This window comes from Micromonospora sp. DT233, from assembly GCF_049841815.1.
GTDB lineage: Bacteria > Actinomycetota > Actinomycetes > Mycobacteriales > Micromonosporaceae > Micromonospora.
Genome location: NZ_JBNCLB010000015.1, coordinates 115,344 through 163,354 on the forward strand (window position 1 = coordinate 115,344; position 48,011 = coordinate 163,354).

The 48,011-nt window shown below is 71.3% G+C and carries 30 protein-coding genes and 2 tRNA genes (1 of these 32 only partly in view); 22 read left to right on the forward strand and 10 right to left on the reverse strand.

Annotation, left to right across the window (positions count from 1 at the left end; translation table 11 throughout):
• A protein-coding gene (locus ACLQ2V_RS24410) for a glycosyltransferase family 4 protein (protein WP_425720902.1) crosses the window boundary here: on the forward strand, positions 1-485 show its end. It extends 661 nt beyond the left edge of the window; only the last 485 of its 1,146 coding nucleotides appear in the window; the start codon falls outside the window, past its left edge; it ends in the stop codon at positions 483-485.
• A gap of 52 nt (positions 486-537) precedes the next feature.
• Positions 538-1,629: a mannose-1-phosphate guanylyltransferase gene (locus ACLQ2V_RS24415; protein WP_425720903.1), complete on the forward strand. Its 1,092-nt coding sequence runs from the start codon at positions 538-540 to the stop codon at positions 1,627-1,629.
• Positions 1,630-1,686: 57 nt separating this feature from the next.
• Here the strand turns inward: ACLQ2V_RS24415 and ACLQ2V_RS24420 are convergent, their stop codons facing one another.
• The 3 genes from ACLQ2V_RS24420 to cofD form a co-directional block, all read right to left on the reverse strand.
• Positions 1,687-2,265, reverse strand: coding sequence for an NUDIX hydrolase (locus ACLQ2V_RS24420; RefSeq protein ID WP_425720932.1), 579 nt, complete (start codon positions 2,263-2,265; stop codon positions 1,687-1,689).
• Positions 2,266-2,391: 126 nt separating this feature from the next.
• Positions 2,392-3,477, reverse strand: a complete 1,086-nt coding sequence (locus ACLQ2V_RS24425; protein WP_425720904.1) for a coenzyme F420-0:L-glutamate ligase — start codon at positions 3,475-3,477, stop codon at positions 2,392-2,394.
• Positions 3,474-4,424 (reverse strand): 2-phospho-L-lactate transferase, encoded by a 951-nt coding sequence (gene cofD, locus ACLQ2V_RS24430; protein WP_425720905.1) that lies wholly within the window; start codon positions 4,422-4,424, stop codon positions 3,474-3,476. Before cofD ends, ACLQ2V_RS24425 begins: the two co-directional genes overlap by 4 nt.
• Before the next feature lie 100 nt (positions 4,425-4,524).
• On the opposite strand from cofD, the gene ACLQ2V_RS24435 reads away from it, so the two are divergent.
• The 3 genes from ACLQ2V_RS24435 (at position 4,525) to ACLQ2V_RS24445 (ending at position 9,291) form a co-directional block, all read left to right on the forward strand.
• The gene (locus tag ACLQ2V_RS24435) at positions 4,525-5,592 is read left to right on the forward strand and encodes a hypothetical protein (RefSeq protein WP_425720906.1); all 1,068 of its coding nucleotides are present in this window, start codon (positions 4,525-4,527) and stop codon (positions 5,590-5,592) included.
• A 111-nt stretch (positions 5,593-5,703) separates the two neighbouring features.
• A complete protein-coding gene (locus ACLQ2V_RS24440) occupies positions 5,704-8,367 on the forward strand; it encodes a bifunctional FO biosynthesis protein CofGH (protein ID WP_425720907.1) in 2,664 nt (887 codons plus the stop codon).
• A gap of 666 nt (positions 8,368-9,033) precedes the next feature.
• Entirely contained in the window at positions 9,034-9,291 is a 258-nt protein-coding gene (locus ACLQ2V_RS24445; protein ID WP_007074725.1) for a WhiB family transcriptional regulator, read from the forward strand.
• 104 nt (positions 9,292-9,395) lie between these two features.
• Here the strand turns inward: ACLQ2V_RS24445 and ACLQ2V_RS24450 are convergent, their stop codons facing one another.
• A complete protein-coding gene (locus ACLQ2V_RS24450) occupies positions 9,396-9,845 on the reverse strand; it encodes a metallopeptidase family protein (protein ID WP_221086181.1) in 450 nt (149 codons plus the stop codon).
• A 184-nt stretch (positions 9,846-10,029) separates the two neighbouring features.
• On the opposite strand from ACLQ2V_RS24450, the gene ACLQ2V_RS24455 reads away from it, so the two are divergent.
• The 8 genes from ACLQ2V_RS24455 to ACLQ2V_RS24490 all read left to right on the forward strand — a co-directional run bounded on the left by ACLQ2V_RS24455 (position 10,030) and on the right by ACLQ2V_RS24490 (position 17,186).
• Positions 10,030-10,395: a DUF3499 domain-containing protein gene (locus tag ACLQ2V_RS24455; protein ID WP_425720908.1), complete on the forward strand. Its 366-nt coding sequence runs from the start codon at positions 10,030-10,032 to the stop codon at positions 10,393-10,395.
• Positions 10,396-10,683: 288 nt separating this feature from the next.
• A complete protein-coding gene (locus ACLQ2V_RS24460) occupies positions 10,684-11,454 on the forward strand; it encodes a helix-turn-helix domain-containing protein (RefSeq protein ID WP_425720909.1) in 771 nt (256 codons plus the stop codon).
• Entirely contained in the window at positions 11,445-11,636 is a 192-nt protein-coding gene (locus ACLQ2V_RS24465; RefSeq protein WP_425720910.1) for a DUF397 domain-containing protein, read from the forward strand. Before ACLQ2V_RS24460 ends, ACLQ2V_RS24465 begins: the two co-directional genes overlap by 10 nt.
• Positions 11,637-11,955: 319 nt before the next feature.
• Positions 11,956-13,152, forward strand: a complete 1,197-nt coding sequence (locus ACLQ2V_RS24470; protein WP_425720911.1) for a polyamine ABC transporter substrate-binding protein — start codon at positions 11,956-11,958, stop codon at positions 13,150-13,152.
• 5 nt (positions 13,153-13,157) lie between these two features.
• Positions 13,158-14,318: an ABC transporter ATP-binding protein gene (locus ACLQ2V_RS24475; RefSeq protein ID WP_425720912.1), complete on the forward strand. Its 1,161-nt coding sequence runs from the start codon at positions 13,158-13,160 to the stop codon at positions 14,316-14,318.
• 86 nt (positions 14,319-14,404) lie between these two features.
• The gene (locus ACLQ2V_RS24480; protein WP_425720913.1) at positions 14,405-15,271 is read left to right on the forward strand and encodes an ABC transporter permease; all 867 of its coding nucleotides are present in this window, start codon (positions 14,405-14,407) and stop codon (positions 15,269-15,271) included.
• On the forward strand, positions 15,268-16,065 hold the full coding sequence (locus tag ACLQ2V_RS24485) for an ABC transporter permease (protein WP_425720914.1): 798 nt from the start codon (positions 15,268-15,270) through the stop codon (positions 16,063-16,065). Before ACLQ2V_RS24480 ends, ACLQ2V_RS24485 begins: the two co-directional genes overlap by 4 nt.
• 269 nt (positions 16,066-16,334) lie before the next feature.
• A complete protein-coding gene (locus tag ACLQ2V_RS24490) occupies positions 16,335-17,186 on the forward strand; it encodes a type IV toxin-antitoxin system AbiEi family antitoxin domain-containing protein (protein WP_425720915.1) in 852 nt (283 codons plus the stop codon).
• A 158-nt stretch (positions 17,187-17,344) separates the two neighbouring features.
• On the opposite strand, the gene ACLQ2V_RS24495 is transcribed toward ACLQ2V_RS24490, so the two are convergent.
• The gene (locus ACLQ2V_RS24495) at positions 17,345-18,574 is read right to left on the reverse strand and encodes an SUKH-3 domain-containing protein (RefSeq protein WP_425720916.1); all 1,230 of its coding nucleotides are present in this window, start codon (positions 18,572-18,574) and stop codon (positions 17,345-17,347) included.
• A 74-nt stretch (positions 18,575-18,648) separates the two neighbouring features.
• Here ACLQ2V_RS24495 and ACLQ2V_RS24500 point away from each other — a divergent pair, with 74 nt between their 5' ends.
• The 5 genes from ACLQ2V_RS24500 (at position 18,649) to ACLQ2V_RS24520 (ending at position 24,471) form a co-directional block, all read left to right on the forward strand.
• Positions 18,649-19,077: a YbaB/EbfC family nucleoid-associated protein gene (locus ACLQ2V_RS24500; protein WP_425720917.1), complete on the forward strand. Its 429-nt coding sequence runs from the start codon at positions 18,649-18,651 to the stop codon at positions 19,075-19,077.
• The gene (locus ACLQ2V_RS24505; RefSeq protein ID WP_425720918.1) at positions 19,074-19,418 is read left to right on the forward strand and encodes a hypothetical protein; all 345 of its coding nucleotides are present in this window, start codon (positions 19,074-19,076) and stop codon (positions 19,416-19,418) included. The genes ACLQ2V_RS24500 and ACLQ2V_RS24505 overlap by 4 nt, the downstream gene beginning before the upstream one ends.
• A 17-nt stretch (positions 19,419-19,435) precedes the next feature.
• Positions 19,436-23,830: a toxin glutamine deamidase domain-containing protein gene (locus tag ACLQ2V_RS24510; RefSeq protein WP_425720919.1), complete on the forward strand. Its 4,395-nt coding sequence runs from the start codon at positions 19,436-19,438 to the stop codon at positions 23,828-23,830.
• Complete coding sequence (locus tag ACLQ2V_RS24515) at positions 23,827-24,279, forward strand: hypothetical protein (RefSeq protein WP_425720920.1); 453 nt, start codon at positions 23,827-23,829, stop codon at positions 24,277-24,279. The genes ACLQ2V_RS24510 and ACLQ2V_RS24515 overlap by 4 nt, the downstream gene beginning before the upstream one ends.
• Positions 24,280-24,398: 119 nt before the next feature.
• A tRNA-His gene (locus ACLQ2V_RS24520) sits at positions 24,399-24,471 on the forward strand.
• A 56-nt stretch (positions 24,472-24,527) separates the two neighbouring features.
• Here ACLQ2V_RS24520 and ACLQ2V_RS24525 read toward each other — a convergent pair.
• Together ACLQ2V_RS24525 and ACLQ2V_RS24530 are read right to left on the reverse strand one after the other, a co-directional pair.
• Positions 24,528-25,826 (reverse strand): Ig-like domain-containing protein, encoded by a 1,299-nt coding sequence (locus ACLQ2V_RS24525; protein WP_425720921.1) that lies wholly within the window; start codon positions 25,824-25,826, stop codon positions 24,528-24,530.
• Positions 25,827-26,033: 207 nt separating this feature from the next.
• Complete coding sequence (locus ACLQ2V_RS24530; RefSeq protein WP_425720922.1) at positions 26,034-27,305, reverse strand: Ig-like domain-containing protein; 1,272 nt, start codon at positions 27,303-27,305, stop codon at positions 26,034-26,036.
• 187 nt (positions 27,306-27,492) lie between these two features.
• On the opposite strand from ACLQ2V_RS24530, the gene ACLQ2V_RS24535 reads away from it, so the two are divergent.
• Positions 27,493-27,568, forward strand: a tRNA-Lys gene (locus tag ACLQ2V_RS24535).
• Between the two features lie 162 nt (positions 27,569-27,730).
• On the opposite strand, the gene ACLQ2V_RS24540 is transcribed toward ACLQ2V_RS24535, so the two are convergent.
• Positions 27,731-31,297: a LamG domain-containing protein gene (locus ACLQ2V_RS24540; RefSeq protein WP_425720923.1), complete on the reverse strand. Its 3,567-nt coding sequence runs from the start codon at positions 31,295-31,297 to the stop codon at positions 27,731-27,733.
• A gap of 714 nt (positions 31,298-32,011) precedes the next feature.
• On the opposite strand from ACLQ2V_RS24540, the gene ACLQ2V_RS24545 reads away from it, so the two are divergent.
• Positions 32,012-38,473: an RHS repeat domain-containing protein gene (locus ACLQ2V_RS24545; protein ID WP_425720924.1), complete on the forward strand. Its 6,462-nt coding sequence runs from the start codon at positions 32,012-32,014 to the stop codon at positions 38,471-38,473.
• 583 nt (positions 38,474-39,056) lie between these two features.
• Here ACLQ2V_RS24545 and ACLQ2V_RS24550 read toward each other — a convergent pair.
• A complete protein-coding gene (locus tag ACLQ2V_RS24550; protein ID WP_425720925.1) occupies positions 39,057-40,082 on the reverse strand; it encodes a glycoside hydrolase family 11 protein in 1,026 nt (341 codons plus the stop codon).
• Between the two features lie 525 nt (positions 40,083-40,607).
• Positions 40,608-41,312 carry an AfsR/SARP family transcriptional regulator gene (locus ACLQ2V_RS24555; RefSeq protein ID WP_425720926.1) on the reverse strand — a complete coding sequence of 235 codons (705 nt, stop codon included), beginning with the start codon at positions 41,310-41,312 and terminating at the stop codon, positions 40,608-40,610.
• A gap of 359 nt (positions 41,313-41,671) precedes the next feature.
• Between ACLQ2V_RS24555 and ACLQ2V_RS24560 the strand changes: the two genes are divergently transcribed.
• Both ACLQ2V_RS24560 and ACLQ2V_RS24565 read left to right on the forward strand, forming a co-directional pair.
• Positions 41,672-43,408 carry an acyl-CoA dehydrogenase gene (locus ACLQ2V_RS24560; RefSeq protein ID WP_425720927.1) on the forward strand — a complete coding sequence of 579 codons (1,737 nt, stop codon included), beginning with the start codon at positions 41,672-41,674 and terminating at the stop codon, positions 43,406-43,408.
• 168 nt (positions 43,409-43,576) lie between these two features.
• Positions 43,577-48,011 (forward strand): beta-ketoacyl synthase N-terminal-like domain-containing protein (locus tag ACLQ2V_RS24565; protein WP_425720928.1); only part of this gene is annotated, 4,435 nt, incomplete at its 3' end.

Here is a 48,011-nt window from a genome sequence, read left to right on the forward strand (position 1 = left end):
CCAACCTGATCCGTGGTTGGGTCCGCGCGGTGGCCGACCGGGCGGACCCTCCGGCGCTGGTGATCGCCGGTGGTCAGGGGCACGACGACGACATCGACCGGGCGGTCGCCGAGGTCCCCTCGCACCTGCGGCTGCTGCGTCCGGGCTACCTGCGCTACGCCGACCTGCCGGGCTTCCTCGGCGGGGCGCTGGTCGCGGCCTACCCGTCGTACGGCGAGGGCTTCGGTCTGCCGATCCTGGAGGCGATGGCCTGCGCCGCCCCGGTGCTGACCACCCCCCGGTTGTCGCTGCCGGAGGTCGGCGGCGACGCGGTCGCCTACACCAGTGAGGACCCGGCCCAGATCGCCACCGACCTGGCCGCCCTGCTGGACGACGAGCAGCGTCGGCTGTCGCTGGCCAAGGCCGGTTTCGACCGGGCCAAGGAGTTCACCTGGGAGTCCAGCGCCGAGGTCCACATCGCGGCGTGGACGCGGGCGCGCGCCTGAGGCTTGGGCCGACGGTGCGTCCCCGGCGGGGCGGTTCGGGCATGATGTGTTGATGCTCTACGCCGTCATCCCGGCGGGCGGCAGCGGCACCAGACTCTGGCCGTTGTCCCGTGCGGGCCATCCCAAGTTCCTCCACCCGCTCACCGGCACCCCCGCCTCGCTGCTCCAGGCGACGGTGGACCGGCTGGCGCCGCTGACCGCCCCCGAGCGCACCCTGGTGGTCACCGGCGCCGCGCACGTCGCGGCGGTGGCCCGGCAACTGACCGGCCTGCCCGAGGAGAACATCCTCGTCGAGCCCTCGCCCCGGGACTCCTGCGCGGCCATCGCGCTGGCCGCGGCGGTGATCGCGCTGCGGGAGCCGGGCGCGGTGATGGGTTCCTTCGCCGCGGACCACCTGATCCGCGACGCCGACGCGTGGGTGGCCACGGTGCGCGAGGCGGTGCGCGGCGCGGAGCAGGGGATGCTCATGACGGTGGGCATCACCCCGACGCGGGCCGAGACCGGGTACGGCTACCTGCACACCGGCGACCCGGTCGGTGACGGGTCGCTGCGCCTGGTGCGGGAGTTCAAGGAGAAGCCGGCCGCCGAGGTGGCCGAGGCGTACCTGCGCTCGGGGCACCACCTCTGGAACGCCAGCATGTTCGTCTGGCGGGTGGACGTCTTCCTGGCCGAGCTGGCCCGGCAGCAGCCGACCCTGCACGCCGGGATCACCGCCATCGCCGCCGCCTGGGGCACCGCCGAACAGGACGAGGTCCTGGGCACGCTCTGGCCGACGCTGCCGAAGATCTCCGTCGACTACGCGGTGATGGAGGGGGCGGCGACCGCCGGCCGGGTGGCGACGGTGCCGGGCGACTTCGGCTGGAACGACGTCGGCGACTTCCACACCCTCGGCGACGTGCTCCCGGCCGACCCGGCGGGCAACGTGGTGCTCGGCGTGGACGCCGAGTCGGGGGTGCTGCTGCGCGACAGCACCGGGCTGGTCGTCGTCCCGCAGTCCGGCCGGCTGGTGGCCACCCTCGGGGTGCACGACCTGATCGTGGTCGACACCCCGGACGCGGTGCTGGTCTGTCCTCGCGCCCGCGCCCAGGACGTCAAGTCCCTGGTGGACGAGCTGAAGGAACGGGGCGCGGAGCACTACGTCTGAGCGCACGGCCTCCTTGCGGCTCCGGGCGGCGGCTAACGCAGCCCGGGGCCGTTCCGCTCAGCCGGTGCGGCGGCGTAGCGCCGCCAGGGCCGGGGCGACGAGCTTGGCGGTGCCGCTGGCCAGCGGCTCGGGCAGTCGGTCCGGCGGGAACCAGCCCAGCGCCTCGGACTCGTCGCTGACCCGCTCCGTGGCGCCCGCCGGGGCGAGGACCAGGAATCGCACGTCGTAGTGCAGCGAGCCGCCCTGGCAGGACACCGGGTGGATGTCCACGTCGATCGGGACCGGGTCGACGACCAGGCCGGCGATGCCGGACTCCTCGCCGGCCTCGCGCAGCGCCGCCCCGGCCAGGGTCCGGTCACCGGGCTCGCAGTGCCCGCCGAGTTGCACCCACCGGTGGAACTTGCCGTGCAGGCAGAGCAGGACCCGCTCCCCGGTGGGGTCGCAGACCAGCGCGCTGGCGGTGACGTGCCCGACCCGGTGCTCCCGGGCCAGGGCCACCGGCCCGGCGGCCAGCAGGTCGAGGGTGCGGTCCCGGGCCTGGCCGGCCGCCGCGCCGGTCGGCGTCCACCCGCCGAGCAGGGCGGTCGCGTCGGCGTGCAGGGCCGCGTACGGCGGTGGGGGCGGGGGCGTCGACAGGGGACCGTTGTTCGCGTCTGGCACGCAGCACACTCTAGGGCGGCTGCGGCGGGTGGTCCGCCCAGCACGTCGACGCAGCCGTCGGCCGGGCGGGCACCCCGGGACCGGTCGGCGGCGAGGGGACGCTCAGAGCGCGAGTGCCGCGCTGGCCGCGCTGCCCGTCGGGGCCGGCAGCAGCACCGACGGGACCCCCTCGGCGGCCAGCGCGGTGCGCAGGCGTTGCAGGTCGGCACCGAAGCGGACCAGGTCGGCGGGGTCGACGGGGGCCGGTGGCCCGCCGAGCACCAGGGCGGTCGCCCGCTCCGGCCAGCCGGGCACGGTGGCGACCAGCGTGGCGCGTACCTCGTCGTCGGTGACGTGGGTGAAGACCGTGCCGGGGGCGACCACCCCGGCCACCGCGGCGAGGGCCCGCCGCACCGCCGCCGGGTCGGCCGGCGTCTCGCCCGTGCCGTCACCGAGCACGGCGGCGGCGGCCAGCCCGGCCGCCCGCGCCTCGGCCGTGCCGAGCGAGAAGAGGTCCAGCTCCGCGTCGCGCAGCAGGGCCTTCGCGCCGGCGTCGTCGTCGCGGGCGGCCGTGAGGTATCCGCGCACGACCGCGACCGGGACCTGGTCGCACTTGCCCTTGATCAGCTCGCCCGCGCCGGCCAGCTCGTCCACCACCGCCATCTGGGTGAGCTGGAGCTCGTTGCCGTACGGGTCGATCTCGCCCCGATGGTCGCGGATCGCCGGCATCCCGGCCACCCCCAGCGCCACGTCGGTCAGGCCGTTGCGCCAGGGCCGGCCCATGGTGTCGCTGACGATCACCGCCACGTCGAGCTGGTAGCGCTCGCGCAGGGCCGCCCGCAGGGCCCGCGCCGAGGCGTCCGGGTCCTGCGGGAGCAGCACCAGCCGGGTCTTGTCGACGTTGGAGGCGTCGATCCCGGCGGAGGCCATCACGAAGCCGTGGTGGGTCTGCACGATCCGGGTCGCCCCCCGGGCGGCCACCACCCGGGCGGTCTCGGCGGCCAGCACCTCGTCGCGGGCCGCCAGTCGCTGCGGCCCGTCGGCCGGCACGTCCACCAGCCGCCCCTCCGCCTTCGACACGATCTTGCTGGTCACCACCAGCACGTCGCCGTCGCGCAGCCACGGCGCGGCGGTCGCGATCAGCGCCGCCAGGTCGTCGCCCTCGGTCACGTCGCCGATGCCCAGCACCGGCAGGATCTCCAGCCTCATGCCGACTCCACCGCCGCCCGGACCATCGCCGCCGTCGCCGTCTCGTCCGTCATCAGCAGCGGCACCGCCCGGACCGAGACGCCCGGCACCACCGTCCCGGCGTCCTGCGGGGCCACCAGCCAGCCGTCCAGCAACCCGCCGGAGGAGCGGCTGCCGTAGAGCCCGCCCACCCCGGCCGCGCTGCACTCGACCCCGAGCACGGCCAGGCACCGGTCGGCCATCCCGCGTACCGCCGCGCCGCCGATGATCGGGGAGACCCCGACCACCGGGGCCGGGCCGTCCACCACGGCCTCGCGCAGCCCCGGCACGGCCAGCACCGGGGTGACGCTCACCACCGGGTTGCTCGGGGCGATCAGCACCACGTCGGCGCCGGCGAGCGCGTCGAGCACGCCGGGCGCGGGCTTCGCGGTCTCCGCGCCGACGAAGACGAACCGGTGGGTGGGGATGTCCGCGCGGTGCCGGATCCACCACTCCTGGAAGTGGATCGCCCGCCGGCCGCCGCCGGGGTCGTCCACCACGACGTGCGTCTCCAGGCGGTCGTCGGTCGCCGGCAGCAGGCGTACGCCGGGCTGCCAGCGGGTGGCCAGCGCCTCGGTGACCGCCGAGAGCGGATACCCGCCGGTGAGCATGCTGGTGCGCACCAGGTGGGTGGCGAGGTCCCGGTCGCCGAGCCCGAACCAGGCCGGCTCCGCCCCGTACGCGGCCAACTCGGACTTGACCGCCCACGTCTCGCCCGCGCGGCCCCAGCCCCGCTCGGGGTCGGCGCCGCCGCCGAGGGTGTACATGACGCTGTCCAGGTCGGGGCAGACCTTGAGCCCGTGCAGGTAGAGGTCGTCGCCGACGTTGACCACGGCGGTGACCTCGGCGCCCACCTCGCGGGCGTACGCCCGGACGCCGAGCAGGAATCGGGCGCCCCCGATGCCGCCGGCCAGAACGACGATTCGCATGGCGTCCATCCTTGCGCACGCCCCGCCGTGGGGCCGAAGTTGGCCGGAGAGACTAGGCTCACGTCGCACCTGCCCGATAACGCCTTCCTAGGGGGAGTTCGTGACCAGCCCCGCCGAGCCCGCGCCCGGTGACGCCGCGCCCGCGCCCCGCACCGCCGACCAGGCCCGACAGCTCACCGCACCGCTGCGCGAGCTGATCGCGTTCGTGCTGCTGGGCGCGAACGCCCTGCTGCTCTTCGTCGGCCTGCTCCGGCTGATCGCCCCAGCCGAGTACACGACCTTCTACACCCGGGCCGGCGGGGCCTTCTCCTCCTTCGTCGGCCTGGAGGCGACGGTGCTGCCGGTGCTGGCCGTGCTGCTGGCCACGCACATCGCCCCCGTGGTGCCCCGGGCGAAGCTGCTGACCCTGGTGGCCCTGGGCGAGTACGCCTTCGGCGCCGTGCTCGGCGTGCTCACCCTGCTGATCTGGACGGTCGACCGGCTGGCCGACGCGGAGTTGCTCGACGCGCTCCTCGGCCTGCTGGGCCGGGCCGCCTGGTTGGCGCTGTTCGGGACCGCCGCCTACGTGGTGTTCCGGATCTGGCGGGCCATGTTCTTCACCCCGAAGCCGAAGCCGGCCCCCGGTGTCTACGGTCAGCCGCAGCCCGGCTGGCCGCAGCAGCACCCCGGCCAGCAGGGTGCCTGGGGCGCTGCGGGGCAGCAGGGCTGGCCGACCGCCGGCCAGCAGCCGGGCGGTTACCCCTCGGCACCCGGTCAGCCCGGCGGCTACCCGGCCCCCGGCCAGCCCGGCGGCCAGTACGGCCAGCCGACCCCGCAGTTCACCCCGGCCCCGTCGTCGGCTCCGCCGTCGTCGGCGTCGCCGTACTCGGCTCCGCCGTTCACCCCGCCGCAGTCGGCGCCGCCGGCCGCCACGCCGTACTCGGCCCCGCCGTTCACCCCGCCGGCCTCGGCCCCGCCGTTCACGCCGCCGGCCTCGGCCCCGCCAGCCTCGGCCCCGCCGGCCGGGCAGTCGTCGCCGGCCGAGCCGACCCAGGCGATCCCGCGCCCGTCGGCCCCGCAGCCGGCGGAGCCGACGCAGGCCATCCCGAGCCAGCCCGGCCCGGGTGCCCCCGGCGGGCAGCAGGGCCCCGACGACGACCGCACCCAGCGCATCCAGCGCGAGGACTGAGCAAGCCGGGCTCCGGGGGTGCGGCTGTTCTCGCCGCTGCGCCCCCGGAGCGGGCGCTCGCCCGGCCCCGGGCGGATCGTTGCCGCAACATCCAGCGCATAGGCTGGGCTTATGGTTGATCGCACCGAGTCCCGGCCCACCCCGGCGAGCACCGAGCGGGCGCTGCGCCGGGCCGCCTCCGGGCGGGCGCTGGACACCGACGAGGCCGTCGCGCTGCTGGCCGCCCGGGGGGCGGCCCTGGGCGAGCTGCTCCGCCTCGCCGGCGAGATCCGCGACGCCGGCCTGCGCGAGGCCGGCCGCCCCGGCGTGGTCACCTTCTCGAAGAAGGTCTTCATCCCGCTGACCCGGCTCTGCCGGGACCGGTGCCACTACTGCACCTTCGCCACCGTGCCGCATCGGCTGCCGGCCGCGTTCCTCGACCGCGACGAGGTGCTGGCCATCGCCCGCGCCGGTGCCGCCCAGGGCTGCAAGGAAGCGCTGTTCACCCTCGGCGACCGGCCGGAGGAGCGCTGGCCGGCGGCCCGGGAGTGGCTGGACGAGCGGGGGTACGACTCCACTGTCGACTACCTGCGCGCCTGCGCGGTGGCGGTGCTGGAGGAGACCGGCCTGCTGCCGCACCTCAACCCCGGGGTGCTCTCCTGGTCGGAGCTGCAACGGCTCAAGCCGGTCGCGCCGAGCATGGGGATGATGCTGGAGACCACGGCCACGCGGCTGTGGTCGGAGCCGTCCGGGCCGCACTACGGCTCGCCGGACAAGGAGCCGGCGGTCCGGTTGCGGGTGCTCGAGGACGCCGGCCGGGTCGGCGTGCCCTTCACCACCGGCATCCTGATCGGCATCGGCGAGACCCCGGCCGAGCGGGTCGACGCGATCTTCGCGATCCGGCGGGCCCAGCGCGGGTACGGCCACCTCCAGGAGGTGATCGTGCAGAACTTCCGCGCCAAGCCGGACACGGCGATGCGCGGGATGCCCGACGCCGAGTTGCACGACCTGGCCGCCACCGTCGCGGTGGCCCGGGTGCTACTCGGGCCGAAGGCCCGCATCCAGGCCCCGCCGAACCTCATCGCGGGCGAGTACGACCTGCTGCTGCGCGCCGGCATCGACGACTGGGGCGGCGTGTCGCCGGTGACCCCGGACCACGTCAACCCGGAGCGCCCCTGGCCGCAGCTCGACGAGCTGGCCCGGCGCACGGCGGAGGCCGGCTTCACCCTGCGCGAGCGGCTGACGATCTACCCCGAGTACGTCCGGGCCGGCGACCCGTGGCTGGACCCGCGCCTGCTGCCGCACGTCGGCGCGCTGGCCGACCCGCAGACCGGCCTCGCGGTCGAGGCCGCGCGCCCGGTGGGCCGCCCCTGGCAGGAGCCGGAGGAGGTCTTCGGTGGCGGCCGGACCGACCTGCACGCCACGATCGACACCGCCGGCCGCACCGACGACCGGCGCGGCGACTTCGACAGCGTCTACGGCGACTGGGCGCAGGTGGCGGCCGAGGCGGACGCCAGCCTCGCCGGGGCGCGCCGACCCGAGGGCGGTCAGGGAGCCGCCCCGACCGTCGGCGACGGGGGACCGGTCCCGGCCGGCGACCTCGGGGCGGCGGTCCCGGCCGGCGTCGCCGCAGCGGGGGGAGTTGCCGGCGACGGCGTGGCGGCCGGGGGCGTCGCCGGCTCCGGCGACCACGACCTGCGGGCCGGGCTGCGGTTGGCCGCCGACGACCCGGCGGCGCTGCTCGAGCCCCGGCACGCCGACGCGGCCCTGGCGCTCTTCGCCGCCGACGGGCCCGCGCTGGAGCAGCTCTGTCGGATCGCCGACGAGGTGCGCCGAGACACCGTCGGCGACGACGTCACCTACGTCGTCAACCGCAACATCAACTTCAGCAACGTCTGCTACGTGGGCTGCCGGTTCTGCGCCTTCGCCCAGCGGGAGCGCGACGCCGACGCGTACCGGCTCTCCGTCGACCAGGTCGCCGACCGGGCCGAGGAGGCGTGGGCCCTCGGGGCCACCGAGGTCTGCCTGCAGGGCGGCATCGACCCCAAGCTGCCGGTGACCGGGTACGCGGACCTGATCCGGGCGATCAAGACCCGGGTGCCGGGGATGCACGTGCACGCGTTCTCCCCGATGGAGATCGTCACGGCGGCGGCGAAGGCCGGGGTGCCGGTGCGCGAGTGGCTGACCGGGCTGCGCGAGGCCGGCCTGGACACCATCCCGGGCACCGCCGCCGAGATCCTCGACGACGAGGTGCGCTGGGTGCTCACCAAGGGCAAGCTGCCGGCCGCCGCCTGGGTCGAGGTGGTGAGCACGGCCCACGAGCTGGGCATCCGGTCCAGCTCCACGATGATGTACGGCCACGTCGACCACCCCGGGCAGTGGCTGGCCCACTTCCGGGTGCTGGCCGGGGTGCAGGACCGTACCGGCGGGTTCACCGAGTTCGTGGCCCTGCCGTTCGTGCACACCAACGCCCCGATCTATCTCGCGGGCATCGCCCGGCCGGGGCCGACCTGGCGGGAGAACCGGGTGGTGCATGCCATGTCCCGGCTGCTGCTGCACGGGCGGATCGCCAACATCCAGTGCTCCTGGGTGAAGCTGGGCGACGCGGGGACGGTGGCGATGCTCAACGGTGGCTGCAACGATCTCGGCGGCACGCTGATGGAGGAGACGATCTCCCGGATGGCCGGCTCGGGCAACGGTTCGGCGCGTACGGAGGAGCAGTTGCGGGCGATCGCCACGGCGGCCGGGCGGCCGGCCCGCAAGCGCTCGACCGCCTACGGTCACGCCCGGTCGTAGCGTCCGGGCGCCGGCGCGGGGCGCTCCGGACGGCCGGTCGGCGGCACCCCGGCGGGGCCGTCCCGCCCCCGTCCTTCCCGTAGCCGTCCATACCGGATCCTGGGACGCGAATGCGTGGCGGCGTCGGCGGCCGTCCACTGTGGATCGCGGTGTGGGCTCGGCCGCCTCTACCTCGCGCCCCACCGGATCGCGCTGATTCGAGGGTCAGTTCTGAGTGCCCGCACAGGTCCATCATGTGGGCTGAGAGGTGGCGACGGATCCGGGCCGGCGGGCGATCACGGCCGGGGCGCGTTAACCTGTGCCACCAAGATCACCATTGTGGTGGACGCCCGGTCGGGGTCGCCGCCGGCGTGCCCGGTGGTGCCGCGCGGCGCACCGCCACGGCAGAAAACTCGGGCAACTCGCCGAGCGGGGCGTTACTCGTCCGGGGTCTGAATCGATAGGGCAGGTTGCGAGGCCGGGTGGCCGCAGTGGTCGCCCGTGACGTGTCGGGAGGGCGACTCCATTATCAAGTTCAGCTTGACGGCGCACGCATTACACGCGTGTAATTTGAATGGGGTTGTTCGCGCGGAACGCTGCAAATCGGGACCGTACGGACAAGCACGCCTTTCGCGTGGGGGGTTGCAGCGGCGACGACGCCGGTGCGCGACAAGGAGGCATCTTTAGATGGACGGCCAGCTCGAGGTGGCCGACCTGCTCGGAAACGCGCCGGAGTGGCAGGAGCAGGCACTCTGCTCCCAGACCGACCCGGAGGCGTTCTTCCCCGAGAAGGGCGGCTCGACCCGCGAGGCGAAGCGAATCTGCTCGCGGTGCGAGGTCAAGACCGAATGCCTGGAATACGCTCTCGGCCACGACGAGCGGTTCGGAATCTGGGGTGGGCTCTCGGAACGGGAGCGGCGCAAGCTCAAGCGGCGGGCCGCCTGAGCGTTGCCGGGGCAGGGCGGTGGGGGCCGCCCAGCTCAGGCAGCCGGCCCTTTCGGGGTGCGGCAAGGCGACCGGCCCGCCGGGTGAGGGCCGGCGCGACCCGGCTAGGCCAGCTCGTCCGGGTCGACCCCCAGCAGGTTCGCCACCTGCTCGATGATCACGTCATGCACCAGATCCGCCAGGTCCTCACGGTCCATCGCCCGGAACTCCAGCGGCCGGCGGTAGAGCACGATCCGCGGCGGCACCTCCTGCCGACCGGGGCGGCCGGGCAGCAGTCGGGCGAGCGGAACCTCGCCGTCCTCCAGCACGTCGGAGTCGTACACGTTCAGGTCCGGCGGCACGTCCTCCACCGCGAACTCGACCCCGGCCAACTCCTTGGCGAACCGTCGTTCGAGGGTCTCCACGGTGTCCAGCACGAGGTCGTCGAAGATCTCCGCCTTGGTCCGGGCCAACGGCACCGTCGCCGGGACCAGCCGCCCGCGCAGGCCCCGCCCGTGTCGATCACGGTGGGCCCGTCGGCCGGGGCCGGGGCGGCGGTTCTCCGGACTCGTCATGACGCACAGGGTAGCCCGCCGCACCAGCCGACCAGCGGCTGTGCCGCTCCTGCGGCGTGCCGGCGGCCGGCGCACCGGCCCGATGCCCTCCAGGTGTCGGATGTTGCGAATTGTGATCTCGATGACGGGCGTGTCGCAACGCGAACCGATGCGCCGGACCCGGTAATGGGGATACCCTCCCGCCGTGAGGTCACCACGGCGCTGCTCCCGAAACGGCTGCCCCCGGCAAGCGGTCGCCACATTGACCTATGTCTACAACGAGTCGACAGCCGTCGTCGGCCCCCTCGCGGCCTTCGCCGAGCCACACACGTACGACCTCTGTGAACCCCACGCCCGCAGCCTGACGGCCCCCCGAGGCTGGAACGTGGTCCGGCACGAGGGCGAGTTCGAGCCCCCGCCGCCCTCCGCCGACGACCTGGTCGCCCTCGCCGAGGCGGTCCGCGAGGCGGCCCGCCCCGCGCCGCCCCGCCCGCCGCAGGACGACAACCCGCCGCCGCACCCCCAGACCGGCCGGCGCGGCCACCTCCGAGTCATCCCCCCGAACCACTGACCCGCCGGGCCGCTGCCCCCGGCAACCTGCCGGCCCTCCGGCCCCTCGGCCTTTCTGCCTTCCTGCCGCCCAGGCCCTCTGCCGCCCAGGCCCTCTGCTGCCCGCCCTCTACTGCCCGAGGCCGCCTGTTGCCGGGATCGCCGGGACGTTGTCGGGGCGTTTGCGGGGCATGTCCGGCACCCCTCGGATGCGCCGAACACATCCCCGCTCGAAGCGCCGAGCCAGGCCCCAATTGAGCACGTACCGTCGCTAAGGTGCCACCGTCCGTACCGCTTGACGGGAGGCTCGATGGGCAACGAGACGCTGCGGCTGGCGATGGCCGCGATGGGGGAGACGGCCGAGTCGCTGGCCGAGAAGGTCAGGGTCGATCCGAAGACGGCCGCGAGGTGGGTGGCGAAGGGGCGCGTCCCGCACCCCCGCACCCGGTACGCGGTCGCCAACCTGCTCGGCAAGGAGGTCGCGGAGCTGTGGCCGACACCCTTGCTCCGCCGGGATGTGCCCTGGTTCCGCAAGTGGGCGGAGCTGGAGCAGGAGGCCACCTCGTTCCGCTCCTACGAACCGTTGCTGGTGCCGGGGCTGCTTCAGACCGAGGCGTACGCGCGGGCCGTGCTGAGCAGCGGCGGCCTGTTGCCGCCGGCCGAGGTGGAGCGGATCGTGGCCGGCCGGCTCGACCGGCAGGCGATCCTCGCCGCCGAGGCCCCGCCGCAGCTCATCGCGGTGATCGACGAGATGGTGCTGCGCCGGGTGACCGGCGACCGGGCGGTGATGGCCGGCCAGGCGGCCCACCTGGCCGCGATGGCCGAGCGCGAGCACGTGCAGGTCCGGGTGATCCCCGCCGAGAACCCGTGGCATGCGGGCCTGGCCGGGCCGTTCGTGCTCGCCCGGCTGCCCGAGGGGACGGAATTGGCGTATGTCGACAACCTGCTCCGCGGTCACATCGTCAACGATCCGGTCGACGTTGCTAACGTGGGGCGCAGGTGGGAGATCGTCACCGGCGAGGCGTTGCCCAGCCGCCGGTCGATCGAGCTGATCAGGGAGGTGGCGACGACATGGAGTTGACCGACGCCCGCTGGCGCACGGCGACCCGCAGCAGCAACAACGGTGGGAACTGCGTGGAGGTGGCCGACAACCTGCCCGGTCGGGTGCTGGTCCGCGACAGCAAGGACCGTGCGGGCGGCACCCTCACCTTCGCCCCGGCCGCCTGGCGGGCCTTCCTCGACGTGGCCCGCCACCCGGCCTGACCTGCTTTCCCACCCCATCCCGCCGGAGCCGCCGCGCCCCGGTGCTGTTCTCGTGGGTCTCGGCGATCCGGCTGGACCGCCGCTGCCGGCCGGCTGGCAGCACGCGCAGCATTCGGTGCCCTACAGGGGCAGGACGCGCGAAATCTTGGACGCTTCGCGTCGCCGGTGAACGAGAAGTGTCTTCCGCACCGCTCCCGATCTCCCTCTCGTGAGCGGGGCCTGGGTCATGTGAAGATCAGTCGTCCAACGCCTGATGACCTTCCGCTGGCGGGCCTCTCTGCGTCCGCCCGCTGACGGTGACCTCCCTAGGAGTCGTCACATGCGACCTCGCCTCCGGCCCCTCACCCGGCGTGGCCTGCTCACCGGCACCCTCGGCTCGGCCGCGACGCTCGCCGGGGCGCTGGCCGCGACGGGTGGGCTCGCCGGTTGCGGCACCAAGGGCGCGCAGCAGACCGAGGCCGGCTGCGTCAGCGACGACGTCTCCGCCACGGAGAAGAAGCTGACGTTCTCGAACTGGCCGCAGTACATGGACGTCGACGAGGCCGACGAGTCCAGGCGGCCCACGCTGGACGCCTTCGTCGCCGCCAGCGGCATCCAGGTGACGTACACCGAGGACATCAACGACAACAACGAGTTCTTCGGCAAGGTGCAGAACCAGCTCGCCGCCTGCCAGGGCACCGGGCGGGACGTCATCGTGCTGACCGACTGGATGGCCGCCCGGATGATCCGGCTCGGCTGGATCCAGAGGCTCGACCCCGCGAGGATCCCCAACGTGGCGGCGAACCTGCTGCCGTCGCTGCTGCACCGCCCCTTCGACCCGGAGAACCGGCTCTCGATCCCCTGGCAGTCCGGGCTGGCCGGCCTCGCCTACAACGGCGACGTCACCAAGGAGATCCGCACCGTCGACGAGCTGCTGACCCGCCCCGACCTCAAGGGCAGGGTCACCGCGCTCGCCGAGATGCGCGACACCATGGGCCTGCTGTTGCAGGCAGGCGGCCACGACCCGGCGAAGTTCACCACCGCCCAGTTCGACGACGCGCTGACCAAGCTCAAACGGGCCGTCCGCTCCGGGCAGATCCGCCGCTTCACCGGCAACGACTACGCACCCGAACTGGCCAAGGGCGACATCGCCGCGTGCATCGGCTGGTCCGGCGACATCATCCAGCTCGCCGGCGAGAACGCGAAGATCAAATTCGTGGCCCCGGACTCCGGCGTGATGCTCTTCAGCGACAACATGATGGTGCCGAACAAGGCCACCCACCGGGCGAACGCCGAAGAGCTGATCAACTACTACTACCAACCCGCCGTCGCCGCGCAGATCGCCGGGTACGTGAACTACATCTGCCCGGTCGCCGGCGCGCAGGCCGAGATGGAGCGGATCGACCCGGAGCTGGCCGCCAACCCGCTGATCTTCCCCGACGACGCCCTGCTGGCGAAGTCCACCGTCTTCATGGCCCTCAGTGAGCGGCAGGAGCGGGAGTACGAGAGCAAGTACCAGCAGGTCATCGGCGCGTGACCGGGATGGCTGACCAGACCCCCGCCGGCGACCTGCGACTGGTCGACCTCACCAAGAGGTTCGGCGGCGTCACCGCGGTCGACGGCCTCACCCTCACCGTCGGGCAGGGCTCGTTCTTCGCCCTGCTCGGGGCGTCCGGCTGCGGCAAGACGACCACCCTGCGCATGATCGCCGGCCTGGAGCGGCCGACCGGTGGGCAGGTGCTCCTCGGCGACCGGGACGTCACGGGGCTGCGCCCGCACAAACGGCCGGTCAACACCGTCTTCCAGAACTATGCGCTCTTCCCGCACCTGAACGTCTTCGACAACGTGGCGTTCGGGCCGCGCCGCCGGGGCCTGCGCGCGGTCGACGACGAGGTGTTGCGGATGCTGACCCTGGTGCAACTCGACGGCCTCGGCCAGCGCCGCCCCGACCAGCTCTCCGGCGGCCAGCAGCAGCGGGTCGCGCTGGCCCGCGCCCTGATCAACCGGCCCCGGGTGCTGCTGCTCGACGAGCCGCTCGGCGCGCTGGACCTGAAGCTGCGCCGGCAGATGCAGCTCGAGCTCAAGCGCGTCCAGAGCGAGGTCGGCGTCACCTTCGTGCACGTCACCCACGACCAGGAGGAGGCCATGACCATGGCCGACACGGTCGCGGTGATGAACGCCGGGCGGATCGAGCAGCTCGGTGCCCCCGCCGACCTCTACGAGTACCCGGCCACCGCCTTCGTCGCCACCTTCCTCGGCCAGTCCAACCTCCTGGCCGCCGAGGCGGCCGGGTTCGCCGGCCCGGCCGGGTCCGACGTGCCGGTCACCGCCCACGGCACCCGCTTCTCCGTGCCCGCCCACCGCGCCCGCGCCGCCCATGGCCCGGTCTACCTGGGGGTACGCCCCGAGAAGCTGCACCTGGCCGACTCCGTCGACCAGCTCCCGGCCGGCCACCAGCACGTCACCGGGATCGTCACCGACGCCTCCTACGTGGGAGTCAGCACCCAGTACCTGCTGCGTACCGGCTGGGGCGACGAGCTCTGGGCGTTCACGGCCAACACCGCCTCGGGCGGGCGGCTGCCGATCGGCGCGCCCGTGGTGGCGCACTGGGACCCCGAGCACGCCTTCCTGCTGCCCCGCGCACCCGCCGCGGCCGACCAGGCCGCCGTAAAGCTCGACGAGCCGGTCGGTGCACCCTCGTGACCGCCCCGCCCCCGCGTCTTTCCGTGCCCCCGCTTCCGGCTCCGGCTCCGGCTGCGGCTCCGGCTCCGGCTGCGGCTGCGGATGCGGTGCCATCCTCGGCGGGCCGGGGGCGGCACCGGCTGCTGCCGTACCTGCTGATCCTGCCCGGCGCGGCCTGGCTGCTGCTGTTCTTCGCCGTGCCGCTGCTGCAGCTCGGCGCCGCGAGCCTCTACGACCCCGGCGGCTCGCTCTCCAGCGGATACGCGCTGACCTGGGCGTTCGGCAACTACCCGGAGGCGGTGCGGGCGTACTGGCCGCAGTTCGCCCGCTCCTTCGGCTACGCCGGGGCGGCGCTGCTGCTGGCCCTGCTGACCGGTTACCCGCTGGCGTACGCGATCGCCCTCAAGGCCGGCCGGTGGAAGAACCTGCTGCTGGTGGCGGTGGTCGCCCCCATGTTCACCAGCTTCCTGGTCCGCACCCTGGCCTGGAAGACGATCCTCTCCGACAACGGGGCACTCGTCGGGCTGCTGCGCGACGTACACCTGCTCGCCCCCGACGGCCGGCTGCTGGCCACCCCCGTCGCGGTGGTGCTCGGGCTGACGTACAACTTCCTGCCGTTCCTGGTGCTGCCGCTGTACGCGAGCCTGGAGCGGCTCGACCGCCGGCTGCTGGAGGCGGCGGGCGACCTGTACGCGGGCGCGGCGCAGACGTTCCTCCGGATCACCCTGCCGCTGTCGATGCCCGGCCTGACCGCCGGCACACTGCTCTTCTTCATCCCGGCCGTCGGCGACTACATCAACGCGGAGCTCCTTGGCACCCCGACCGACTACATGATCGGCAACGTCATCGACTCGGCGTTCCTGGTCCGGCTGGACTACCCGCAGGGCGCGGCCCTGTCGTTCCTGCTGATGGCGGCGATCCTCGCGGTGGTCCTCGGCTACCTGCGGCGGATCGGCGCGGAGGAACTGCCGTGAGGCTCTCCCGCTGGCTGGCCGAACACTGGGTGATGGGCGTCGCCCTGCTCGTGCTCGGCTACCTCTCGCTGCCGATCGCCGTCGTCGTGGCCTGGTCGTTCAACCGCCCGTCGAGCCGCCTCTCCTACGACTTCCACGAGTTCACCCTGGACAACTGGCGGCAGCCCTGCGCCACCTCCGACATGTGCGACGCGGTGCTGCGCAGCGCGCAGATCGGCTTCCTCGCCACCGTCGTCGCCACCGCGATCGGCACGCTGATGGCGTTCGCCCTGGCCCGGCACCAGTTCACCGGCCGGGCCGGGGTCAACGTGCTGGTCCTGCTGCCGATGGCCACGCCCGAACTGGTCATGGGCACCGCGCTGCTCGCCCTCTTCGTCTCCGCCGGCGTGCCGCAGGGGTTCTGGACCGTCCTCCTCGCCCACGTCATGTTCTGCCTCTCCTTCGTGGTGGTCACCGTCAAGGCCCGGCTGGCCGGCATGGACCGGGGGCTGGAGGAGGCCGCCGCCGACCTGTACGCCGGCCCGTGGCAGACGTTCCGCCTGGTCACCCTGCCGCTGGCGTTGCCCGGCATCGTGGCCGCCGCGCTGCTGGCGTTCTCGCTCAGCTTCGACGACTTCATCGTCACGAACTTCACCGCCGGCACCACCGTCACGTTCCCGATGTACGTCTGGGGTGCCGCCCAGCGGGGCATCCCGCCGCAGGTCAACGTCATCGGCACGGCGATGTTCGCCACGGCCCTGCTCCTGGTGACCCTGACCTCCTTCCTACACCCCCACCGCCCACCCCACCCCTAACCCACCCCCACCCCCCTCCCGCCCCCCGCCCCCCTCCCGCCCCCCGCCCCCCGCCCCCGCCCCCCTGTCCGCGCCGATCATGGAGTTGTGGTGCCCGACAAAGTCATCATGCGGGGCATCTCGGGCACCACCACTCCATGATCGGCGTTGGTGGGCGGGTGGTGTAGCAGGTTGGGGCGGGGTGTGGGGGTTTTCCACAGAGGGCGGTGTTGTCCACAGGGTTGGTGGACGGGGTGGAACGGGGGTGGCTGGGGCGCGATCGTGCGGGGATGGCAGGCGATGAGCTGTTCTCGTACCGGGAGTTGTTGGGGGCGGGGCTCAGTCGGGAGGCGGTGCGCAGCCGGGCCCTGGCCGGTCGGCTTCCTCGGCTGACGCGGGGCGTCTACGGCAACGGGCCGGGTGCGGAGTTCCTGCCCGCGCTGTTTCGGCGGCTCCCTCCGGAGGCGGCGGTCGGATTCCAGACCGGGGCGCAACTGCACGGATTCGGGGCCCTGCCCTCCGCAGACGTGCACGTGATCGTGCCGGCCGGTGCGGTCGTACCGCAAATCCGGGGGGTGGTGGCGCACGAGGCGATCCTTGCCGTACGCGATGTCGCGCTTGTTGCGGGCGTGCCGTGCGCTTCCGCTGCCCGGTGTGCCGTCGACGTGGCGCGTACGGTCCGTCGGATGGATGCCCTTGCGCTGCTCGACCTCTGCCTGCGGGTCGGTGCCTGCCTACCCGACGACCTGCGGGCCGAGGCGTCCCGGCATGCGCGGCTGCGGGGCGTTCGCCAGGCGCGTGAGCTCGTCGACCTCGCAGACCCGCGGGCGGAGTGCCGGCAGGAGAGTCAACTGCGTCTGGTGCTCATCGACGCCGGCCTGCCGACGCCGGAGCCGCAGCTGTGGGTACCGGACACGTGGGGCGTGCCGCTGTACCGGCTCGACCTTGGTTACCGAGGTCGCCGGGTCGGCATCGAGTACGACGGGGCGTCGCACCTGGACCGTGATCAGCTCCGTCACGACCGCTTCCGGATGAACTGGCTCGCGGCCCACGGCTGGCAGATGCGCTACTTCACCGACCGTGACCTCTACCGCCGCCCCGAACACATCGCGTCCACGATCGCCGCCCTCCTCCACCCCTGACCTGCACCGCCCCCACCCGCCCCGCCCGCCCCCGCCCCTGCCCCGCCCCGCCCGCCCCCCCCGAGCAAGCGTCGATCATGGAGTTGTGCGGCCCCAGATAACGGGCATTCATTCCATCTCGCCCACCATGGATCCATGATCGACGCGGACGGAGGGGGTTACCAGGTGCCGTCGTCGTGGACCCGGGACGGGGTGCGGCCGAGTAGCAGCGTGGTCAGGGCGGTGTCGATGTCCGGGCCCAGGAACCACTCGCCGGCCTGGTCGAGTGCGAAGATCCGGCCGTGCTCGTCGACCGCGAGGATGCTCTCCCGGCCCTCCGCGCCGATGGGGAAGAGCCGGGTGCCGAGCACGGCACCGAAGTCCGCCAGCGTGTCCGCCGAGTGCGCCACACGCGTCGGATTGGTGTGGAAGTGGCTGATCCAGACCTCCTCGCCGGGTCCGCGACGGCGGGGGTGGACGGCCGGGAACGCGGTCAGGACGGCCTCGGCGGCCGGGAACGGCTCGTGCCGGTGCCGCCGACCGGTCACCTGGCAGGTCTCCCTGATGGCTCCCGCCGCCATGGCGGCGTTGAACATCGTGTCCTCCCACCCTCCGTCCATCAGCGAGTGCCCCACCTCGGCGGGGAACCGGTCGGGGTGGATCGGCGTCTGCGGCTGCGGCCACCACTGCCGGGTGTACGCCAGCTCGGGCCACTCGAGCGCGTGGAAGTGGACCAGGAAGTTCAGGCACGAGTCGCAGGGCCGTTCGGCGGGACCACCCGCCGGGTCGCCCGGCTCGCGAACCCGGTGCACGCTCAGCCGGGTCGTCTCGAACAGCGCCTGAGCCTCGCTCATCGTCAGCGGTGCCTGGCCCTCGGCGGCGCGGCGGTGGTCGTGGGCGTGCAGCACGTCGGAGACCACGATCATCTCCGCGTGCCGCTCCCCGCCCCGGACGAGGTGCCCCGGCGGCAGCTCGTCGAGGTACGCCCGGACCAGCGGGTGATGGCGGAGGGTCAGATCGCCCTTGGCGCCCTGGGCGATGTGTAGGTGCCCCTCGACGCTCAGCTGCGCGACGGCACCCGGCGTGGGGAGGCGGCGGATCTCGCGGAGCAGTTGGCTCGCCGGGTCGACCGTGCGGGGCGCCTGCTGCGCCGGTCGGCTGCGCCGGTACATCTCCCGGACGGCGGTGAAGGGCAGGCGCGGCCAGGTCGAGACCTCGCCGGTCTCCTTGTCCACGACGGTGGTCGGCAGGTCGCCCGGGAGCACGGTGGCCGACGCGTCCACGCTGGACGTGATCAGCCAACCGAGGTCGAACTCCTCGACCAGCGGGGCGCACTCGTGCCCGAGACGCTGGGAGTCCCGATGGGCCCAGACGGTGGCCAGTTCTTCGGCCTGCTGACGGTCGATCACCCATCTGAAGTTACCGGACCCCACGGAAACTGTGGCGCCCGGTATGGTCTGGCCTACTTACGGTGAGGGGGAGGGTGGCGTTGGTCGAGAGTGCGGACCGGGACACCAACCGGGAGCTGCGGGCCCGGTTCGACGACGTGTACGGGCAGTACCGGCGGCTCCGCTCCGGGCTGGACGAGCTCCAGTCCCGCCTCGCGGAGTTCCGGATCACCGAACGCTCCGACGACGGGCAGGTCACAGTGGTCGTCGGCGCCCGAGGAGAGATCGTCTCGGTGGATCTGCACGCCTCCGTCTTCCACGACCGGGACGCCCGAGCGCTGAGCCGGAAGATCACCACGACCGTGCACCGGGCCACCGCCGTCGCCGTGGCCGCCACCCAGGAACTCGTCGCGGGATACCTGCCGGCCGGCTCCGGGTCGCTGGACTTCCTGCGTACCAACGACTTCGGTGCCCTGCTCGGGCGGGCCGACGCCGTCATGCGAGGCGAGGAGCGATCGGCGTGACCGATGGGCAGCTCTGGCTGGACCCGGTCCGGGCCCGGCGCGGCGGCGGCGACCTCGCCTCGGCCGGCGCGGCCGTCACCGCCCGACGCGCCCAGGTGGGCGACCAGATCGCGGCGGCCAGCGCGGCCCGGCCCTGGGGGCGGGACGACATCGGGGCCGCGTTCGAAAAGCAGTACCGCGGATTCGAGGAGACGCTGCTGCGCGCCTGGGCGGGCGTCGGCCGCGCCGTCGAGCACCTGGGCCAGGACGTCGTGCGGTCCGTGGACAACGAGGTGGCGACGGACGACCGCAGCGGTGCCCGCCTCGACCGAATCTCCGACCAGCGGCCCGCCGGGCGCTGACGACGCCGAGGACAGCCGTGACCCTGCTGCCGAGCCCGATTCCGCACCCGCTCGACTTCTCGCCCTGGGAGCTGCCCGGCTGGGTGCACGAGGCCCTCGACTGGGTGGTCGGGGTGGAGTGGCCGGAGGGCAACGAGCGGGCGGTCTGGGACCTCGCCGACCAGTGGTACGGCGTGGCCGAGGCACTGGGCGGGCCGCATGCCGACGCGGTCGCCGCCGCCGGTGAGGTGCGCGCCGGGTACGGCGGCGTCGGGGCGGTCGCGGCGGCGTTCGACGCCGCCTGGCGGCGGGTGACCGAGGGCGACGAGGCCCCGCTGCCGGTCCTGCTGGCCGTCAGCGGTGACCTCGGCCGGCTGGTCGAGGAGTGCGGCTGCGACATCGAGGGCGCCAAGCTCGAGGTCTGGATCGAGCTGGGCATCCTCGTGGTCGAGCTGTTGGCGTTGGCAGTGGCGGCGGTGCTCACCGCCGGGGCCGCCTCGCCCGCCGCCGGGGCGGCCATCACCGCCAGCCGCTTCGTCGTGCAGCAGATCTTCAAGAAGCTGATGGCGCAGTTGGCCCGCAAGAGCCTCAAGCAGGGCCTGAAGGAAGCCGGCGAGCGGGCCGCCAAGCAGGTGGCCGAGGGTGGCGCTCGAGGTCTGGCCCGGAAGGCGGCGCGCGGCGGGCTGGCGGAGGCAGCCGAGGAGGGCGGGGTCACGCTCGCCACCCAGACGTACCAGAACTCGACCGGCCGCAGGCACGGCCTGGACCTGGCAGACGCGGGAATGTCCGCGCTCGGCGGGTTGGCCGGTGGGGCGGTGGCGCCGCTGGCCGGTCTGGGGCGACACGCGAGCGGCCGGGGCGCGCGCATCGGCGAACACTTCGGCCGGGAGATGACCGGCGAGGTGCTCGCCGATCAGGCGGCCCGCCTGTCCACCGGTCAGGGGCCGATGTCACTGGAGGACGCGGCGCGGGCAGCGGCGTCGGGTGCCACCGGCTCGGCCACCGCACAGACCGACGCGGCGCTGCGCCAGCGACTCGACAGCCGGATGGCCGCCCTCGGCGGAACGTCCTTCGCCCCACCTGACCTGTCGGCCCCGCCTGGCGCGGCCGCCCCGCCTGGCGCGGTCGCCCCGCCGGGCCCGGTCGCCCCGCCCGAGGTGGAGGGCTCGTCGGGGCCCGGCAGGGCCGTGCCCACGCCGGGCGCCGGTGCCGAGGTCGGCGAGGCCAGCCACGACGCGGGACCTGTGGGTAGCCGACCCGCAGGCGAGCCCAGTCAACTCCCGCCGGACGGCGCTGCCGGGCCGGCCTCGCCGACGCCCGTGCCGACGCCGCCGACGACGGAGGTGCAGGCGGCCGGCGTCGTGTCACCGGCCGATCAACCCACCGAGCCGGTACCCGTGCGGGCCGTCGACCCCGCCGCCGACTCCCGGTCGTCGCCCCCGCAGCCAGGACCGGGGGTGAGTGAGGCGTCGGCGCGGGAGGCACAACCCACGCTGTCGTCCACGGCCACCCCCGAGGTCCTGCCGGCGGGGCTGCGCAGCGCGGACGCCGGGTCGGTGCCGGTGGCCGGTACCGTCGGGTCGCCGGCCGCCGACTCGCACCTCGGAGCCGGGCCGGGCGTCTCCTCGGATGCCCGTCCGGCATCCTTCTCGACCACCGCCACCAGCGCGAACACGGCGGTCGCCACCCCACTGCCGTCGCCTCAGCAGCACGGCGGCGACCCAGTCGGCGCGACCCGACAGGGTGAATACCGCTCACTCGGCCCTGCGGTCGTGTCGCCGGGGGCCCCGAAACCGAATCCGCCCGCCAGCCCACCGCCGCCCACGCCTCCGGCGCCACGGGGGCCCTCCGGCGGACCACCGCCGAGGTCTCCCGAGTGGTACGCCGCGCAGTGGGCCGCCGACCGCGAGGCCTTCGATCGGCGCCACTACCAGGACTATTTCCTACGGCAGCGGAGCTGGTACGAGGACAACCGGCGCAGGGATCGCGCCGCTGTGCTGCGGGCGAGCGCCGAGCACCACTACGAGCAGGCGCGGTGGCTCATGGAGCAGGCCCACGACCTGTACAACGCCGGTCGCCGGGAGGCGGCCGACAGGTTCGTCAGCGAGTCCGGGGTAAAGGAACGCCAGCATCACCGGCAGACGGAGCTTGCCGAGGAGGTGTTGAAGGGCACGGTCGCGCCCTCGGTCGTCGAGGTGCGCGGCGGGGACAACTTCGAGCGCCTCAACACCGACGTTCCGTCGCTCATCGTCGATGTGGCTCAGGTCAGCGGGCCCTCGGCGCTGACCGGCGACGACGACCCGCCCTCGATCGACCGGTCCCGCGCGTACGGGCAGTGGGGTGGCCTGCGGCCGCCGCTGGCGCTGCACCAGTCGGACCTGGAGGGGGCCATGCCCCGGGATGCCGACGGGCGGGTCCAGCGCTGCGCGGATCCCCGCCAGGGCGGGTGGTTCAAGCTCGCCAACGACGGCGGGCCGCGCGCGGACCCGACCCGAGGCATCAACTGTCTGGACTGCACCCTCTCGCTGTACGAGACGTGGATGCACGGCCGGCCCCGGGTCTCCGCGCCCCGCACCTTCGACGCGTACGCGCTCGGGGACATCAACCGGCCCCTCGGTGGCGAGATCGACGGCCCGGGGCGGGTCGAGGACGTCACCGGCGGCCGGTTCCAGAAACTTGCCGACGGCGCCGAGGACCTGCCGCCGCACGAGGCGTGGAAGGCCGTCCATCAGGGGTTTCGCAGCCTGGAGGACCAGGTGCGGGCCGGCGGCCACGGCACGTACGCGTTCCTCATCACCTCGTACGAAGGGGGCGGCTCGCATGCCTGGGCGGCGGTCAACCAGAACGGGAGCGTGGTCTACCTGGACCCGCAGAACGGCTGGGTCTCGGACATGCCGCTCTACGTGCACGGCGGTCGGCCGGCTCCGCACAACGTGACGGCGATCGACGCGCTGGTCGTCGGCCCGGACGGTCGTCCGCTGCCGTTGGCGGGTGCCGGGCCGGGGAACTTCAGCCAGCGCGGGCCGGTGGTGGATGAACGGCCCCCGCCAGAGCCGGAGCCGCAGGAGGACAGTTCACGGGAGCGGCAGCCGGGTCCCGAGGAACCGTTCGAGGACCGGAGTCTGAACCGGATTCACCTGCTCGGAGAGCCGGGCCCGGTCGATCCTGGGTTGCCGGGAATTGGCGGTTCTGGGCCGGAGAAGGGGTTTCCGGGTTCCGCGCCGGAGGATGAGGAAACGGCGGCGGGCAGACTTCGGCGGGAGCGTCTGGCGGCGCGTGCCTATCTGGAATTGAACGGGTCAGCGCCGAAGGACGTAATAGCGACGGCGGTCGACCTTGATCAGGTCTTTGCCGCGGGCGTCACACCGGTTGAGATTGCCGCTGAGTTGGACGGCCCGACACTACGCCGACTGGCACCAAGCCTGGACGAGGCAGCGGCGCGGGACGTCGCGAACCTGTTCCGACACGACCGTGTTCGGCAGATGCTTGATTTGTCCTGGCGGAATCCGCCCGACGGTGAGCCAATGATTGCCGAGACGCTGGTGAAGCAACTAGCGGAGCTTCCCAGTCTGGCGCGAATCATTCTGACGACTCCGGAACTTGCGAAGTCGCTGACGGTGCGACCGATCACCCTGCACCATCTGGCGAGCCACCACCGTGCGATTTCGATATTGGAAACCGTGGTGCAGGAGATTGCTGATATTGTGCCGACACAAGATGCTGTCAGCGTTGCTCCCACCCCGAAACCGACACCCCTGACTCCTCGCCAGGTGGAGGTTAGTGCAAGTGTTGTCGTTGACAAATCCCGTAAGGTAAAGCAGTCGGGATTCGATGATAAACGACGTGCGGACGCTGTTTATAGATCCGCTTACCTTGATATCCTGTATCAGTCTGCGGCGGTAGCGCAGGGAGAGTTGGTCGCGCTGGCCAAGGAACTTGCGCAAGTTGGAGGGCGAGAGTCTGGGCGCGCAGGCTGGCGGGATAAGCCCAAGGTCAGGAAACGAGCGGAAGACAAGGTCAAGAAGTATGATGGCGACGTCGGCCGGCTCCTTGATCTTGCTGCCGCGAAGGTTGAGTTCGATTCATTGGATGACCTGTACGAAGCTCTCGATCGGTTACGGGATTACCCAAGAGTGCGAGTCGTCAGATTCGAAGATCGCTTCCAAAATCCGGAGGCCAGTGGCTATCGAGACGTTCAATTGGTACTGAGTATGTCCAACGGGCATCTCGCAGAGTTTAGGTTGCATCTGGCCGCCTTGGATGAGGTGGCTGTCTGGGAACATGCGCTCTACGAGGTTAAGCGGGACATCGAGGCTATCGCCCGGGAGGAGGGGCGGGAGCTGACGGTCCGCGAGCGGGCAATCGTGGCCAGAATCCTTCAATACCAACAGCAATTCTTTTGGGATGCGTTAAAATCGGCTATTCAGGAATGAGTATGGACTATAATCCCACTCCCGGCTTGGTTCTTCCCTCTTACCACCTCTACTACGCCGCGCCCGCCAAGATTGTGGAATCGGCCGAGGGTGGCATCGTGGTCTGGCGTGTGTCCATCGATACTGGGGGTTGGCGTCGTCAGGACGAAATTTTATTTGAGCTCCTTTTCGCCGGCGCTGGCTATGACATAGTCAGAATTCCGCCCGCACGTTTCGTACAGGAGGTTGAGGCATACCGAGGGGATTACCTGTCGGGGGAGGGGCCAATATTCGCTCTCTACGAGACCGTGGAAGCGATCGTCGACGCGGCGCAGCGAGAGAATCGAAATCTTACGGAGAGGGAGAGTGCGCTGGTGGAGGGGATCAGGCGGAAGACCTTCGTCATGTTCGAGGAGCAGCTGCAGCAGCAGGGTGACCCAGGGGCGGACCCGACCATCGCCGACTCGTAGCCCGGTCCGCCCCTCCCTGTCCCAGGGCGTCCCGGCGGGGAACCCGGTGGACGCGGGTGGCCGTGGTGTGGCTATTATTAGTCCGCACGCCGCCCGGCCCAGCCGGCGCGGGGAGCGTGGTGGCTGTAGCTCAGTTGGCAGAGCACCGGGTTGTGGTCCCGGTTGTCGTGGGTTCAATTCCCATCAGTCACCCTCGCAAGAAGGCCCCCTCCGCTCGGAGGGGGCCTTCTTCGTGCTCGAGGTGCTGGTCAGGCGGTCGGCTCGGCGCTCGGCGTCGTCCCGGCGTCCCCGGGGGTCGCCCCCGCGTCGGGGGAGGCGGCGGCGTCCGGGTCGTACGGCACGGCGCTGCCCTTGACGTACTGGTCCCAGCTCATGTTCCAGTCGGTCCAGCCGTTGCCGTTGGCGAGCTTGCGCTCGGTGCCCTTGACAGTGATGGGGTCACCGATCCGGGTGTTGGAGAAGAGCCAGGCGCCGTTCTTCATCGAGACGTTGACGCAGCCGTGCGAGACGTTGACGCTGCCCTGCTGTCCCTCCGACCACGGGGCCGCGTGGATGAACTCACCGCCCCACGTGAGCCGCTGGGCGTAGTCGATCTTCGTGCGGTAGCCCTCCTCGGGGCCCAGCTCCTCCATCGTGTCGAAGACCGTCTTGCGCAGCTTCTCGATGACGACCATGGTGCCGCTGGAGGACGGGGTGCTCTTCTTGCCGAGGCTGACCGGGATGGTCTTGACGACCTTGCCGTCCTTGGTGACGGTCATCCGCTTGGTCTTGTTGTCGACCGTCATGATCGTCGCGGGGCCGGTCTTGATGTCGACGGCCAGGTCCGCGCGGCCGTACCAGCCGTTGCCGAGGGGGAGGCCGCCGGCCTGGATCCGGTACGAGATGGTGCTGCCGGCCTTCCAGAACTCCTTGGGCCGGTACCGGACCTCGGTCGGGCTGACCCAGTGCCAGATGCCCTCCTGGGCGGGGGTGGAGGTCACCGTCATCCGGCGCTGGACGTCGTCGCGGTACTCCTCGGGGATGGCCCGGCCGAACTTAACGATCAACGGCATGCCGACGCCGACGACCTGGTTGTCGCCGAGGAAGCTGCTGACCCGGATCTGCTTCGCGGGCTTGGCCATCGTGGTGAACTTGCTGGTCGCCTGCGCGGGCTTGCCGTCGTCGCCGGTCGTGGTGACGGTGGCGGTGTAGGTCTCCGCGTACTTCAGTGCGCCCTTGGGCAGCCAGCTCTTGCCGTCGGCGGCGAGCGTGCCCTCGACGGCGGCCCCGGCGGAGTCCTTCAGCTCGACGGTGGCGTCCTTGGCGTCCTTCGCGGTGAAGGCGATGCCGGTGGACGCCGGCACGTCCTTTGCGTCGGCGGTGGGGGCGGTGATGGTCGCGCCGGCCTTCGGCGCGCTCTCGCCGCCGCCCTGCCAGCCGGGTGCCGCGCCGCCGCCGTCGCCGTCGGTGCAGCCGGAAGCGAGCGTGAGTACGACGGCGAGCAGTCCCGCCGCGAACATCCGGCGTCGGCCCTCGTGCCGGGTCAGCTGGTTCTGGGTTGCTCGCATGATTACCTCGCTGTCGTGGTGCCCCGGTTGCCCATCGTCTCTCACTGACGCACGGGAAGACTTACCCGTTGCCGGGGGTGAAGAGAAACACCCGAAGTGTCGTGTCCCAGATGTTGATAGAAGCGAGCACGACTCGGAAACGGCGCAGGGGCGGGGCACCCGGATTCGGATGCCCCGCCCCTGCGGGCGGTACGACGGTACGGGCGGTCAGGCCAGCGCCGGGCCGGAGCCGCCCTCCGGCACGGGCAGCGCGCTGCCCTTGACGAACGCGGCCCAGCTCAGGTTCCAGGCCGTCCAGCCGTTGCCGGCGACGAGCTTGCGCTCGGTGCCCTTGATGGTGATGGGGTCGCCGACCTTGGTCTGCGAGAAGAGCCACTTCGCCTGCGCCATGGAGACGTTGACGCAGCCGTGCGAGACGTTCTGCCGACCCTGCACGTGCTCCGACCACGGCGCGGCGTGGATGTACTCGCCGCCCCAGGTGAGGCGCTGCGCGAAGTCGATCTCGGTGACGTACCGGTTGGCCGGGTTGGGATCGTCCCGGGTGTCGAAGGTCGTCGACTCCTTCTTCTCCATGACCACCATCGTGCCGCTGGAGGACGGAGTGCTCTTCTTGCCCAGGCTGACCGGGATCGTGCGGACGACCTGGCCGTCCTGGGTGACGGTCATCTTCTTGTCGGCGTTGTCGACCTTCATGACGAACGAGCGCCCGATCTTGGCGGTGGCGCTCCGGTCGACGTTGCCGTACCTGCCGTTGCTGAGCGGGATGCCGGCCAGTCCGATCCGTACCGTGATCTTCGTGCCGGCCTTCCAGTACTCCGGTGCCCGGTAGTAGGCCTGGGTGCCGTTCGAGACCCAGTGCCAGGCCCCCGGCTGCGGCGGATCGGTACGGACGAACATCCGCTTCTGCACCGCCGCCCGGTCCTTGGCCGGGATGCCCGGGTGGAACTCGGTGACCACCGGCATGGCCACCCCATACGTCCGGTCGTCGAACAGGTAGAGCCCCGAGGCGATCACCGAGCCTGGCTTGGCCATCGTGGTGAAGGTGCTGGTGCCCTGCCGGGTCTCGCCCCCCTCGCCCGCGGCCGTGACGGTGGCCGTGTAGCGGGTGCCGTACTTCAGCGCGCTGTTCGGCACCCACGACGAGCCGTCGGCCCGCCACCGACCCTCGACCTTCTTGCCGTTCGAGGCGGTGAGCGTGACGTCACTCACTTTGCTGCCCGCCGGGAGCTTCACGGAGATCTCGGTGCTGACCGGCTTGTTCTTCGCCCCGTCCGCCGGGCTGACCTTGAGCGACGGCGCGGGGCTCGCGGCCGACCCGGACGGAGCGGTGCCCGATTCAGCGGCGACACTGCTGCCGACGGCGGGGGGACCATCGACGAACTCCGCATTCTTCTGGTCGTCCCCGCACCCGGTCAGTGTCAGCGACGCCATCAGGGTCAGGGTGCTCACCAGCGCCCCGGCCCGCGCGAACCTGCCCATTCCCACCTCTGTTCTCGTGTGCCTGGCGGACATCGTGCCGCATCCGAGCGGGTTCGTGGCGACCGCAGGCTTCGTGGACGGGGAATTTGACAGGTAATGTCCGGTAACGTTGCCCGAAGGGGGGAGCCGGGTATCGGATTGGAACCCTCCTCGGAGGCCGTGCTAGGGTTCTCTCCGTTGCCAACGAGCGCCGCTAGCTCAACTGGCAGAGCAGCGGACTCTTAATCCGCGGGTTCGGGGTTCGAGTCCCTGGCGGCGCACCAGCAGCAAGGCCCCGACCCGGGTTTTCAATCCGGGTCGGGGCCTTTTTGTGTACCTGCCGACGGGCTCGGTGCTCGGGAGCCGTCGGACCGCTCGCTACCGGATTCGGGCTCGGCGGGGCCTGTCCCGCGACACCGGCAGAGAGTGTCGCGGGACAGGACTCGTCACGCTTCCGTGAACTGTGCGTCGATCTCGTCGGCCGACAGGACGCCTTGCCATGCCCGGACGCGATCTACGGCTCCGTGCCAGAAGTCCCGCGGTGAGTTCCACTTGGCGCGGCCGACGGTGAAGGCGTTGCCCGCGTGCCAGCCGGTGGCCAGCGCTCCGGATGCGACCAGGTCGCCGTTGACGTACAGCCGTTGCTGTCCGGCGGTCGCGTCGAACACGGAGACCACATGGGTCCAGGCGCCCACCGTGCATGGCGTCGCCCAGACCTGCTTGGTGGAGTAGTCGACCCCGGATGCCTGCATGAACGCCCATTGCGGGGTGCCGTTGGTCCGGCAGCCGACGAACAGCCCGGACACCACGCTGCCCTCCTGGGCGATCGCCGTGCGGGTGCCGTCGTTGGAGTCGGGACGGATCCAGGCGGAGATCGTGTACGACTGGTCGCTGCGTAGCACTGGGCCGACCGTCGCGGCGGAGCCGGATACGCCGTCGAAGCAGAGGCCCCCCGTGAAGTTGTATCCGTCACACCACTGGGTGTTCGGTGCGTCCGTCAGGGTCAGTGGATTGCGGTAGGTGGACTCGTCCAGCACCTGTCGGGGTGCCTCTTCGTCCCAGTCCTCCATCTCCCATGCCCCGGCGAGCACCGGCTTGACCTCTGGGGCAAGGTCGGTGTCGGGATTCAACGCTCTGTCCCATACCTGCACCTCGGACACCTCACCCCACCACGGATTGTTGATTGTTCCGTTGTACTTCGCCCGCCCGAACAGCAGCGGACCGGTGGTGTTGGAGTTGGCGGGCTGCTGGGCGCTGCCCTGCTCCACCCCGTTCACATACAGCCGTCCGGTGTTGGTGGCGGCATCCCACTCCGCGGCGAGGTGCGTCCAGACGCCGATCGCTGGCGGAGCCGCTGACGTGATGCGGACGACTGTCGGGTAGTCAATGTCGCCGGAGTACATGTCCAGCACCCATCGATCGATCGGAGCCGGGGCGTACTCCAGGGCGAAGCCGCAGTTCCGGCTTCCCTCCTGGCAGACCACTGAGCGGAAGTACGCGGTCTTGCCGGACATCTTGGCCCAAGCGGCGACCGCGAAGGTCTTGGAGGTGTCCAACACGGGGCCGGCGGTCGCCGCCTGGTCGTCGACACCGTCGAACTTCAAGGCCCAGTCCTTGCCGTTGGCGACGTGCGTCCCGGGCAGCCGGCCCTCGACCCAGGTGGTGCCGTTCGCCAGCGTCGAGGTCGGTCCGCCCGCCGGGGTGGTCTGCAGCTCCAGGCCGGTGCCTTCGTCGAGTCGCCACACCGCCTTGGGCGCCGACGGTTCGGCGACCAGGAAGCGATAGTCCTTCGGTGCCGACCGGTTCTGCGACTGGTCCCGAGAGCGGACGGTGAGTACGTTCTCGCCCGAGTGCCGGGGGGTGATCAGCACGGTGGCGATGCCGCCGAGGCCGGCTGCCTGGACGACGGCAATCGCGCCGCCGTCGAGCTGGTACTCGTAGTCGTGGACGTCCGCCTGACCGTTGGCGCCGAGGGTGAACCGGCCGGTGAGCCCGACGCTGCCTAGCCAGCTGTCGTTCGGCGGCGTCTCGAGGTAGACGCTGTCGGCTGGGGTGACGGTCGGCGTCAGCGCGGGCGGCGTCACGTCGTAGTCGAACTCGCACCAGGGCGACCAGTTGGAGGCGCCGCTCAGGGTGTCCTTGGTCTGTACCTGCCAACGAATCAATCCACCGGTGATGACGCCGGAGGGAACCTGGACCTCGGCCTTGCTGCCGGTCGGCACACCGGAGTCGACCTTGGGCCATCCGGTCACCCCGGCCCAGGCGGTGCCGCTCCACTTCTGCAGCGCGAAGGTGCCGGAAAGCAGGCCGCCGTTGGTGCCGTCCGGGTCGGCCAGGGTCGCCTTCAGCCACGGGGTGGTCGAGCGGACGATCGGCCGGCCGGTGCCGGTGACGCAGGCGAGGGCAGGGGCGGTGTAGTCGGCATGCGTGGTCAGCGCCGAAGCCGGGGGCGTGGTCGGGTTGGTGTTGAACTCGACGGAGAGCTTTGTCTGGGCCGCGTCGAACTTCTTCCAACGCGACTCGGTGCCCTCGTCGGTGCCATCACTGTCCCTGGTCGACAGGGCCAGCGTGTAGTTCGAGGTTCCCTGGCCGGTTGCCACCAGGTCTGTCTTGAGAGTGCCGGAGGCGAATTCCAGGTACGAGTCGGGCTGCGGGTCGTCGCCGCAGCCGGCGCCCCCGGACGGCTTGTGCGCGTGCCCGGACCGCTGCTCGATGTACTTCTCGAGGTTCGGCCCGTCCCAGGTCTGCTTGCCGGAGGTGGTCAGATCCGCCGTCCGCCACAGGTTGACCGGGCTCGAGGTGCACGAATAGGAGTGGGTCATCTCGGTGATGAACTTCACCGTACGCACCGACTTGCCGGCCAGGCCGGACAGGTTGAAGGCGAAGAATGATCGGTAGTTCCCGGAGCCGTCGGGATTGCTACCGACCCGGACGATGCCGTCGTCGCGAGTGGCGTTCGACGAGTTGGTGTAGCCCCAGCGGGCCTTGACGATGGTCGTCCACGGATCGATGATCACCGGGAAGACGGTCGTCGGATCAGTGAGCATGGACTTTTCCGGCACGATGACCAGCGCACCGTCCTCGACCGTGGTGGGCAGCTCGGCCTTGCGGGACAGATCCGGTGTCTGGCGCAGCAGCGACTCGGGGCCGGCCGCCCGCGCGCCGGCGGCCGAACGGCGGGCGGCGGGCACACCGGAGGCGTCCCACATGACCGCGCGGCCGGCGGAAACCTGCAGCGCTCCGGCGCTGTCACGGGCCTCGAAGCCTCCCTCGGCACGTCCGGCGATGGTCCAGCCGGTCGCCTTCATGCCCAGGCGCATCCTCTCAAGCGCCGGGTTGGTGGCGGCCTGTCGCGTCTTGACGACCAGGACATAGCCGAACCCGTCCACGGTGGCCGTCACCCGCAGGTCGACCTCGGGGAGCACCGAGGGGTAGACGGCCGTGGCGCCTTCGATCAGCGGGGCGGGAAGCTTCGTCGGCCAGGAGAACTCGAGCGAACCGCCCTGACCGCCGAGATTCACCAGCGGGCCACTCCCGCCGGCTGAGAACCTGACATCGGCCACCGTGGCGACGGGCTTGAGGCCGTCGTGGTCGGGGACGAGCCGGGTGTCGACCTGGCGCCAGCGCTTGTCGGCGCCCTTGGTCCAGCGGGGCATCGCGTACGACTCGTGCACGAGGGTGCCGTTCGGCGTCGCCACCAACCGGGTGCTCTCGGACTTGCTCCCTTCGACCTCGACGGTGCGCTGCGTGGCGGTGGCCAGCTTGACGGCATCGGCCTCCGGAGAGCCGCTGGGCGTTCCGCCCACCGGGTTGGGGGTGGCAGGAGTGCCGGTGGACGTGGGACTGGGCGTGGGTGGTGCCGTCGATGGTGCGCCGGCCACCGACGCGGACGGTCCGATAATCATCATCGATACCGCTACCGGCACGGCTGTAACGACCGCCGTGAGGCAGCGGAGAACATGTCTGGATGGAGTCACTGCGGCCCCCGTGGTCAGGATCTTGGTCGAGCGCAAAGTAGGGCTGCGGGGAGGGGGTGTCAAGGGCGCGGCAAGCTGGTTCTAAACAGGCCTTACCGCAGGAAGAGCGGGCGAACGAGCCAGCTGCCGACGTCCGAATTTGACCACTCTCGGCTGGTGTCTACATGTTTGATACTCAAATGTTTCGATTAATGGATCGACTCCTTTGTGGTCCTCGATGCCTCGCGTACCGTGTCGCCGCAGCGGCGGTGCCGTTCACCACGGGGGAGGAACCATGGAGCTGAATCCGTTATGTCGCGGCGCGATCCAGGACGGCAGCATCGGGTGCGGAGGGTTCGTCTGGGGCGCCGACCACGGCGTCTCCTGCTGACCTCGCCCCGCCGCCGCACCGCCGGCACACACTCCGCGTAATCCGGCTCTGTCCGAAAGCGATCAGCGCGCCGTCGACTCGCCACTGTCGACGAAGACGATCATCACGTAGCCACCGCTGCGTCGGGCCAGCATGCCTCCGGATCGCTGCTTCGCCCTGCGCCAAGGCCATTCGACCTGCGCTCACGCGAGCGAGTGCCTGCCCGGACTGCTGCCCGGGTGCCGTGCGGCTGACGCCCACTGACTCACCACCTGCCATGCCTGCGCCCAGGGGCGCCTGATCAAAGAGGGAAATACGTGTCTATATCGGAAGGAACCGCCGAGCGAACGACTCGGCGGCCGAGGCCACGGCGGCTCACCAGCCGGCTCAGACGACGGGCCATGCACGGGCTGGTCGTGGCCATGGCGATGGTGCTGACGGTGACGTCTGGTGCCTTCGTGCCCGAGCGGGCGGCAGCCGCCACGGTGTTCAAGTCGGAGGAGGCGCAGCGGTACCGCTCGGTCGACGGTCGCCCGGTGCCGGCCACCCGGCCGGCTGCGGATCCGGCTGAGGCGGCGGCGAAGGTCAAGCGTCCGCCGCCCGTCTGGCCCGCCGCCGCCGCGGCAGAGGCCGACCTCACCGCTATTCCCGCTCGGCTCCCGGCGGGAGCGAAGGCCCGGGTACGCCCCGGCGAGTTGCCCGTGCGGGTCGACGCCCCCGCCCGGGGCGGCAAGCCCGGTCGGGTGAAGGTCCAAGTGCTGTCCCAGGCCGCGGCGGCAGCCGCGGGTGTCAGAGGTGTCCTCTATCGGGTCAGCCGCACCGACGGCGCCACCGACGGCGCAGCGGTCCGCTTTTCGGCTGACTTCTCCGGGTTCCGGTCCGCCTATGGCGCCGACTGGGCCGCGCGGCTGCGCTTGTCGGTCCTGCCGGAATGTGCACTGGAGCAGCCGTCCTCGGCTGCCTGCACGTCGGTGCCGCTGAGCTCATCGCTGGACTCCGGCGCCGGTACGGTCACCGCCGACGTGCCCCTGGCCAGCGCCCCGGACGGCACCGCCGAGCGGATCGCCGCCCGCCCGCAGACGTCGGCCCTCGTCGCTCTGGCGGCCGGCGCTGCCGGCGGCTCGGGCGACCTCGCGGCCAGCAGCCTGTCGCCGTCGGCCACGTGGGGCCACACCGGCTCCTCGGGTGGCTTCACCTGGGCGTACCCCATGCGGGTCCCGCCGTCGGTCGGCGGCCCCGCGCCGCAGCTCGCGTTTGCCTATTCCTCGCAGGCAGTGGACGGCCGGCACGCCGCCTCGAACAACCAGCCGGGCTGGATCGGGGAGGGGTTCAGCTACGAGCCGGGATTCATCGAACGCAGTTACAAGTCCTGCGCCGACGACATGGACGGCAACGCCAACAATTCCACCGAGACGTGGGACCGGTGCTGGGGTACCGAGAACGCGGTCATCTCGCTCAACGGCAGCGCGAACGAGCTGCTCAAGGGGGCCGACGGTCGCTGGCACCCGGTGCGCGAGGACGGCTCGCGCGTCGAGCTGCTGAAGAACGCGGCGTTCGGCAACGGCGACGACGACAACGAGTACTGGCGGGTCACCACCGCTGACGGCACCAAGTATTGGTTCGGCCGGCACCGCCTGCCCGGATGGGCCACCGACATGCCGGAGACGAATTCCGTGCTCTCCGCTCCGGTGGCCGGCAACAACGCCGGCGAACCCTGCCACGAAAATTCCTTCGCTGACTCGTTCTGCGACCAGGCGTGGCGCTGGAACCTCGACTACATCGAAGACCGCTTCGGCAACACCACCTCACTGTGGTACAAGCGGGAGACCAACTACTACGCGCAGAACCAGAAGCGCGACGAGCCCGTCGCGTACCACCGGGGTGGATACCCGACGCGGATCGACTACGGCACCAACAACCGGTCCGGCACCGACAGTGTCTTCGCCACGACCGCGACGCCGGCGCAGGTGCACTTTCAGGTCGCTGACCGGTGCCTGTCGAACTGCGCCACGAAGGACGCCACCACCTGGCCGGACACCCCGTGGGACCACGAGTGCACCGAGAACAGCACCAACTGCCAGATCGGGTCGCCGACCTTCTGGAGCAGCAAGCGGCTGACCGCGGTGACCACCAAGGTGTGGCGGGCCGACCTGGGCCGCCACCAGGACGTCGACCAGTGGAACCTGCGTCAGACGTTCCCCGACCCCGGTGACACCACCCGGGCCGGCCTCTGGCTCGCCGGTATCACCCACAAGGGACTGAACGGCACCGCCATCTCCCTACCCGAGGTCACCTTCGCCGGTATCCAGATGCCCAACCGGGTCGATGCCAGCGGCGCGGACTGGGCCCCGGCGATGAACTGGTGGCGTGTCGGTTCGATCCGCTCGGAGAGCGGCGGCGAGATCTCGGTCAGCTACAGCGGTCGCGAGTGCGTCAAGGGCAGCGTCATGCCCTCCGCCGCGGAGAACAACAAGCTGCGCTGTTACCCCGTGCGGTGGACACCGCAGGGCAGGACCGACGACATCACGGACTACTTCCACAAGTACGTCGTCACGCAGGTGCAGCAGATCGACCACACCGGCGGGGCGCCTGCCTCGAAGATCTTCTACTCGTACGAAAATCCGTCGAACCTGCCGCTGTGGCACTACGACAGCGACGACGGGCTGATCGACCCGAAGCGCAAGACCTGGTCGCAGTGGCGGGGCTACCCGTACGTGGTGACAAAGGTCGGCGAGGGCCCCAAGCAGCAGGTGACTCGGACGTTGTACTTCCGGGGCATGCACGGCGACAAGACCTCCACCGGCACCCGGAACGTCAGCGTCGCTGGGATGGAGGGCGGGTCGGTCGCCGACCTCGAGCAGTACGCGGGCATTCCTCGCGAGCAGGTCGGATACCTGGACGGCGAGGTGCTGGCCGGGGTGGTGTCCACCCCATGGCGATCCACCACTCCGACGGCCACCCGGACCATCAACGACTCGACGGTCGAGGCTCGGTACGTGGCGGTGGAGAAGCGGGAGACCCGCACTCTGCTCGACGGGGAAAGCTGGCGTCGCAGCGCGACAGTGACCGAGTATGCGCAGGACGCTGCGCCACTGAAGATCAAGAATCTGGGCGACCCGGCCGATCCGAACGACGATCGGTGTCTGAGCCACGAGTACCTGTCGAACACCAACGCGGACGTGTGGGTGCTCCGCTCGTCGAAGCGGGTGCGTAGCTGGTCGGGCGACTGCACCGCCGGGCCGACCAGCGCCGCGCAGGTCACCTCGGACATGCGGTTCTCCTACGACCAGCTCGCCCACGGCACCGTCCCGACCAAGGGCCTCGTGTCGAAGGTCGAGCGGATGGCGTCCTGGAACGGCGGCAACCCCACCTTCCAGGTGGTCGGCACCTACCAGCACGACGCCCAGGGCCGGACCGTCGAGTCGACCGACGTCGCCGGCAGGGTCAGCAAGTCAGCCTTCACTCCGGCGGCGGGCGGCCCGCTGACCTCGGTCACGACGACCAACAACGCGAACTGGACCAGCACGGTGACGCTGGACCCGGCCTGGGGTGTGGTCACCCGGGAGAGCGACGTCAACAGCCGGATCACCGGAGTCACCTACGACGCTCTGGGACGTCGCACGTCGGTGCGGCTGCCGGACCGCCCGGTGGCAACCAACCCGACGCCGAACGCCGAATTCGACTACGTCATCAGCAAGACCGCGCCGAACGCGGTGACCACCAAGGTCATCAACGCCAACGGGGACCAACTCACCCGATACGAGCTCTTCGACGGCCTGCTGCGCCCCCGCCAGACCCAGACACCAGCCGTCGGCGGCGGTCGGACGATTACCGACACCTTCTACAACAGCGCCGGCGCCGTCTGGAAGTCCAACGCTGCGCACTACAACCAGAGCACGCCGGGCACGACGCTCTTCCTCGGCTACGACCTGGACATGCCGACGCAGACCCGGTACGAGTACGACTCCGCTGGCCGGGTCACCGACACGATCTTCTATTCGGAGAACGTCGAGAAGTGGCGCACCAAGGTTGCCTACCACGGTGACCGGGTGGACACCACTCCACCGGAGGGCGGCACCGCCACCACGGTCTACACCGACCTCGAAGGTCGGGCGACCCGCCTGTTGGAGTACCACGGCGCGACGCCCAGCGGCACGGCGGACGAGACACGTTACCGCTACCACCAGAACGGCCAGCTTGAGGAGGTCCAGGATGCCTCTCGCAACAAGTGGACGTTCGAGTACGACGAGCTGGGCCGCCTGAAGCGGACGGTCGACCCGGACCGGGGCGCCACGAGTCGTACCTACACCAGCGCCGACCAGTTGGAAACCGTGCGGGACGAGGCCCGGGGGATCACCCTGGCGCACACCTACGAGCCCCTGCTCGGGCGTCCCTCGACCGTGCGGGACGGCTCGGCGACCGGGGCGAAGCGGGTCGAGTGGACCTATGACCTCCCGGCCAAGGGCCTGACCAAGTCGGTATCGCGGTGGATGGGCACCGACGAGTACAAGTCCGAGCTGGTGACGGCCGACGCCCTGTACCGCCCCACCCAGACGAAGGCGACGATCCCGGCCGTCGAGGGCCTGCTCGCCGGCTCGTACGCCTTCCGCACCAGCTACAAGCCGGACGGCAGCACCAACACTGTCACCATGCCGGCGGCCGGCAACCTCACCTCGGAGACCGTCACCTACGGGTACGACACGACGCTGGGCCTGCCGAAGTCCCTCGCCACGAACTACGGCGACGCCACGCACTACGTGATCGACGCGGGATACACCAACTTCGGCGAGTCGAGCTACATCAACCGGTCCACCGCGTTGACCGGCAGCACGGTGTTGCAGTCCAAGCGGGAGTACGACGAGGCCACCCGCCGGGTGGAACGCACCGCGGTCCTGAGGTCCACGGGCTCGTCGTACGTCAGCGACACCCAATACGAGTACGACCACGCCGGAAACCTCGTCAAGGTCGACGACAATCCGCTCAACGGTCAGCGTGACACCCAGTGCTTCGAGTACGACCACCTACGCCGGCTCACGCAGGCGTGGACCCCGGCGTCCTCCGACTGCGCCACCGCCCCGGAGAGCACTCCGATGGGCGGCGCAGCGCCGTACTGGCAGAGCTGGGACTTCGGTGCCCCGACCGACCCGGCTGGCAGGACCGGCTCCCGGCTCAAGGAGGTCGACCACCTCACCCCCTCCGGAGTGCTCACCACCGAGTACGCCAACCGGCAGCAGGGGCAGCCCGCGGTCAAGCCGCACCTGGTCGACGGGTACACCGTCAAGAACGCCACCGGACAGGTCGTCAAGACCGGCGCCTACACCTACGACGAGGCCGGCAACACCAAGACCCGCCCAGGCCCCAACGGTCAGCAGACCCTGAGCTGGGACGCCGAAGGACACCTCGCCTCGGTGAGCGACTCCAAGGGCACGACCAGCTACGTGTACGACGGTCTCGGCAGCCGGCTGCTCGCCAAGTCGTCGAACGGAACCAAGACCCTCTACCTGGGAGGCATGCAGCTCGAACTGAGCGGCACGGTCGTGTCCGCGACCCGGTACTACAACTTCAACGGTGAGATCGTGGCCCAGCGGACCGGGGCGGGGGTCAAGTGGCTCTGCTCCGACCTGCAAGGCACCGCCCAGGTGGCCGTCAGCGCGGATGCGGCACAGACGGTCACTCGACGACGGCAGACGCCGTTCGGTGAGGAACGCGGGAGCCCACCGACCTGGGTCAACACCAAGGGTTTCGTCGGCGGTGACGTCGATCCCAGCGGATTGGTCCACCTGGGGGCCCGCGAGTACGACCCGAACCTCGGGCGGTTCATCTCCGTCGACCCGATCATCGACTTCAGCAACCCGCAGCAGATGCACGGGTACGCCTACGCCAACAACAACCCGATCACCTTCTCGGACCCGAGCGGACTGTTCTGGGGCGACTGCAAGACGTTCCTCTGCGGCGTCATGGACGGGATCTTCGACGCCCTCAACCTGCTGGCGATGCTGCAAGGAATCTGGAAGCTGATCAACAATCTCGGCGGCGCCTACAAGGCGGTCAAGGGTGAGGCCGAGAAGTGGGAGGAGAAGACCGGCAGCGAGGTCCTCGGCTGGACCTGTGCGTTGAGTGGCATCTGCGACATGCTCGACTCCTGCGCAATGACGCCCGATCCGTACGCGTGCGGCAAGGTCATCGGCGGAGCGCTCGTCGACCTGCTCATCACCGCGTTGACTGCGGGCGCCGGCGGCGTCGCCGCGATGGCGAAGAATGGCGTCAAGCGGGCGCACGAGCTGTCCAAGAAGCTGGGCATCCCCGATCCACATGCAAAGACCGACGTGACGCCGGACTCGCCTTCCGGCGACCGGAGTCCGACGGACGCCCCGGACAGTGACGGCGGCCCGACTCCCACGCCTGACCCTGCTCCTGCCCCGGGAGGAGGTAAGAAGCCTGCGCCCAAGGGCGACGACGACTCCAGAGGAAAGAAGCCGGGCAAGAACAAGCCCGCAGTGACCAGCGGCGGCCGCAAGGATGGCGGAAAGGTGGTTGCTGGCCACGGTTGGTACTTCTCGTCGAACGGTTACACTCCACCACTTTCGAGTGGAACCTACCTGCACTTCTACGTGCAGCACGGTGAAAAAATCCTCGACGTGGACGGCCTTCGCGTGGAGGGAGGAGCCAGAAGCATGAAGCCAGCTGAGACCTTCGGCCCCGGAGATCAGGTTCCGAATTACACCATCGGCCAGCCGAACGGCTTGAACATCCTGACCGGGTCCATTGTCGTGCAAGGGGACCGACTCCTCGGCGACATGCTGGCGGACGGTACGATCAGCGGTGTCTGTCACATGGCCGTGTGTCGTGAGGTCTTCTTCTGATATGTACTATCCCGATTTGAGCCCGTACTCCTACAACGCGCCAGCGGCGGGCTGTTCTCCATGCCTGAACGTGGGCTGGCTGGATGCTTCCCAACCGTTCCCTTCGGGATCGGTCGCCGCATCCTTCGTGGATCGCCTCTGTGCCTTGACGGACAAGCCGATAAATGTGACCCGCGGTTTCCACCTCTGCCCGTTCTGTCTTGAGCGAGCGCGGTCGGAGGTCAGTATGGATGATGGCGGGACGGCTCTGCTGGAAAGACTGCGAAGTCTGGGCGCCACGGGGAACGGCGAGATACTGGTGCGGGGCGAGCAGGGCATTTGCTATCTTGCGCCGGTGCTCATTTCGCACTACGTGAGTTCTCACGGCTATCGACCGCCCGGCGAGTTCGTCGCCGCTGTGGACGTGCCTAGCTAGAAGCTGGTGCTGGTGCTGGTGCTGGTGCTGGTGCTCGAGGTCGCGTGCGGATCCCTGGCCATGAACCATGGCCGGGGATCCGCAACCGGCCGCTGAAAATGTGTCAGCGACGAGGTGGCGTGCCGGCCAGGCCGGCACGCCACCTCGTAGGGGTTCGTCGGGCCGGTGTCAGCCGGTCTGGCAGGTGACCGTCGGCCAGGTCCAGTTGCCGTTGGCCATGACCGTGATGCCGAAGTTGTTGCCGTTGCCGTTCGGCCTGGCGGTGACGGTGCCGCTGGTGCCGCTGACCGAGGCGTTCCAACTGTTCTGGATGGACTGGCCGCCATTGAGGCCGAGGTTGACCACCCAGCTGTTGGTGCCGCTGACCGCGACGTTCAGGTTGAACCGGTCACCCCACTTGTCGCCCGCCGACAGCACCGCCGTGCAGTTGCCGTTCGGGGGCGGGGTGGTGGTCGGGCCGGGGGTGGTGGGGTTGCCCCCGCCGCCTTCCCAGACGGTGATGTCGGAGCTGCCGCTGCTCTGGTAACCCTCGGTGGCCATGATCTGGTAGTGGTGGTTGCCGAGGTTCAGGCCGGCGCGGGCCCAGGCGTCGAAGTGGTTGGCGGTCGTGATGGTGCCGCTGCTCCGCTTCTGCTGGCGCACGCTCCAGTACTGGTAGAACGTGCAGCGGTCGCCGTCGATGCAGGGCGCGTTGACCCGCTGGCTGCGCAGGATGTCGTAGGTGCCGCCGTCGGTGGTGACCGTGCCCATCCGCTGGGCGCCGCTGCTCGGGTTGAAGCTGCCGAAGTTCTCCACCACGTAGTACTCGATGAGCGGGTTGCGCGTCCATCCGTACAGGGCGAGGTAGGTGTTGTTGTTGCCCGGGTTGTAGCTGCCCGAGTAGCTGACCGTCCGTCGGCTGCCGGTGGCCCAGCCCTTGCCGCCGACCCAGTTGTTGGTGCTCCGGTCCCAACTGCTGCTGTATCGGCCGTCGGCGCGCAGCGTCATGCTGGCGTTGCCGCTGTCCTTCCAGAACGAGAAGTAGTAGCCGTTGTGCGTGCCGGTGAGGTTCGAGGTGAGGGTCCGGTCGGATTCGGCGTGCGCGTTGGGCGTGGCGATGAACGTGCCGGTGACGGCGAGCGCTGCGGCGCACGCGGCACCGAGGAGCAGCCGTATGCGACTGCTCCTGCGCGGAATGGTCGAGGTGCGGTTCATGTACGTGTTCCTCCTCGTGGCAGCTGGTGGCCAGCCCCGGGATGCGACCCGGTGGGCTGTCGGTGGCCAGGTGCGGCAGCCGGTCATTCCGCGCCTCACCGCAGGGGTGGATGGACGGTCCTCCACGACTTGACTGGGTCGCGGCGGGTGACGACGGTGGAATTGAGGGCTGTCGATGTTGAGGGTAGGGCTCCGGCTTCCGGGCTGTCAACGATTTTCCGAAACATTGCCGAAACTTCCTCTTGGCGAGGCGGGGCCCCTAGGTGGCTCCGACGGGCTGGCGGCCATGGTCTGGGACGCATGTTCCGCATGGTCAGTTGGGCCCCCAGGGGGCAGCGCGGTGATCCAGGCCGCGCGACCGAAACTTTCTATCTCGGGGGCCGGCCTTGGCGTGGCGTACGACAGGAAGGCAGTGCCTGCAACCAGACGACTCGCCGGTCGAGCGGATGCGAATGTCCTGGCCGCACGCGTGAGCAGGGGGCAGGCGGCGGTGCCGCAGCGTCGGCCGCCGTGCGGCAGGCGCGACTAGAGGTGGCCGATGGGTTCACCGCGCAGCAGGCTCAGGTGCAGCTTCTGCAGCCGCGGTGACGGCTCGATGCCGAGCTCGGCGATGAGGCGTACCCGGTATTCCTGGAAGGCGGCGATCGCTCCCGGCCGGTCGGAGGTGGCGTCCAACGCGCGCATCAGATTCTCGGCGGCGCGCTCGCGCATCGGGTTGGCGCTCGAGTGTCGGCGGAGCATGGCGGCCAGGCCGACGTGGTCGCCGACCGCGAGCCGGGCCTGGGCCAGGTCGTCGATCACGGTCAGCCGGCGCTCGCGCATCGACATGGCCCAGGAGCTCAGCGGCAGGGTCTGCGGCACGTCCTCGGTGACGTCGCCGCGCCACAGCCGCAGGGCCTGGCGCAGCGTGTCGACCGCGGCGGCCGGCTGCGACGTCATGAGCTCACGCTGGCCGCGGTAGGCGAGCTCGGTGAAGGCCGCGGAGTCGATCTCCTCGGCCCTGGCCTCCAGCCGGTACGCGCCGGTGCCGCCGACGCCGCCCCGGCGGGTGTGCAACCTGTCCTGCTGGCCGGGTGCGATCTGCGCGAGGACGCGGCGCAGGGCGGTCGCGTGGGTCCGCAGATTGGCCTGGGCGCTGAGCGGGGGCTCGAACCACAGGTGTTCGGCCAGGGTGTTGAAGGATACGTAGCGATCGGCGTAGAGCAGCAGCGCGAGGAGCAGCGCGCGCACCAGAGGCACCACCACGGGGGCGAGACACCCCGGTTCTTTTTCGATGGCAACTGGTCCAAGCAGCCTGAACATCGGCATGAGCGATCCCCCGATCCGCCGTGCACCAGATCGCAGTGGACAGTACCGCAGGCCGAGCGGCCAAGGGTTATGTGCGATGTCTATGCGAAAACTGTGCGGAAGGTTGCCAGCCTGGGTGACGGAAAGGCGGCCCGGCTCGTGATCTGCGTCGATGCAGGTCCCCGGCCGCTTCTCAACGACACACGGGGGAACGTGCTTTGGACTCGGCAGCTGTCCGCGAAGCTCTATGGCGATTATCACACCAAGGCCCCGGGCGCCTCACAATTGATCAACTAAAAGGATTGTATCCTGCGGATTTCTACGGGCGGCCGCAAGGGCTCCCGGAAAGCGAGCGGCACGCGCTGACCTACGAGCGGCTGCGCCGGTTGAGCGCCGCCGTGCACGACGACGTTCCGCTGCTCCAGCGCCGGGAGACGCTCTTCCCGCTGCTCGAATGGGCGGCCATCGCCGACCCGAGCCTGTTCTATGCGTTCTTCCTGCACCACTGCACGACCGTGGGCGCGATTCTCGAGTTCGGGGCCGGCCGCGACGACCTGACGCCCCTGCTGGGCGAGCTGAACTCCCTGACCGTGACCGGTGCCCTACTGATGACGGAGCTGGGCCACGGCAACAGCAACGCCGCGGTGCGCACCCGGGCCGTCTACGACCGCGAAACCGAAGAGTTCGTGCTGCACACCCCGGGCGCCGACGCGGTGAAGTACCCGCCCAGCGTCGCCTGCGCGGGCATCGCCCGGGTCGGCATCGTCACCGCGGCCCTGCACGTCGACGGCCGCGAGTGCGGCAACTTCTGCTTCGTCGTGCCGCTGCGCGACGCCGACGGCCCGTTGCCCGGCGTCCGCGTCGAACCCGTGCCGTCGCCCCCCGCGCTGCCGCTCGACTGGGCGGCCGTCTCCTTCGACCAGGTGCGCGTCCCGTACCGGAACTGGCTGCGGGACCAGGCCTCGATCGGCGAGGACGGCACGTTCACCGACGTCTTGCCCGACCCCACCATGCGGTCACGCCAGGCCTCCCGGCTGATCCGCTACGTCTGGGAGGGCGCGGCCGCCGGCCTCTCCGCCGTCACCCGGGCCGCGGCGAGCACCGCGCTGCGCTTCGCGCACATCAGGCAGACCAACGGCACGTACGCCGGTGCCTTCGCCCCGCTCCAGCCCGTGATCGCGTACCGCAACCAGCAGCGTGCCCTCTTCGGCGCGCTCGCCTCGGCGTACGTCTCCACCCTGGCCGTGCGGACCATCACGACACCCGAGCCACCCGGCCGCGACGCCGGCGCGATCCGCACCATCATGACGCTCAAGGCGGCCATCGATCAGATCGCCGAACGGGTCACCGCGACCACCCGTGGCGCGACCGGCGTGCTCGGCTTCAGCCCGCAGAACCGCTTCCTCGACTACGAGGCGCTGGCCCAGTCCTTCAACGCGGCCGGGCTGAGCACCCAGGTCCTGTACCTCAACATCGCCTGGACCCTCGCGCTCGGTCTCGGTTACCAGGCACCGGAGGCGTCCGGCCGGCTCGACGACGAGTCCGGCCTGCTCGACCCGGCCGCCTGGGCCACGCTCGCCGCCGCCCGCGAGAGCCGCCTGCACCAGCAGCTCACCACCGAGCTGGACAAGGCCCGCGCCGAAGGACTCAGCGAGTTCGAGGTGTGGAACGACCGGTTCGGGCTGGCCGAGCGGACCGCCGAGGCACACGGCTTCCGGCTGCTCGCCGAGATCGTCCGGGACGTCGTCGCGGCGACGCCCGACCCCGAGACCCGCCACGTGCTGAGCCGTCTGGTCGCGCTGCACTTCCTCGCCGCGGTCGAGGAGCGCGGCGGCTGGTTCGTCGCCGAGGGCCTCGTCACGCCGGCCGTCCTCCGGCGCATCCCGGCCCTGCTCGACGAGCTCTGCGCGGAGCTCGCGCCGCACGCGGCCGCCCTGGCCGAGGCCCTCGACGTGCCCGCCGACCTGGTCGGCGCGCCGATCACCGAGCCGGGCTACGTGAGCGCCTTCACCGCCGTACCGGCCGCCGGCACGCACTGACCACACCTTCGCCGAACCCACGCCTCGACCTCACCCTCGCCGTACGCGCGCACCGACCCCTGCTGCGCGTACGCGAGCCCGCCCACCGAGCGCCGTCACGGGGCCGCGCGGCACCATCCTGCCCGCCGCGCCTCATCCTGCCGTCCTGACCGGAAGGTGCATGACGTCATGCTTGACAACGAGCCGATCGCCGTCGTAGGCCTGTCCTGCCGTTTTCCCCAGGCCGCCGACCCCGGCGCCTTCGCCCGCCTGCTGCGTGGCGGCGTCGACGCGATCACCGAACGCCCCGGCGCCGAACCGGGTGTGCCGCGCCGGGGCGGCTTCCTCGACGACGTAGACCGGTTCGACGCCACCTTCTTCGGCATCGCACCGCGCGAGGCGGCCGCGATGGACCCGCAGCAGCGGCTCGTCCTGGAGCTGGGCTGGGAGGCCATTGAGGACGCCGGAATCGTGCCGGGCACGCTGCGCGGCGACCGGGCCGGCGTCTTCGTCGGCGCGATCTGGGACGACTACGCGACGCTGGTACACCAACGGCCGCTCGAGTCGATCACCCAGCACACCATGACCGGCCTGCAGCGCGGCATCATCGCGAACCGGCTGTCGTACCTGCTGGGCCTGCGCGGGCCCAGCCTGACGGTCGACAGCGGCCAGTCTTCGTCGCTGGTCGCGGTCCACCTCGCCGTGCAGAGCCTGCGCCGGGGCGAGTCCACCGTGGCCATCGCCGGCGGCGTCAACCTCGACATCGTCGCGCACAGCGCGGTCAGCGTGGCCGAGTTCGGCGGCATCTCGCCCGACGGCCGGTGCTTCACCTTCGACGCGCGGGCCAACGGCATCGTACGCGGCGAGGGCGGCGGGCTCGTCGTACTCAAGCGGCTCTCCGACGCGGTGGCCGCCGGTGACCGGGTCCACGCCGTGATCCGGGGCAGCGCGGTGAGCAACGACGGCGGCGGCGAGAGCCTGACCAGCCCGGTGCAGGCCGCCCAGGAGGAGGTGCTGCGGCTCGCCTACGCCGACGCCGGGGTGGCACCGGCCGACGTGCGCTACGTCGAACTGCACGGCACCGGCACCCGGCTGGGTGACCCGATCGAGGCCCGGGCGCTCGGTGCGGTGCTCGGGGCCGCGCGCTCCGGCGGTGAGCCGCTGCCGGTCGGCTCGGTCAAGACCAACATCGGCCACCTGGAGGCCGCCGCCGGCATCGCCGGCCTGATCAAGTGCGTGCTCAGCATCAGCAACCGCGAGCTGTACCGGAGCCTGCACTTCGACACCGCGAACCCGGCCATCCCGCTCGACGACCTCGGGCTGCGGGTGGTCACCGGCCACGCGCCGGTGGAGCGGCCGGGGCCACTGGTCGCCGGCGTCAGCTCGTTCGGTGTCGGCGGCACGAACTGCCACGTCGTCCTGGCCGACCCGCTCGACGCCGACGACCGGGGCACCCGGCCGCGCCACGCGCCGGATCGGGACTCCGCGCCGTGGGTGCTGTCGGCGAAGACGGCCGGGGCGCTGCGGGGCCAGGCCGGGCGCCTCGGCGCGTACCTGGACGAGCGGCCCGACCTGCACCCGGCCGACGTCGCCTGGTCGCTGGTGCGGACCCGCACCGAGTTCGCCCACCGCGCGGTCGTGCCGGCGGCCGACGCCGCCGCGATGCGGGCGGCCCTGGCCGGCATCGCGGCCGGCGACGACGACCGGCCGGGCGTGGCCCGTGGCGCGGTCGCGCCGGCCTCCGAGCGGGCGGTCTTCGTCTTCCCCGGCCAGGGCTCCCAGTGGATCGGCATGGCGACCGAGCTGATGCGGCGGTCCCCGGTCTTCGCCGAGCACATCCGGCGCTGCGAGGAGGCGCTGCGCCCGCACGTGCCGTGGGCGCTGACCGACGTGCTGCGGGCCGGGCCCGACGCGCCACCCGAACTCTCCCTCGACCGGCTCGACGTGGTGCACCCGGTGCTCTTCGCCGTGATGGTGTCGCTGGCCGAGCTGTGGCGCTCCTACGGCGTTGTCCCGGCGGCGGTCGTCGGCCACTCCCAGGGTGAGATCGCCGCCTGCTACGTGGCCGGCGCCCTCAGCCTGGAACGGGCGGCCGCCCTGGTGGCCCGCCGCAGCCGGGCCTTCGCGCTGCTGGCCGGCCAGGGCGGCATGGCGTCGGTGGCCCTGTCGGCCGAGCAGGTGGAGGAGCTGCTGAGCGCCTGGCCCGGCCGGCTGTCGGTGGCCGCGATCAACGGGCCCCGGGCCGTCACGGTCTCGGGCGAGGTCGCCGCCCTGCACGAGCTGATCGCCGAGTGCACGCGCCGGGAGGTGCGGGCCCGGCTGCTGCCGATCGATTGCGCCGGCCACTCCGAGCAGGTCGACGGCATCCGGGACGAGCTGTGGGAACTGCTCGGCACGGTCACTCCCCGGTCCTCGGCGGTGCCGTTCTTCTCGACCGTCGACGCGCGGTGGCACGACACCGCGGAGCTGGACACGACGTACTGGTACCGCAACGCCCGCCAGGCGGTCCGGTTCGACCCGGCCGTGCGCGCGCTGCTGACCGCCGGGTACCGCACCTTCATCGAGGTCAGCCCCCACCCGATCCTGACCGCGGCGATCGCCGACACCGCCGAGGAGCTGGACCGGCCGGCCGTGGCCGTGGGCACGCTGCGCCGCGACGCCGGCGGCCCCGAGCAGTTCCGCGCGGCCTTGGCCGAGGCCTGGGTCAACGGCGTCGCGGTGGACTGGGAGCCCGCCTTCGACGGCCTCGACGCGCGGCGGGTCGCCCTGCCGACGTACGCGTTCCAGCGCCGCCGCTACTGGCTCGACGACGCCCCGACGATGACGTTCGCGCCCTCCGGGTCCGGCCCGACGGCCCAGGAGGACGAGCCGGCCGCCGAGGACACCACCGGCACCCTGCGGGCCGCCTGGGCCGGGCTCTCCGAGCCCGACCGGCAGGCGGCCGCCGAGGACCTGATCCGGCGGCAGGTCCGCGTCGTGCTGGGCGCCACCACCGAGGAGCTCGACTTCACGCTCTCCTTCAAGGACCTGGGCTTCGACTCGCTGACCGGCGTGCAGCTGCGGAACCGACTGATCACGGCGACCGGCCTGCGGCTGCCCACCGCGGTCGTCTTCGACCGGCCCACCCCGGCCGTGCTGGCCCGGTTCCTGGTCGACGAGATCTCCGTGACGCCGCAGGGCGCGCCGGCCCCTCCGCCGGCCCCTACCCCGACCGACGCGCCGGCCGACGAGCCCATCGTGATCGTGGGGATGGGTTGTCGGTTCCCGGGTGGGGTGCGTTCGCCGGAGGGGTTGTGGGATCTGGTGGTGGCGGGTGCGGATGTGGTGGGGGAGTTTCCGTCGGATCGTGGTTGGGATGTCGACGAGCTGTTTGATCCGGATCCGGATGCGGTGGGTCGGTCGTATACGCGTCGGGGTGGGTTCTTGTATGACGCGGCGGAGTTCGATGCGGGGTTCTTTGGTATTTCGCCGCGTGAGGCGTTGGCGATGGATCCGCAGCAGCGGTTGTTGTTGGAGACGTCGTGGGAGGCGTTGGAGCGGGCGGGTCTGGTGCCGGGGTCGTTGCGGGGCAGTGCGACCGGGGTCTTCATCGGCGCGATGGCCCAGGACTACGGGCCGCGGCTCTCCGAGCCCGCCGGTGACGCCGAGGGCTTCCGGCTCACCGGCAACCACACGAGCGTGGTCTCCGGCCGGATCGCGTACGCCCTGGGCCTGGAAGGGTCGGCCCTGACGATCGACACGGCCTGCTCCTCGTCGCTGGTGGCGCTGCACCTCGCGGTGCAGGCGCTGCGTCGGGGTGAGTGCTCGTTGGCGCTGGCCGGCGGCGTGACCGTCATGCCCACGCCCGGCCTCTTCGTGGAGTTCTCCCGCCAGCGCGGCCTGTCGGCGGACGGGCGGTGCAAGGCGTACGCGGAGGCGGCCGACGGCACCGGCTGGTCGGAGGGCGTGGGCGTGCTGGTGGTGCAGCGCCTCTCCGACGCGGTGCGCGACGGCCGCCCGGTGCTGGCCGTCGTGCGCGGCACCGCCGTCAACCAGGACGGCGCGTCGAACGGCTTGACCGCCCCGAACGGCCTGGCGCAGCAGCGCGTGATCCGCCGCGCGCTCGCCGACGCCGGCCTCGGAACGGTCGACGTGGACGTGGTGGAGGGTCACGGCACCGGCACCCGGCTCGGCGACCCGATCGAGGCCGAAGCGCTGCTGGCGACGTACGGGCAGCGGCCGGTCGACGCCGAGCCGGTGTATCTGGGGTCGTTGAAGTCGAACATCGGCCACACCCAGGCGGCGGCCGGCGTCGGTGGGGTCATCAAGATGGTGATGGCCCTGCGGCACGGGGTGCTCCCCGCGACGCTGCACGTCGACCGGCCCACCACGCACGTCGACTGGGCCTCCGGCGGGGTCGCGCTGCTGGCCGAACGACGCGACTGGCCGGAGCTCGACCGCCCCCGCCGGGCCGCAGTCTCCTCGTTCGGGCTCAGCGGAACGAACGCCCACGTCGTGCTGGAGCAGGCGCCGCCCGCCGACCGCCCGGCGACGACGCCCGGCCCGGCCCCGCTGGTGGTCTCGGCGCGTTCCGCGTCGGCGTTGCGGGAGTACGCGGGGCGGTTGAGTCCGGGTATGGCGTCGG

What these genes read in the sequence shown, in the direction of transcription:
- cofD (WP_425720905.1), bottom strand. Translation starts at nt 4,424, where the DNA reads ATGCGAATCGTCGTTCTGGCCGGCGGCATCGGGGGCGCCCGATTCCTG.
- ACLQ2V_RS24440 (WP_425720907.1), top strand. Translation starts at nt 5,704, where the DNA reads ATGGTTGATCGCACCGAGTCCCGGCCCACCCCGGCGAGCACCGAGCGG.
- ACLQ2V_RS24470 (WP_425720911.1), top strand. Translation starts at nt 11,956, where the DNA reads ATGCGACCTCGCCTCCGGCCCCTCACCCGGCGTGGCCTGCTCACCGGC.
- ACLQ2V_RS24490 (WP_425720915.1), top strand. Translation starts at nt 16,335, where the DNA reads ATGGCAGGCGATGAGCTGTTCTCGTACCGGGAGTTGTTGGGGGCGGGG.
- ACLQ2V_RS24515 (WP_425720920.1), top strand. Translation starts at nt 23,827, where the DNA reads ATGAGTATGGACTATAATCCCACTCCCGGCTTGGTTCTTCCCTCTTAC.
- ACLQ2V_RS24530 (WP_425720922.1), bottom strand. Translation starts at nt 27,305, where the DNA reads ATGGGCAGGTTCGCGCGGGCCGGGGCGCTGGTGAGCACCCTGACCCTG.
- ACLQ2V_RS24475 (WP_425720912.1), top strand. Translation starts at nt 13,158, where the DNA reads ATGGCTGACCAGACCCCCGCCGGCGACCTGCGACTGGTCGACCTCACC.
- ACLQ2V_RS24545 (WP_425720924.1), top strand. Translation starts at nt 32,012, where the DNA reads ATGCACGGGCTGGTCGTGGCCATGGCGATGGTGCTGACGGTGACGTCT.
- ACLQ2V_RS24460 (WP_425720909.1), top strand. Translation starts at nt 10,684, where the DNA reads ATGGGCAACGAGACGCTGCGGCTGGCGATGGCCGCGATGGGGGAGACG.
- ACLQ2V_RS24550 (WP_425720925.1), bottom strand. Translation starts at nt 40,082, where the DNA reads ATGAACCGCACCTCGACCATTCCGCGCAGGAGCAGTCGCATACGGCTG.
- ACLQ2V_RS24425 (WP_425720904.1), bottom strand. Translation starts at nt 3,477, where the DNA reads ATGAGGCTGGAGATCCTGCCGGTGCTGGGCATCGGCGACGTGACCGAG.
- ACLQ2V_RS24445 (WP_007074725.1), top strand. Translation starts at nt 9,034, where the DNA reads ATGGACGGCCAGCTCGAGGTGGCCGACCTGCTCGGAAACGCGCCGGAG.
- ACLQ2V_RS24415 (WP_425720903.1), top strand. Translation starts at nt 538, where the DNA reads ATGCTCTACGCCGTCATCCCGGCGGGCGGCAGCGGCACCAGACTCTGG.
- ACLQ2V_RS24450 (WP_221086181.1), bottom strand. Translation starts at nt 9,845, where the DNA reads ATGACGAGTCCGGAGAACCGCCGCCCCGGCCCCGGCCGACGGGCCCAC.
- ACLQ2V_RS24525 (WP_425720921.1), bottom strand. Translation starts at nt 25,826, where the DNA reads ATGCGAGCAACCCAGAACCAGCTGACCCGGCACGAGGGCCGACGCCGG.
- ACLQ2V_RS24465 (WP_425720910.1), top strand. Translation starts at nt 11,445, where the DNA reads ATGGAGTTGACCGACGCCCGCTGGCGCACGGCGACCCGCAGCAGCAAC.